The organism is Nonomuraea sp. NPDC050786 (assembly GCF_040654115.1).
GTDB lineage: Bacteria > Actinomycetota > Actinomycetes > Streptosporangiales > Streptosporangiaceae > Nonomuraea.
In genome coordinates, this window is record NZ_JBFAHJ010000004.1 from 224,437 (window position 1) to 280,225 (window position 55,789).

Annotated in this window: 55 protein-coding genes, 1 tRNA gene and 1 pseudogene (2 of these 57 running past the window's edge); 23 read left to right on the top strand and 34 right to left on the bottom strand. The window is 71.1% G+C overall.

Annotated features, from left to right (window positions below; all coding sequences use genetic code 11):
- The 3 genes from AB0H84_RS11030 to AB0H84_RS11040 all read left to right on the top strand — a co-directional run.
- Nucleotides 1–255, top strand: the 3' portion of a protein-coding gene (locus AB0H84_RS11030) for a hypothetical protein (RefSeq protein ID WP_357601549.1). The gene continues 486 nt to the left of window position 1, outside the view; 255 of the gene's 741 nt are visible here — the last part of the coding sequence; its start codon lies off the left edge, out of view; the stop codon is at nucleotides 253–255.
- Between the two features lie 65 nt (nucleotides 256–320).
- Nucleotides 321–2,285 (top strand): hypothetical protein, encoded by a 1,965-nt coding sequence (locus AB0H84_RS11035; protein WP_357601552.1) that lies wholly within the window; start codon nucleotides 321–323, stop codon nucleotides 2,283–2,285.
- A gap of 31 nt (nucleotides 2,286–2,316) precedes the next feature.
- Nucleotides 2,317–2,772 carry a GNAT family N-acetyltransferase gene (locus tag AB0H84_RS11040; RefSeq protein WP_357601555.1) on the top strand — a complete coding sequence of 152 codons (456 nt, stop codon included), beginning with the start codon at nucleotides 2,317–2,319 and terminating at the stop codon, nucleotides 2,770–2,772.
- A 25-nt stretch (nucleotides 2,773–2,797) separates the two neighbouring features.
- Here AB0H84_RS11040 and AB0H84_RS11045 read toward each other — a convergent pair whose 3' ends face one another.
- The gene (locus tag AB0H84_RS11045; RefSeq protein WP_357601558.1) at nucleotides 2,798–3,679 is read right to left on the bottom strand and encodes a sigma-70 family RNA polymerase sigma factor; all 882 of its coding nucleotides are present in this window, start codon (nucleotides 3,677–3,679) and stop codon (nucleotides 2,798–2,800) included.
- Between the two features lie 101 nt (nucleotides 3,680–3,780).
- Between AB0H84_RS11045 and AB0H84_RS11050 the strand changes: the two genes are divergently transcribed.
- From AB0H84_RS11050 to AB0H84_RS11060, 3 genes are all read left to right on the top strand, one after another.
- Nucleotides 3,781–4,539 carry an SDR family oxidoreductase gene (locus AB0H84_RS11050; RefSeq protein WP_357601561.1) on the top strand — a complete coding sequence of 253 codons (759 nt, stop codon included), beginning with the start codon at nucleotides 3,781–3,783 and terminating at the stop codon, nucleotides 4,537–4,539.
- Nucleotides 4,540–4,610: 71 nt separating this feature from the next.
- Nucleotides 4,611–5,060, top strand: a complete 450-nt coding sequence (locus AB0H84_RS11055) for a Chromate resistance protein ChrB (RefSeq protein WP_357601564.1) — start codon at nucleotides 4,611–4,613, stop codon at nucleotides 5,058–5,060.
- On the top strand, nucleotides 5,057–5,467 hold the full coding sequence (locus AB0H84_RS11060; RefSeq protein WP_357601567.1) for a YkvA family protein: 411 nt from the start codon (nucleotides 5,057–5,059) through the stop codon (nucleotides 5,465–5,467). The genes AB0H84_RS11055 and AB0H84_RS11060 overlap by 4 nt, the downstream gene beginning before the upstream one ends.
- Before the next feature lie 7 nt (nucleotides 5,468–5,474).
- Here the strand turns inward: AB0H84_RS11060 and AB0H84_RS11065 are convergent, their stop codons facing one another.
- Nucleotides 5,475–6,425 carry a hypothetical protein gene (locus AB0H84_RS11065; protein WP_357601570.1) on the bottom strand — a complete coding sequence of 317 codons (951 nt, stop codon included), beginning with the start codon at nucleotides 6,423–6,425 and terminating at the stop codon, nucleotides 5,475–5,477.
- Nucleotides 6,426–6,668: 243 nt separating this feature from the next.
- On the opposite strand from AB0H84_RS11065, the gene AB0H84_RS11070 reads away from it, so the two are divergent.
- Entirely contained in the window at nucleotides 6,669–6,983 is a 315-nt protein-coding gene (locus AB0H84_RS11070) for a hypothetical protein (RefSeq protein WP_357601573.1), read from the top strand.
- 61 nt (nucleotides 6,984–7,044) lie between these two features.
- Here AB0H84_RS11070 and AB0H84_RS11075 read toward each other — a convergent pair whose 3' ends face one another.
- Nucleotides 7,045–7,467, bottom strand: coding sequence for a DUF6292 family protein (locus tag AB0H84_RS11075; RefSeq protein ID WP_357601576.1), 423 nt, complete (start codon nucleotides 7,465–7,467; stop codon nucleotides 7,045–7,047).
- 138 nt (nucleotides 7,468–7,605) lie between these two features.
- Between AB0H84_RS11075 and AB0H84_RS11080 the strand changes: the two genes are divergently transcribed.
- Together AB0H84_RS11080 and AB0H84_RS11085 are read left to right on the top strand one after the other, a co-directional pair.
- Complete coding sequence (locus AB0H84_RS11080) at nucleotides 7,606–7,731, top strand: hypothetical protein (RefSeq protein WP_357601578.1); 126 nt, start codon at nucleotides 7,606–7,608, stop codon at nucleotides 7,729–7,731.
- Nucleotides 7,732–7,741: 10 nt separating this feature from the next.
- Nucleotides 7,742–8,176 carry a hypothetical protein gene (locus tag AB0H84_RS11085; protein ID WP_357601581.1) on the top strand — a complete coding sequence of 145 codons (435 nt, stop codon included), beginning with the start codon at nucleotides 7,742–7,744 and terminating at the stop codon, nucleotides 8,174–8,176.
- Between the two features lie 14 nt (nucleotides 8,177–8,190).
- On the opposite strand, the gene AB0H84_RS11090 is transcribed toward AB0H84_RS11085, so the two are convergent.
- Both AB0H84_RS11090 and AB0H84_RS11095 read right to left on the bottom strand, forming a co-directional pair.
- Complete coding sequence (locus tag AB0H84_RS11090) at nucleotides 8,191–9,330, bottom strand: cystathionine gamma-synthase (protein ID WP_357601584.1); 1,140 nt, start codon at nucleotides 9,328–9,330, stop codon at nucleotides 8,191–8,193.
- A 122-nt stretch (nucleotides 9,331–9,452) separates the two neighbouring features.
- Complete coding sequence (locus AB0H84_RS11095) at nucleotides 9,453–9,641, bottom strand: hypothetical protein (RefSeq protein ID WP_357601587.1); 189 nt, start codon at nucleotides 9,639–9,641, stop codon at nucleotides 9,453–9,455.
- Nucleotides 9,642–10,154: 513 nt separating this feature from the next.
- Between AB0H84_RS11095 and AB0H84_RS11100 the strand changes: the two are divergent.
- Nucleotides 10,155–10,820 (top strand): annotated as a pseudogene (locus AB0H84_RS11100) (histidine kinase); the annotation flags it as partial.
- On the opposite strand, the gene AB0H84_RS11105 reads toward AB0H84_RS11100, so the two are convergent.
- Nucleotides 10,779–13,934 (bottom strand): BTAD domain-containing putative transcriptional regulator, encoded by a 3,156-nt coding sequence (locus AB0H84_RS11105; protein WP_357601590.1) that lies wholly within the window; start codon nucleotides 13,932–13,934, stop codon nucleotides 10,779–10,781. The pseudogene AB0H84_RS11100 and the gene AB0H84_RS11105 sit on opposite strands and share 42 nt — an antisense overlap.
- Nucleotides 13,935–14,012: 78 nt before the next feature.
- On the opposite strand from AB0H84_RS11105, the gene AB0H84_RS11110 reads away from it, so the two are divergent.
- On the top strand, nucleotides 14,013–14,870 hold the full coding sequence (locus tag AB0H84_RS11110; protein ID WP_357601593.1) for an NAD(P)-binding domain-containing protein: 858 nt from the start codon (nucleotides 14,013–14,015) through the stop codon (nucleotides 14,868–14,870).
- 36 nt (nucleotides 14,871–14,906) lie between these two features.
- Here AB0H84_RS11110 and AB0H84_RS11115 read toward each other — a convergent pair whose 3' ends face one another.
- A complete protein-coding gene (locus tag AB0H84_RS11115; RefSeq protein ID WP_357601596.1) occupies nucleotides 14,907–16,277 on the bottom strand; it encodes a cystathionine beta-synthase in 1,371 nt (456 codons plus the stop codon).
- A gap of 126 nt (nucleotides 16,278–16,403) precedes the next feature.
- On the opposite strand from AB0H84_RS11115, the gene AB0H84_RS11120 reads away from it, so the two are divergent.
- The 3 genes from AB0H84_RS11120 to AB0H84_RS11130 all read left to right on the top strand — a co-directional run bounded on the left by AB0H84_RS11120 (nucleotide 16,404) and on the right by AB0H84_RS11130 (nucleotide 20,148).
- Nucleotides 16,404–17,429, top strand: a complete 1,026-nt coding sequence (locus tag AB0H84_RS11120) for an SGNH/GDSL hydrolase family protein (protein WP_357601599.1) — start codon at nucleotides 16,404–16,406, stop codon at nucleotides 17,427–17,429.
- 99 nt (nucleotides 17,430–17,528) lie between these two features.
- A complete protein-coding gene (locus tag AB0H84_RS11125) occupies nucleotides 17,529–18,887 on the top strand; it encodes a PQQ-binding-like beta-propeller repeat protein (protein WP_357601602.1) in 1,359 nt (452 codons plus the stop codon).
- A 43-nt stretch (nucleotides 18,888–18,930) separates the two neighbouring features.
- Nucleotides 18,931–20,148 (top strand): acetyl-CoA C-acetyltransferase, encoded by a 1,218-nt coding sequence (locus tag AB0H84_RS11130; protein ID WP_357601605.1) that lies wholly within the window; start codon nucleotides 18,931–18,933, stop codon nucleotides 20,146–20,148.
- 108 nt (nucleotides 20,149–20,256) lie between these two features.
- On the opposite strand, the gene AB0H84_RS11135 is transcribed toward AB0H84_RS11130, so the two are convergent.
- The 19 genes from AB0H84_RS11135 to AB0H84_RS11225 all read right to left on the bottom strand — a co-directional run bounded on the left by AB0H84_RS11135 (nucleotide 20,257) and on the right by AB0H84_RS11225 (nucleotide 37,397).
- A complete protein-coding gene (locus AB0H84_RS11135; RefSeq protein WP_357601608.1) occupies nucleotides 20,257–20,664 on the bottom strand; it encodes a PPOX class F420-dependent oxidoreductase in 408 nt (135 codons plus the stop codon).
- A 52-nt stretch (nucleotides 20,665–20,716) separates the two neighbouring features.
- Nucleotides 20,717–20,950, bottom strand: a complete 234-nt coding sequence (locus AB0H84_RS11140; RefSeq protein WP_357601611.1) for a DUF4287 domain-containing protein — start codon at nucleotides 20,948–20,950, stop codon at nucleotides 20,717–20,719.
- Nucleotides 20,951–21,120: 170 nt separating this feature from the next.
- On the bottom strand, nucleotides 21,121–21,912 hold the full coding sequence (locus AB0H84_RS11145) for a Bax inhibitor-1/YccA family protein (protein WP_357601614.1): 792 nt from the start codon (nucleotides 21,910–21,912) through the stop codon (nucleotides 21,121–21,123).
- Nucleotides 21,913–22,432: 520 nt separating this feature from the next.
- A tRNA-Leu gene (locus AB0H84_RS11150) sits at nucleotides 22,433–22,505 on the bottom strand.
- 49 nt (nucleotides 22,506–22,554) lie between these two features.
- Nucleotides 22,555–23,112: a peptide deformylase gene (locus AB0H84_RS11155; protein WP_357601616.1), complete on the bottom strand. Its 558-nt coding sequence runs from the start codon at nucleotides 23,110–23,112 to the stop codon at nucleotides 22,555–22,557.
- On the bottom strand, nucleotides 23,109–23,621 hold the full coding sequence (locus tag AB0H84_RS11160) for an ACT domain-containing protein (RefSeq protein ID WP_345002185.1): 513 nt from the start codon (nucleotides 23,619–23,621) through the stop codon (nucleotides 23,109–23,111). The genes AB0H84_RS11155 and AB0H84_RS11160 overlap by 4 nt, the downstream gene beginning before the upstream one ends.
- 79 nt (nucleotides 23,622–23,700) lie before the next feature.
- A complete protein-coding gene (locus tag AB0H84_RS11165) occupies nucleotides 23,701–25,017 on the bottom strand; it encodes an NAD(P)/FAD-dependent oxidoreductase (RefSeq protein WP_357601619.1) in 1,317 nt (438 codons plus the stop codon).
- Nucleotides 25,018–25,112: 95 nt separating this feature from the next.
- Nucleotides 25,113–25,907 carry a uracil-DNA glycosylase gene (locus tag AB0H84_RS11170; protein WP_357601622.1) on the bottom strand — a complete coding sequence of 265 codons (795 nt, stop codon included), beginning with the start codon at nucleotides 25,905–25,907 and terminating at the stop codon, nucleotides 25,113–25,115.
- 18 nt (nucleotides 25,908–25,925) lie between these two features.
- The gene (locus AB0H84_RS11175) at nucleotides 25,926–26,816 is read right to left on the bottom strand and encodes a hypothetical protein (protein ID WP_357601625.1); all 891 of its coding nucleotides are present in this window, start codon (nucleotides 26,814–26,816) and stop codon (nucleotides 25,926–25,928) included.
- Nucleotides 26,813–27,139 carry a PadR family transcriptional regulator gene (locus AB0H84_RS11180; protein ID WP_357601628.1) on the bottom strand — a complete coding sequence of 109 codons (327 nt, stop codon included), beginning with the start codon at nucleotides 27,137–27,139 and terminating at the stop codon, nucleotides 26,813–26,815. The genes AB0H84_RS11175 and AB0H84_RS11180 overlap by 4 nt, the downstream gene beginning before the upstream one ends.
- Before the next feature lie 97 nt (nucleotides 27,140–27,236).
- Nucleotides 27,237–28,355 (bottom strand): hypothetical protein, encoded by a 1,119-nt coding sequence (locus AB0H84_RS11185; RefSeq protein WP_357601630.1) that lies wholly within the window; start codon nucleotides 28,353–28,355, stop codon nucleotides 27,237–27,239.
- A 172-nt stretch (nucleotides 28,356–28,527) separates the two neighbouring features.
- Nucleotides 28,528–29,475 (bottom strand): Ppx/GppA phosphatase family protein, encoded by a 948-nt coding sequence (locus AB0H84_RS11190; protein ID WP_357601633.1) that lies wholly within the window; start codon nucleotides 29,473–29,475, stop codon nucleotides 28,528–28,530.
- Entirely contained in the window at nucleotides 29,466–29,897 is a 432-nt protein-coding gene (locus AB0H84_RS11195; RefSeq protein ID WP_357602032.1) for a DUF501 domain-containing protein, read from the bottom strand. The genes AB0H84_RS11190 and AB0H84_RS11195 overlap by 10 nt, the downstream gene beginning before the upstream one ends.
- A 115-nt stretch (nucleotides 29,898–30,012) precedes the next feature.
- Nucleotides 30,013–30,432, bottom strand: coding sequence for a septum formation initiator family protein (locus AB0H84_RS11200; protein WP_357601636.1), 420 nt, complete (start codon nucleotides 30,430–30,432; stop codon nucleotides 30,013–30,015).
- Between the two features lie 68 nt (nucleotides 30,433–30,500).
- The gene (gene eno, locus AB0H84_RS11205) at nucleotides 30,501–31,778 is read right to left on the bottom strand and encodes a phosphopyruvate hydratase (protein ID WP_357601639.1); all 1,278 of its coding nucleotides are present in this window, start codon (nucleotides 31,776–31,778) and stop codon (nucleotides 30,501–30,503) included.
- 106 nt (nucleotides 31,779–31,884) lie between these two features.
- Entirely contained in the window at nucleotides 31,885–32,823 is a 939-nt protein-coding gene (locus tag AB0H84_RS11210; protein ID WP_357601642.1) for a MazG family protein, read from the bottom strand.
- A 3-nt stretch (nucleotides 32,824–32,826) separates the two neighbouring features.
- On the bottom strand, nucleotides 32,827–33,423 hold the full coding sequence (locus AB0H84_RS11215; protein WP_357601645.1) for a hypothetical protein: 597 nt from the start codon (nucleotides 33,421–33,423) through the stop codon (nucleotides 32,827–32,829).
- Between the two features lie 29 nt (nucleotides 33,424–33,452).
- Nucleotides 33,453–36,941: a transcription-repair coupling factor gene (mfd, locus tag AB0H84_RS11220; RefSeq protein ID WP_357601648.1), complete on the bottom strand. Its 3,489-nt coding sequence runs from the start codon at nucleotides 36,939–36,941 to the stop codon at nucleotides 33,453–33,455.
- A gap of 93 nt (nucleotides 36,942–37,034) precedes the next feature.
- Complete coding sequence (locus tag AB0H84_RS11225) at nucleotides 37,035–37,397, bottom strand: signal peptidase I (protein WP_357601651.1); 363 nt, start codon at nucleotides 37,395–37,397, stop codon at nucleotides 37,035–37,037.
- A 62-nt stretch (nucleotides 37,398–37,459) separates the two neighbouring features.
- On the opposite strand from AB0H84_RS11225, the gene AB0H84_RS11230 reads away from it, so the two are divergent.
- The 3 genes from AB0H84_RS11230 to AB0H84_RS11240 all read left to right on the top strand — a co-directional run bounded on the left by AB0H84_RS11230 (nucleotide 37,460) and on the right by AB0H84_RS11240 (nucleotide 40,365).
- Nucleotides 37,460–38,179 (top strand): class I SAM-dependent methyltransferase, encoded by a 720-nt coding sequence (locus AB0H84_RS11230; RefSeq protein WP_357601654.1) that lies wholly within the window; start codon nucleotides 37,460–37,462, stop codon nucleotides 38,177–38,179.
- A gap of 93 nt (nucleotides 38,180–38,272) precedes the next feature.
- Complete coding sequence (gene cysC, locus AB0H84_RS11235) at nucleotides 38,273–39,487, top strand: adenylyl-sulfate kinase (RefSeq protein WP_357601656.1); 1,215 nt, start codon at nucleotides 38,273–38,275, stop codon at nucleotides 39,485–39,487.
- On the top strand, nucleotides 39,475–40,365 hold the full coding sequence (locus tag AB0H84_RS11240; RefSeq protein ID WP_357601659.1) for a sulfite exporter TauE/SafE family protein: 891 nt from the start codon (nucleotides 39,475–39,477) through the stop codon (nucleotides 40,363–40,365). Before cysC ends, AB0H84_RS11240 begins: the two co-directional genes overlap by 13 nt.
- Here AB0H84_RS11240 and AB0H84_RS11245 read toward each other — a convergent pair.
- The gene (locus AB0H84_RS11245) at nucleotides 40,310–41,371 is read right to left on the bottom strand and encodes a hypothetical protein (protein WP_357601662.1); all 1,062 of its coding nucleotides are present in this window, start codon (nucleotides 41,369–41,371) and stop codon (nucleotides 40,310–40,312) included. The genes AB0H84_RS11240 and AB0H84_RS11245 overlap by 56 nt on opposite strands.
- 271 nt (nucleotides 41,372–41,642) lie before the next feature.
- Between AB0H84_RS11245 and AB0H84_RS11250 the strand changes: the two genes are divergently transcribed.
- The 6 genes from AB0H84_RS11250 to AB0H84_RS11275 are packed head-to-tail and all read left to right on the top strand — an operon-like array spanning nucleotide 41,643 to nucleotide 48,075.
- Complete coding sequence (locus tag AB0H84_RS11250; protein ID WP_357601665.1) at nucleotides 41,643–42,923, top strand: Wzz/FepE/Etk N-terminal domain-containing protein; 1,281 nt, start codon at nucleotides 41,643–41,645, stop codon at nucleotides 42,921–42,923.
- On the top strand, nucleotides 42,920–44,200 hold the full coding sequence (locus AB0H84_RS11255) for an O-antigen ligase family protein (RefSeq protein ID WP_357601667.1): 1,281 nt from the start codon (nucleotides 42,920–42,922) through the stop codon (nucleotides 44,198–44,200). Before AB0H84_RS11250 ends, AB0H84_RS11255 begins: the two co-directional genes overlap by 4 nt.
- Nucleotides 44,197–45,093 (top strand): hypothetical protein, encoded by an 897-nt coding sequence (locus AB0H84_RS11260; protein WP_357601669.1) that lies wholly within the window; start codon nucleotides 44,197–44,199, stop codon nucleotides 45,091–45,093. The genes AB0H84_RS11255 and AB0H84_RS11260 overlap by 4 nt, the downstream gene beginning before the upstream one ends.
- Entirely contained in the window at nucleotides 45,090–45,944 is an 855-nt protein-coding gene (locus AB0H84_RS11265) for a sulfotransferase (RefSeq protein ID WP_357601672.1), read from the top strand. The genes AB0H84_RS11260 and AB0H84_RS11265 overlap by 4 nt, the downstream gene beginning before the upstream one ends.
- Nucleotides 45,941–47,185 (top strand): lipopolysaccharide biosynthesis protein, encoded by a 1,245-nt coding sequence (locus AB0H84_RS11270; RefSeq protein ID WP_357601675.1) that lies wholly within the window; start codon nucleotides 45,941–45,943, stop codon nucleotides 47,183–47,185. The genes AB0H84_RS11265 and AB0H84_RS11270 overlap by 4 nt, the downstream gene beginning before the upstream one ends.
- Nucleotides 47,182–48,075, top strand: coding sequence for a sulfotransferase (locus AB0H84_RS11275; protein WP_357601679.1), 894 nt, complete (start codon nucleotides 47,182–47,184; stop codon nucleotides 48,073–48,075). The genes AB0H84_RS11270 and AB0H84_RS11275 overlap by 4 nt, the downstream gene beginning before the upstream one ends.
- A gap of 64 nt (nucleotides 48,076–48,139) precedes the next feature.
- Here AB0H84_RS11275 and AB0H84_RS11280 read toward each other — a convergent pair whose 3' ends face one another.
- The 7 genes from AB0H84_RS11280 to AB0H84_RS11310 all read right to left on the bottom strand — a co-directional run.
- On the bottom strand, nucleotides 48,140–48,868 hold the full coding sequence (locus tag AB0H84_RS11280; RefSeq protein ID WP_357601681.1) for a WecB/TagA/CpsF family glycosyltransferase: 729 nt from the start codon (nucleotides 48,866–48,868) through the stop codon (nucleotides 48,140–48,142).
- A 701-nt stretch (nucleotides 48,869–49,569) separates the two neighbouring features.
- On the bottom strand, nucleotides 49,570–50,472 hold the full coding sequence (locus AB0H84_RS11285) for a glycosyltransferase (protein ID WP_357601684.1): 903 nt from the start codon (nucleotides 50,470–50,472) through the stop codon (nucleotides 49,570–49,572).
- Nucleotides 50,469–51,365, bottom strand: a complete 897-nt coding sequence (locus AB0H84_RS11290) for a sulfotransferase (RefSeq protein WP_357601687.1) — start codon at nucleotides 51,363–51,365, stop codon at nucleotides 50,469–50,471. The genes AB0H84_RS11285 and AB0H84_RS11290 overlap by 4 nt, the downstream gene beginning before the upstream one ends.
- Before the next feature lie 89 nt (nucleotides 51,366–51,454).
- Nucleotides 51,455–52,717 (bottom strand): sulfate adenylyltransferase subunit CysN, encoded by a 1,263-nt coding sequence (gene cysN / locus AB0H84_RS11295; RefSeq protein ID WP_357601690.1) that lies wholly within the window; start codon nucleotides 52,715–52,717, stop codon nucleotides 51,455–51,457.
- On the bottom strand, nucleotides 52,717–53,631 hold the full coding sequence (gene cysD / locus AB0H84_RS11300; protein ID WP_357601693.1) for a sulfate adenylyltransferase subunit CysD: 915 nt from the start codon (nucleotides 53,629–53,631) through the stop codon (nucleotides 52,717–52,719). Before cysD ends, cysN begins: the two co-directional genes overlap by 1 nt.
- Before the next feature lie 19 nt (nucleotides 53,632–53,650).
- Entirely contained in the window at nucleotides 53,651–54,415 is a 765-nt protein-coding gene (locus AB0H84_RS11305; protein ID WP_357601696.1) for a 3'(2'),5'-bisphosphate nucleotidase CysQ, read from the bottom strand.
- Nucleotides 54,415–55,789, bottom strand: the 3' portion of a protein-coding gene (locus AB0H84_RS11310; protein ID WP_357601699.1) for a sugar transferase. The gene runs 65 nt beyond the window's last position; 1,375 of the gene's 1,440 nt are visible here — the last part of the coding sequence; its start codon lies off the right edge, out of view; its stop codon occupies nucleotides 54,415–54,417. Before AB0H84_RS11310 ends, AB0H84_RS11305 begins: the two co-directional genes overlap by 1 nt.

Consider the following 55,789-nt stretch of genomic DNA (forward strand, 5'->3'; position numbering starts at 1 on the left):
ACCGGCGGAAAGCAGGTCAAGCTCGGCTACACGTACGCCACGTCCTTCCACCGGACGACGGCGCGGTGCCGGGACGGGTGGCTGGCCGGGGAGCCGGTCAACGCCGACAGGAACGGGCTCGGCAAGAAGTCCTGCACCGCGGCCGACCTGACCAGAGCGCTCAAGACGGTCAAGCACCCCGTACTCGTGAAGATCGACTACACGCCCGGCGTCGACGGCGTGAACGAGGTCTGGGAGATCTTCGGGGACGCGTAGCCGGAGCCGCGGAGAAGCCCTTCGAGGGCGCATAACCGGGCGGATCGGGTTAGCGTGGATGCGTGATGGCCTTTCGCTATGGCGAGTACCACGACGGCCCCGACCCCCTCGCCCCGCCCTACGACGTGCGGGCGGCCCTCGACGAGATGGGCGACGCGATCCTCTCCGGCTCGACGCCGGTCCACGCCCTGCGCGACCTGCTCAAGCGCGGGCTCCCCGGCTCACAGGACCGCCGGGGGCTCGACGACATGCTCAGGGAGGTACGCAGGCGCCGGCGCGACCTGCGCGAGCGCGGGCGGCTCGACGGCACCCTGGAGAAGGCGCGGGCGCTGCTCGACAAGGCCATCGGGCAGGAGCGGGCCGAGTTGTTCCCCGACCCGTCCGACGACGCGCGGCTGCTCGAGGCCGAGCTCGACGCGCTGCCCGACGACACGGCCAGCGCGATCCAGGAGCTGAGCACGTACGAATGGCGCTCGTCAGCGGCACGCCAGACGTTCGAGGAGCTGCGGGACCTGCTGCGGCGGGAGGTCCTGGACAGCCAGTTCAGGGGCCTGCGGGACGCCCTCGCCAACCCCGACCCCGAGGCGATGGAGCGCGTCCGGCAGATGATGTCGGACCTGAACGACATGCTGGACAAGGACGCCCGCGGCCAGCACACCCAGGAGGATTTTGACGCCTTCATGGGGAAATATGGTGATCTGTTCCCCGAGAAGCCGCGCAACCTCGAGGAGCTCGTCGACATCCTCGCCCGCCGCGCCGCCGCCACGCAGCGCATGCTGGCCTCGATGACCCCGCGCCAGCGCGAGGAGCTCGCCGGCCTGATCAACCAGACCCTCGACCAGGCCGGGCTCTCCGACGAGATGCGCCGGCTCGGCGAGGCCCTCTACGCCCGCCGCCCCGACCTGGCCTGGAACGCGCCTGAGCGGCTCACCGGCGATGAGCCCCTGGCCATGGGCGACGCCGTCACGGCCCTGGAGGAGCTGGCCGACCTCACCCAGCTGGAGACCGCCCTGCGCCAGGACTACCCGGGCGCGCGGCTGGACGACATCGACGAGGCCGCCGTACGCCGTGCGCTCGGCCGCTCCGCCGTGGACGACCTGGAGGCGCTCAAGCGCATCGAGCGAGAGCTGGAGGAGCAGGGCTACCTCCTGCGCCGCCGCGGCAAGCTCGAGCTCACCCCCAAGGCCGTGCGCCGCCTGGGCGAGACGGCGCTGCGCCGCGTGTTCGCCTCGCTCGACGCGGGCCGCCGCGGCGACCACGACCAGCACGACGCGGGCTCGGCCGGGGAGCTCACGGGCTCCTCCCGGCCGTGGCGCTTCGGCGACGAGCAGCCCATCGACGTGGTCCGCACGCTGGTGAACGGCGTGCGCAGCGGCGGCGTCGCCCCTCTGAGCGGCGGGGGGACGGCCCTGCGGCTGTCCGTGGACGACTTCGAGGTCGCCGAGACCGAGCGCCGCACCGCCGCGGCCGTCTGCCTCCTGGTGGACCTGTCGTACTCGATGGCCCTGCGCGGCACCTGGGCCGCCGCCAAGCAGACGGCACTGGCGCTCCAGGCCCTGGTGGCGTCGAAGTTCCCGCAGGACGCCGTCCAGATCATCGGCTTCTCCAACTACGCCAGGGTGCTGCAGCCGGACGAGCTGGCGGGCCTCGACTGGGACATGGTCCAGGGCACCAACCTGCACCACGCCCTCCTGATCGCCGGCCGCCACCTCGACCGCCACCCCGACTTCGAGCCGGTGGTGCTGGTGGTCACGGACGGCGAGCCCACGGCCCATCTCATGCGCAACGGCAGGTCGGCGTTCGAGTGGCCGCCCTCGCACGAGACCCTGGAGCTCACGCTGGCCGAGGTCGACAAGATGACCCGGCGCAGGGCCACGCTCAACATCTTCATGCTGGCGGCGGACGACCGGCTGAAGGAGTTCGTGGACGAGGTGGCCCGCAGGAACGGCGGGCGCGTCTTCTCGCCGAGCGCCGAGCGCCTGGGCGAGTACGTGGTCAGCGACTTCCTCCGCCTGCGCCGCGCCCGCTGAACTGTCGGTGGGGCCTGGCAGTCTGCTCGGCATGAGCGATGACGTGTGGCTGCGCGACGTGGTGGAGGCGGACCTGGAGGTCTTCCTGGAGCAGGAGCACGACCCGGAGGCGGTCCGGAGGTCGAAGTTCCCTCCCCGGCCCCGGGAGGCGTTCCTGCGCCACTGGACCACCCGGATCCTCGGCGACCCCACCGTGTTCGTGCAGGCGGTCATGGCGGATGGCGAGCTGGCCGGAAACCTGGTGACCTGGTGGGTGGAGGACAGACGCTTCATCGGCTACTGGTTCGGCCGCCGATTCTGGGGCCGCGGCATCGGCTCCCGCGCCATGGAGCTCTTCCTGGAGCAGGAGAAGACCCGCCCGCTCTACGCCGACCCGTTCGAGGGAAACACCGGATCCGTCCGGTTGCTGGAGAAACACGGCTTCCAGCGGTCGGGCACGGTCCGGCACGGCGAGGACGAGCACATCATGCTGGTGCTCGACCACTGAGCCCGCGACCCCGTGGCGCCGGCCCTCAGCCGAGGGCCGGCACGTCGAGCCGGTGGAGGCGTTCTGGGTCGGACAGCACGTCGATGGCGACAATCTTCCCGCCGGTGACGGTGAAGGCCATGACGGACACCAGCCGTCCGTTGTTCGCGACCACGACTCCGGCGGCCCCGTTGACCAGCACCGGGCGTGCGAACGGCGAGAGCCGGCCGAAGGTGACCGCCTGCCCGGCCACGGTCCGCGCACCGGTGAGCACGACGTTCTGGCGGGGACGGGCGAGGCCGCCGTCGGAGCGCAGCACGACCTCGGGGTCGAGCACGGCGACGAGCGCCTCGAAGTCGCCGTCGCGTGCGGCGGCGAAGAACGCGTTGACGGCGTCACGCTGACGGGCGGGATCGGAGTCGGGAGGCGGAGCCTGCCCGCGGACCCGGCGGCGTGCGCGGCTGGCCAGCTGCCTGGCCGCGGCCGGTGACCGTTCGATCATGGGGGCGATCTCCTCGAACGGCACGGCGAACATGTCGTGCAGCACGAACGCGAGCCGCTCGGCGGGCGACAGCGTATCGAGCACCACCATCAGCGCCAGCCCGACCGAGTCGGCCAGCACCGCCTCGTGCTCGGGGTGCCCCTCGTCCTCGCGGCTGATGATCGGGTCCGGCACGTGCACCTGGAGAGGCTCCTCGCCCCGCTGCCGGCGCGCGCGGAGCACGTTCAGGCAGACGCGCGCCATCACGGTGGTGAGCCAGCCGCCGAGGTTCTCCACGCGCCCGGTCTCCGCGACGCTGAAGCGCAGCCAGGTCTCCTGTACGGCGTCCTCGGCCTCGCTGACCGAGCCGAGCATCCGGTAGGCCATCGATCGCAGACGGGCGCGATGTTCGTCGAATCGCTCCACCAGCAAATCGGGCTCGTCCACCTGTCACATTCCTTCGTCGCGCGGGTTCACAACGGTAGACGCACTGAACCGAGCCGATGAAAGCGGGGCTGACCCCCGGCCCGGACGACTTTGGAGGAGCCATGACATCACCCATTCTGGTCACCGGCGGCACCGGCACCCTCGGGCGCATCGTCGTACCGCTCCTGCGCGATGCCGGCCGCGACGTGCGCGTGCTCAGCCGCCGCGCCCACGAGCCGGGCGACGGCATCGAGTACGTGGCCGGCGACCTGCTCAAGGGCGAGGGGATCGAGCTCGCGGTGTCCGGGGCCGAGACCGTCCTGCACCTGGCGGGCGGCGCCAAGGGCGACGACGTGGCCACCGGCAACCTGGTGCGGGCCGCGTCGCGAGCAGGGGTACGGCACCTGGTGTACATCTCGGTCATCGGAGCGGACCGGGTCCCCCTGGGCTACTTCCGGTCGAAGCTGGGCGCGGAGCAGGCCGTGACCGGCTCCGGCCTGCCCTGGACGACGCTGCGTGCCGCCCAGTTCCACGACCTGGTGCTCAACGTGCTGCGGACGATGGCGAAGCTGCCGGTGGTGCCGATCCCGGGCGGGCTCCGGTTCCAGCCCGTCGACGCGCGCGACGTGGCGGAGCGGCTCGTGGAGCTCACGCTCGGCCGGCCCGCCGGCCTCGTGTCCGACCTGGCGGGGCCGCAGGTGTACGGATTGGGCGACCTGGTCCGCGGATACCTGCGCGCGCAGGGCCGGCGCCGGTTGCTGCTGCCGGTCCGGATGCCGGGAAAGCCCGGCCGCGCGTACCGGAACGGCGACAACCTCTCCCTGCGGGCCGATGTGGGCAAGCGGACCTGGGAGGAGTTCCTGGCCGAAAACCTGCGCTGAGCCACAGTGCGGGGGCATCCGTCCAGTCGCCGGAGCGGCCGCCTCCGATGTTACGGGTGTAACATCGGCACGTGACGGACCTGCTGCCCGAGCGCGAGCAGACCGTACGGCAGGTGCGCCGGCTGCTTGACCGGGTGCGCCGGCAGGGCGGCACCGGCCGCCTTCTCCACCTGGCCCTCACCGAGCAGGCCGAGCGCCGGCAGATCATCGCCGAGTTCAACGCCGCCCGCGACGCCGAGTACGCCGAGGTGCTGGAGCGCCTGCCCGCCCTGCGCGAGGAGCTGGCCCGCGAACGTGAGCGCGGCCGGGCCACGTATGCCGAGGTCGAGGAGTCGGAGGCCGATCTGGAGCGCTTCCGTTCCTGGATGGCCAAGATCGCCGCCCGCGACTACTTCGCCGCCCCGGCCGGAGCGCCGGCGCGGGCCGCCGTCGAGGACGCCGCCGCGGACCTGGCCGCGTTCGAGCGGGCCGCCCTCGCCGCCGATACCGCCACCGCCCCGGCAGGGGAGGAAACAGCATGACCGGCTCGTGGGGATGGGATCTGCTGATCGGCCTGGCGGTCGCGCTGCTCGTCACTTGGGCGGCACTGATCGCCGCACTGGCGCTCGCACGACCGCGCGGCGGCCTGCTCCGCGAGGCGCTGCGGCTGCTCCCCGACGTGCTCCGGCTGGTCCGCCGCCTCGCCGCCGACCCCGGCCTGCCCCGTGGCGTGCGCGTACGCCTGATGCTGCTGCTGGCCTACCTGGCCATGCCCATCGACCTGGTGCCCGACTTCATCCCGGTCCTCGGTTACGCCGACGACGCCATCGTCGTCACCATGGTGCTGCGCTCGGTCGTACGACGTGCCGGGATCGACCCCGTACGCCGCCACTGGCCCGGCACCGACGACGGCTTCGCCGCACTGTGCCGCCTGACCGGCCTGACGTGAACGTCGATCAGCCCTTGCGAAACTCCACGATCTTGTTCCCGGCCAGACCCCACAGCCCCCTTCCGTCCGAGGCCTGAGCCAGCGCGGTCAGCGGAAGCTCCGTCTTGGCCTGGGACCACCGCCCATCCGCATACGTCAACAGGTAATGGCTGTCATCCGGAGGGTCCGGGGTCCCCGCATCGCCGGCTATCCAGAGTGTGCCGCCGCTGTCACGCGCAAGCCCGGTCAGTCGGCCCTCCTTGAGAGCGGGAGCGCGCCAGACCGTGCCGTTCCATCGGTACAGCAACGGCCCGAATCGCGAGTCCGGGGTCTGGTAGCTGCCCACGGCCCACACCTCATCGACGGCCACGGCCAGGACCGCGGTGAGTTGCGCGTCGAACGTGCCGGCAGGCGCCACAGGCGGCAGCGGCGTCCGCTGCCACGAGCGGCCGTCGAAGTGCGCGGCGGCAGGCCCGTCAGCCGTCGTCCCGACCGCCCAGATGTCCTGTGGTGACAGGGCGGAGGCCGCGTCGGTGGTGAGGGGTGTCTCGTATCTGACCCAGTTCCGGCCGTCGAAGTGCTTCGCCCACCGCTCGCCGAACGTCCATGCCTGGTCATCGCCCAACGCGATCACTTCCAGCGCCGGCTCAGGCTCGTCGTTCACATCGGTCTCAGCCGGGATGAAGGACCAGCGTCGGCCGTCGAAGCGCAGCAGCCCGGAATCACCCGCCTCGCTGTCCTCGGCGACGACCCACACGTTGCCGGGGGCCGAGGCGTCGACCTTGGAGAGGGTCCGGGAACGGCCCCTTTCCGGCAGCTCCCGCACCAGCCGGCGCCACCGCCGGCCGTCCCAGTGGACCAGCACGGAGTCGTGGTGATCCACTTCGACCCGCTCGCCGACCGCCCACGCATCGCTGCCCTCGGCCACGACGTCCAGGAACCTCGCACCGTTCGCGAGGCCTCTCTGCAGGTAGGCCATTCGCCAGTGCCCCTCGGGCACGACGTCCACAGGGTTCGCTGCGGCAGAGCCGTGACTCGGAGGAGGCTCATGCTCTGCGGGCGAGGTGGCGGAACACCCGGCGAGCGTCAGGACCAAAGCCACAACTGCCGATCGTGCGCTCACGAGGGCCCTCCACAATCCGGAGTACGCGCCAGCATAGCGATCACGCGATCCCGGAAACCACTTGTGAAGATCGGCACCGACACGCGATCATGAACGCCTGTGACGAAAAAGATCCTTTCCAGCGTTGCCGGCATCGCTCTCGGGGCCGCCGCCCTCATCGGCAGCACCGCCTCCCCCGCGGCCGCGATCAGCGGCTGCTCCAAGACCGGGAGCACCGACCACTCCGTGAGCGTCAGGTGCACCAGCGGGCTTGAGACCTACTTCCGGGTCTACGGCTACTTCTGCTCCACCTCGTCCTGTTCTTACGTGCCGGGCGGCCTGGCCGTCAAGGGTGGTACGAGCAAGGCCACGAGCGGCGCCTACTACAGCGGCAAGTGGTACGTGAAGGGCTGCTACGTGACCGACGGCTGCTGAGTCGCCCGGGCCTGGGCTCCTCCTCGAAGTCCAGGCCCCTGACCCGCCTCGCGAAGTGGTGCTAGGCGTCGATGAGGCGGGCGTAGAAGGCGAGGGCCACGTCGAAGCCGTCGCGGCAGTTACGGTGGGAGCGGTAGCAGGGGCGCCAGGCCGAGCTGGCGCCGACTCCGGCCCGCGCGTCGCTGAGGGCCGTGGGCACGCGCTCCGGCTTGGGCAGCAGGCCGTGGCCCAGGTAGCGGATGCCGTTCAGCTCGGTGTGGGCGCCGGGGCCGCCCGAGACGAACACGCCCAGGCGCCAGCCGCTCTCCTCGTCCCACACCAGCGCGGTCCCGTCGCTGAGCCGGACAGTGGCGTCGCGCGGATCGCAGGGGCCCTCCCACCAGTCCGCCACCTCAGGTCCGAGGACGTCGATGACCTGCCGGACATAACCGGCCGGCTGCTGCAGCCACTCATCGGTGTACGGCTCGACGTGACTGATGGCCACGGACGGCACCCCCTTGTGCCTTTACGGCGGGAAGAAAAGACAGTGAACAACCCTACCCGGGGCGAACTTATTCCGTTGCACGGACGTCTAGTCATTACGGACGATATTTAAGTCCGACACGGGGAAGGAGGGGTGCCCATGATAGCCACGGTTCTCCTCATCGTCCTGATGGTCATCGCCGTCGCGGCGACAGAAGTGATCATGCGCTGCTCCGCGCAGGGCAAAGAGAGTGTCGAGTCCACCACCGAGATCGTCGGCGACTAGTCTCAGCGGCATGTCGTCCCTGCTTCTCTGGCTGCACATCGGCTTCGCGATCTTCACCATCGGCCCGGTCACCGCCGCGACGATGGCCGCGCCGCGCGTCATCCGCAACAAGAACGTGCCCGCGCTGCAGTTCGTCCAGCGCCTGACGAGGATCTACAGCCTCGGCACCCTGGGCGTGTTCGTGTTCGGGCTGGCGCTCGGCGCGGTCATCGGCCAAGGGCTCCTCGGCAAGTGGTACATGACGGCCTCGATGACCCTGTTCATCGTCGCGGCTGTGCTGCTTGTCATCATCGACCGCGATCTGCGTACCGCCGTCCGGGCGCTCTCGAGCGAGAGCGCCGAGGACGACGCGAAGGTGCAGAACGGGAGGATCGCCGCGATCAGCGGGCTCCTGTCCGTGATCTGGCTGGTGATCCTGTTCCTGATGGTGGTCCCGACCGGCTGAGGGCCTCCGGACGCCTACCCGAGCGCCTGCGTGAGGTCCGCGAGCAGGTCGTCGACGGTCTCGATGCCGACCGACAGCCGCACCAGATCGCTGGGCACCTCCAGCGGCGACCCCGCCGCAGAAGCGTGCGTCATCCTCCCCGGGTGCTCGATCAGCGACTCCACCCCGCCCAGCGACTCGCCCAGCGTGAAGAGCTTGGCCCGGTTGCACACCTCCACGGCCTCCGCCTCGCCCCCGGCGACGCGGAACGACACCATGCCCCCGAACCGCTTCATCTGCTTGGCCGCCACCTCGTGCCCGGCGTGCTCGGCCAGCCCCGGGTAGAGCACCTCGGTCACCCGAGGGTGCGCCAGCAGCAGGTCGACGACGCGCTCGGCGTTGTCGCAGTGGCGGTCCATGCGTACGCCGAGCGTCTTGAGCCCGCGCAGCGTCAGCCACGCGTCGAACGGCCCCGCCACCGCCCCCATCGCGTTCTGGTGGTAGGTCAGCTCCTCCCCCAGCCCGCGGTCGGCGGTGATCAGCGCCCCGCCGACCACGTCGGAGTGCCCGCCCACGTACTTGGTGGTCGAGTGGACGACGACGTCCGCCCCCAGGGAGAGCGGCTGCTGCAGGTACGGCGACGCGAACGTGTTGTCGACCACCAGCAGCGACCCGTTGTCGTGGGCCAGCTGCGCCAGCGCGGCGATGTCGGCGATGCCGAGCAGCGGGTTGGTGGGGGTCTCGACCCAGACGACCTTCGTCTTCTGCGTCATCGCCGCCGCGACGGCGTCGAGGTCGTGCAGCGGGACCGGGTCGTAGTGCAGGTCCCAGCGCTGGTGAACCTTGGCGAACAGCCGGTACGTCCCGCCGTACGCGTCGTTCGGGATGATGACGTGGTCCTGCGGCTTGCACACCGTGCGCAGCAGGGTGTCCTCGGCGGCCAGCCCCGAGGCGAACGCCAGGCCGCGCACGCCGCCCTCCACCGCCGCCAGCGCCTCTTCCAGCGCGGTCCTCGTGGGGTTGGCCGAGCGGCTGTACTCATAGCCGGAACGCAGGCCCCCCACCCCGTCCTGCTTGTACGTGGACGTCGCGTAAATCGGCGGAACGACCGCGCCCGTCACCGGGTCGGGCTCCTGACCTGCGTGGATGGCCAGCGTCTCAAAACCGTTGCTCATAGAGCCACGGTAACGGAAGTCGGCCCGCGATCCGTCCCCTCCGGATCGCGGGCCGCCCGCGGGACACCGTCCCCCAACGGCCCCGCGATGGCTCGCGCACCATGCCCGCGCGAGCCAGGTCCTCAGGCCGCCCGCACCTCGTCGCGCTCCTGGCGGCGCCCGAGCCGTACGACATCCGCCTCGACGAACCGGCCGCTGCCGCCCTCCGCGGCCTCCCCGTTGATGCGGGAGAGCAGCACGGGGTCGGCCAGCGCGAGCAGCACTCCCACCAGCAGCCCGACACCCAGCAGCACGAACCCGATGACCATCATTTCCTCTCCCCTTCCGACATGTCCCAGCATCGGCGATGCCCCCTGGCCGCCGCCTCCGCTGAAGGACTGGTCTCAGCCGCCCCGGCTCGGCCGAACGGTCGATACGACATGTCCGACTTCCGGCCTAGGCTCGAGGCCGTGGGGGAGAACAAGCGCATCGTGTACTGGATCCGCCGGCTGAGCGAGATCGCGATGATCTGCTGGCTGGGCATGATGCTGCTGCTCGATCTCGCGCTGGCCGTGAGCATCGGAGGCTTGCAGTGGCTGGCGTCCTTCTGCGGAGTGGCCGGGATGGCCGCCGTGGTGCTGCGGCACAGGTACCGGCTCGAAGGATTCAGCGCCATGCTGGCCCTGTCTTTCGGCACGTCGATCGTGCTCGGGACCGCCGGGCTCGCGGGCGCGCCCGGTCTGACGGAGACCGGGTCGCTGCTCATCCTGATCATCGGCGTGCTGCGGCACGTGGAACCGGTCCGGCGCGCGGCGGTGCTCGCGTGCGTGGGGCTGATCGTGCTGATGGCCGAGGCCGCCGGCCGCGAGTACCACAACGCGGGGCTGGCGTTCTCGTTCCTGCTGTTCGCTGGGTGGTCGACGGCGGCGGGGATCGGCGGCTACCTCCGTTTCCAGCAGGAGCGCCGCACCGAGGCCGTCCATTCGGTACGGCGGGCGGAACGGCTCGAACTGGCCCGGGAGCTGCACGACCTGGTCGCCCACTACATCACCGGCATCGTGGTCCAGGCCCAGGCCGCCCGTACGGTCGCCGAGACCAGCCCCGAGGCGGTCGCGCCCGCGCTCGAGGCCATCGCCATGGCCGGTTCCGACGCGCTGACCTCGATGCGGCGCATGGTCACGGTGCTGCGTACCGAGGACGACCCGGCCCGCAAGCCCGGCGTCACCCTGGCCGACCTGCGGATGCTGACCGACCGCTTCTCCACCGACGGGCCGAGGGTGGCGTTCGAGATCGGGCCAGGACTGGACGATCGCACGCTGCCGCCCGAGGTCATGACCACCCTGCACCGGGTGCTCCAGGAGTCGCTGACGAACGTGCGCAAGCACGCCTCCCGCACCGCCTGGGTCGAGGCGAGCCTGCGGCGGCACGAGAAGACGGTGGTGCTCCGGGTGCGCAACTACGGGGCCGCGTCAGATCCGCGCGTCTCCCGCCTCGGCGGCGGGTTCGGGCTGGTCGGGATGGCGGAGCGGGTGGAGGCGCTGGGCGGCAGACTCTACGCGGGCCCCTCCGCCGAGGGCGCCTGGGAAGTGGTCGCCGAGTTCGCCCTCCCTTAGCGCCCGCTCGAACCTCTCGTCCCCCAGGACGGCGCGCAGCCTCAAGCTGATCCGCTCCACATCCAGCCGCTCGCCCGGCGGCAGGGGCGCTCCCACCGCGTTCCGGATGGCCGTGGCCGCCCCCATCAGCCTCGCCGCGACCACCGGCCGGACGAGGTCGGTCAGCGGGCCGGCGACCAGCGACATGGCACCGGCCAGGCCCTCGAGTGCCAGCGCGATCGCACGGGGGTCAGCGGTCGCCCGCGCGGCCTCGTACCCTTCGCGATGCCTGGCCAGCGCCGTCGCCGCGGCGCCGCGCTGCTCGGCGGCGAAGCCCAGCTCCGCCATCACGAACGCGATCCCCGGCGTCCCCCGCACCCGTCGCAGCCAGTCCAGCAGGGACAGCAGGTACGACTCCGCCTCCTCGTACCTGCCCTGCCGCCTGGCGCTCATGGCCAGGCCGAGCACGGCGTTCTCCTCGGCCGACTTGTACGACTGCTCGACCGCCACCCGCCTGGCGCGCTCGTGGTAGTCGTCGGCCCGCTCGTAGTCGCCCGACAGCATCGCGATCCTGCCCAGGGCGGCCAGCCTGAACGACACCTCGAACCCCAGCTCCTCGGCCAGCCGCAGCGCCTCCTCACGCAGCCGGGCGGCCTTCGCGTACTCCCCGCGGATCTCGGCCGCCCGGTCGAGCACGTCCATGGCCTCCATCTGGCCCCACGCGTCGCCCAGCTCCCTGAAGATCTCCAGGCCCCGCTCTCCGTCCCGCTCCATCGCCGCGATGTCGCCCCGGCCGACGGCGAGCTTGCCGCGCAGGCAGAGCGCCGCCGCCACACCCCACCGATCGCCCGACCTCCGGTACGCCGCCAGCGCCCGCTCGGCCGCCGCCTCGTGCGCCTGCCGGTCGCCGTAGGCCCACCGGACATGGCTCAGGAACCAATCGGCCAGCGCGACGCCCGCCGGATCGAGCCCGGCACGACGCACCGGCGAGGCCGGCCCTCCGGTCAGCAGCTCGATCCCGGCCAGCCACACCGAAGCCCGCGCCGCTTCCACCGCCTCAAGGCCGACATCGGCGAAGGTGGCCGCGGTCGCCGGTGAGGGGGTGAGAGTGCCCCGGGTGGCCAGGGCCGTCGTCAGGGAGCGGCGGGCCTCGTGGAGGCGGCCGCGCAGGACCCAATACCAGGCGAGCGCGTTGACCAGCCGGAGCGGTTCGGGACCCGCGAGGGCGAGCCGGAGGTTGGCGCTCTCGGCGTCGAGCCGGGCGAGCCACTCGCGCTGCCCCGGCCCCCTGAGGTCCGCCCGCTCGGCCAGGGCGGTGTAGTAGCGGGCGTGGCGCTCCCTGACGGCGTCGTGCTCCCCCGCCTCGCGCAGCCGCTCCACGCAGTACGCCGTCACCGACTCCAGCAGCCGGAAACGCGGCCCCGGCACGCGTACGACCAGTGACCGATCCACCAGCCTGGCCAGCGTGTCGAGCACGTCCACGCCGGGCTCGGCGCACACCTCCTCGGCCGCGTCCAGCGTGCACCCGTCAGCGTGTACGGCCAGCCGCCGCAGCACCACGCGCTCGGGGTCGGAGAGCAGCTCCCAGCTCCAGTCGATCATCGCCCGGAGCGTGCGCTGCCTCGCCGGGGCGTCCCGCGTGCCGGCGCTGAGCAGCCTGAACCGGTCGTCCAGGCGGTCCGCCAGCTCCTGCACGCCGAGGGCGCGTACCCGGGTGGCGGCCAGCTCCAGTGCCAGCGGGATGCCGTCGAGCCGCCTGCAGACGGTGGCCACGGTCTCGCTCGGCTCGACGTTCGCCCTGGCCGTGAAGAGCCGTACGGCCTCGGGTTCGGGCAGGGGCGGCACCACGCGTACGTGCTCGCCCGTCACGCCCAGCGGCTCCTGGCTGGTGGCGAGCACGCGGAGCCCGGGGGCCGCCCGCAGCAGGGCGGAGACCAGGTCGGCGACCTGCTGCACCAGGTGCTCGCAGTTGTCCAGGACGAGCAGCATGCGCTTGCCGGCCAGCGCGCCCGCCAGCCTGGGCGCCAGCGCGACGGCGGAGTCGTCGCGCACGCCGAGCACGGCCGCGACCGTCTCGGCCACATCGACCGCCCCCGCCAGCTCGACCAGCCACACGCCATCGGGGAAATCCGCGACGTCCGCGGCGGCGGCCAGGGCGAGCCGGGTCTTGCCGACGCCGCCCGGCCCCGTGAGCGTCACCAGGCGGGAGGCGGTCAGCAGCGCACGGACCCCGGCCAGCTCCGCCTCCCTGCCGATCAGCTCGGTGAGCGGTGCGGGCAGGTTCGTGCGGGGCGCGGGCATGCCGGTGGGTGATCCGTGCGTCTGATCCCGTGGTGCCAGGCTCGGGTCCTGGCGCAGGATGAGCTGGTGGAGCTGGGTCAGCGCGGGCGACGGGTCCAGCCCGAGCTCCTCCCCCAGCCTCTGCCGCACCTCGCCGTAGGCGTCCAGGGCCTCGCTCTGTCGCCCACCCCGGTAGAGGGCCTTCATGTGCGAGGCGACCAGCCGTTCGCGCAGCGGGTGACGAGCCACCAGATCGCCCAGGTCCACGGGCTCGCCCAGCTCCAGCCGTACCTCCGCCTGCTCCTCCAGCGCCGTCAGGCGCGCCTCCTCCAGACGCGCCGCCTCGGCGCGCGCGAAGCCGGCGTCGGCGAAGTCGGCGTACGCGGGCCCGCGCCACAGCCTCAGGGCCTGCTCCAGCTCGGCGGCACGCTGACGGAGATCCGGAGAGCGCCGCTCGACGAGGGACTGGAAGCGGAGGGCGTCGGAGTCGACGAGGGCCAGGCGGTATCCGGCGGGCTCCCGCACGACCGAGCCGGGGTCGCCGAGCGAGCGGCGGAGCTGGGAGACGCGGGCCTGGAGGGTGCCGACCGGGTTGCGGCCGGGCCGGGCGCCCCAGAGGTCGTCGATCAGCCGGTCGGCGGAGACCGGCCCGCCCCCGTGTGCCAGCAGGTCGGCCAGGAGCGCGCGCACCTTGGGCTCGGCCACCCGGACGGGCGAGCCGTCCTCCGACCAGATCTCCAGCGGGCCCAACACCCCAAAACGCAGCACACTATGACCAACCCGTAGCAGGGCCGAAGGATTTCCGTAGCGGCGTGCCCGAGGGTGTGGGGCATGAGTCACGTGACAGTCGTGGGACTGGGCCCGATGGGGTCGAAGATGGCAGAGACGCTGCTGGCCGCCGGGCACGAGGTGGCGGTGTGGAACCGTACGGCGAGCAAGACGGCCCCGCTGGTCGCCAAGGGCGCCCGGCAGGCGGCGAGCGCGGCGGACGGCGAGCTGCTGGTGGTCAGCCAGATCAGCTACCAGGCGATGTACGACAGCCTCGGCGACGCCAGGCTGGACGGGAAGGTGGTGGTCAACCTCAGCTCCGACACCCCGGAGGCACTGCGCGGGGCGGCCCGGTGGGTGGAGGAGCGCGGCGGCACGCTGATCACCGCCGGCATCATGGTCCCGCCGCCCGGGATCGGTCAGCCGGGGGCGTACACCTTCTACAGCGGCCCCAAGGAGGTCCTCGACCGGCACGCGGGAACGCTGGAGGCGCTGAGCGAGGTCACCTACGTCGGGCCGGACCAGGGCCTGGCGATGATGTACTACCAGGCCCAGCTGCTGATCTTCTGGTCGAGCCTGACCAGCTACATGCACGCCATGGCGATGCTGCGCACGGCCGGCACCTCGCCGATGGAGTTCCTGCCGTTCGCGCGGGACCTCTTCACCCAGCTGGGCAGCGAGGGCCCCATGGGGTACGCCAAGATCCTCGCCGAGGAGTTCGAGGCCGGTGTGTACCCGGGCGAGCTGAACTCCCTGCACATGCAGGCCGTCGGCCTCGGCCACGCCGTGGAGGCACTGGCCGAGGCCGGGGTGGAGACCACGGTGCCGGGCGCGCTCAAGGCGCTGTTCGAGCGCGCCGACGCCGAGGGGCGCGGCCACGAGGGCCTCGGCACCGTGATCGAGTCGATCAGAAAGCCCTGACGACGATCAGAGAGCCCTGATGTCGATCAGCAAGAACTAGTGATTCGCCAGGAAGGCGAGCAGGTCCTGCCTCGTGATCAGGCCCGATGGCTTGCCGTCCTCCAGCACGACCGCCGCGTCGGCCTTCTCCAGCGCTTCAACCGCACGAGCCACAGGTTCACCACTGCCGATCGTGGGTAGCGGCGCTGACATGTGATCGGCGATCGGGTCGTCGGAGGAGAGCCTGCCGTGATAGAGCGCTTCGAGGAGGTCGCGCTCGACGATGGAGCCGACCACCTCGGCCGCCATGACGGGCGGCTCCTCCTTCATCACCGGGAGCTGGGAGACCGAGTATTCGCGCATGATCGCGATGGCGGTGCTCACGGACTCGTGCGGATGCGCGTGCACGAACTCCGGCAGCCCCGCCCCCTTCCTGGCCAGCACGTCGCCGACCAGCCCTTCGTCGGAGGACTCGGTCAGGAAGCCGTAGTCGGCCATCCAGTCGTCGTTGAAGATCTTCGACAGGTAGCCGCGGCCGCCGTCGGGCAGCAGCACGACGATCACGTCGTCGGGTGCGGCCGTGGCCGCCACGCGCAGCGCCGCCACGACCGCCATCCCGCACGAGCCGCCGACCAGCAGCCCCTCCTCGCGGGCCAGCCGGCGGGTCATGTTGAACGACTCCTTGTCGGACACAGCGATGATCTCGTCGCAGATCTTGGTGTCGTACGTGCCGGGCCAGATGTCCTCCCCGACCCCCTCCACCAGGTACGGCCGGCCGGTGCCGCCCGAGTAGACCGAGCCCTCGGGGTCGGCCCCGATGATCTTCACCCGGCCGCCCGAGATCTCCTTGAGGTAGCGGCCGGTGCCGCTGATCGTGCCGCCGGTGCCGATGCCCGCCACGAAGTGGGTGATCCGGCCCTCGGTCTGCTCCCAGATCTCCGGCCCCGTCGAGTGGTAGTGGGAGTCGGGGTTGTTGACGTTGGAGTACTGGTCGGGCTTCCAGGCGTTCGGCACCTCGCGGGCCAGCCGGTCGGACACCGAGTAGTAGGAGTCGGGGTGGTCGGGCGAGACGGCCGTCGGGCAGACCACGACCTCGGCCCCGTACGCCCGCAGCACCGCGATCTTGTCCTGGGCCACCTTGTCCGGCACCACGAACAGGCACCGGTATCCCTTCTGCTGAGCCACGATCGCCAGCCCCACGCCGGTGTTGCCCGAGGTGGGCTCCACGATCACGCCGCCAGGACGCAGCGCGCCCGACGCCTCCGCGGCCTCGATCATGCGTACGGCGATGCGGTCCTTGACCGAGCCACCCGGATTGAGATACTCGACCTTGGCCAGCACCTGTGCGGAGAGCCCCGCATTGACTTTGTGCAGCCGGACGAGCGGAGTGTTCCCGATCAGATCGACCAGGGAATCGTAAACGCGCACCGAGGTGTTCACCTTCTTTACCGAAGCTTGGTCAGCTTGTCTGTGGCCGAGATCCAATGGGGGTGGCAGGCCCTCGACTACTTTCAAGCAAACGCTACCGCTGAGTTCGACTAGGAGGCACAAAGCGTGGTCTGGCCAGCTGGTATGGCGCGCGCGGCACGCAAGATCGCCGCGGCGGCGGCACTCGGCGGCGGCGGGCTCACGGCGCTCGGCGCCACGGCGTACGGATTGCTGATCGCCGAAGGGCTGCTCGCCCGGAAGGCCATCGGGCGCCCGCACGGGCTGGACGGGCCACCGTCCGACGGCACGTACGGCGACTTCCTCGGCGAGCCGCTCAAGCTCGCCATGCTCGGCGACTCCACCGCCATCGGGCTCGGCATGGAGGACCCCGCCGAGACCCCCGGCGTGCTGCTCGCGAACGGCCTGGCTTCCGCTGCCGAGCGCCCGGTGCGGCTGCTCGTCGTCGCCAAGTCCGGCACCCCGTCGGCGGAGCTGGGCGAGCAGGTGGACAAGGCGCTGACCATGGATCCCGACGTTGCGGTGATCTTCGTGGGGGCCAACGACATCATCACGCAGACGCCGCCCGCAACCGCCGTACGCCATCTGACCAAGGCCGTGCGGCGGTTGCGTGACGCGGGGGTCGAGGTCGTCGTGGGCACCTGTCCCGACCTCGGCACGGTGCGGCCGATCGCGCAGCCGCTGCGCTGGGTGACGCGGCGCTGGAGCCGCCAGCTGGCGGCGGCGCAGACGGTGGCGGTGGTGGACGCGGGCGGCCGTACGGTGGCGTTCGCCGACGTCCTGGGCCCGGAATTCGATACAAATCCGACAGAAATGTTCGGACCGGATCGTTTCCATCCATCTGCCCGAGGTTACGCGCAGGCCGCTAACGCAGTGCTACCGTCGGTGTGCGCTGCGTTGGGGCTGTGGCCTGAGCCGCGGCCCGCACGTGGCGAAGCACTGCAACCGATCTACCTCGCGGCGGCTACGGCCGCGGAGGAGCCCGGCACCGAGGTCACCGCGACCAGGGTCGACGGGCGGGCGACGGGCCTGCACGGAAAGTGGGCGACGTTGCTCCGCCGGCGGCTCGGCGTGACGCTCAACGACGCCCGGCGTCTGACGCCCAGGCTCGACGAGACCCTCGACGACGCCTGACGTCCCGCGCTCAGGCTCGATCGGGGCGGAACGCGCCCGGTGCCGGTCACTCTGCGCGCCGGAGTCGCCACTCCTCGTCCTCTTTGGAGTGGATTGCCCGTGCAGCGGCCCCCCAGGAAACCGTCCATCGCCCTCGCAGGAGCCCTCGTAGGAGCCCTCGCCGCGACCGCCTGCTCCGGCAGCGACGCGGCCACCACCACGGCCTTCCCGGCCTGGCAGAACACCCAGGTCAACGTCGTCAGCCGGATGGCGGTCGCGGGCGGGGTGGTCGCCGCCACCTCCATGAAGCCCGACGGCACGCTCGAGACCGTCGCCGTCGGCCTCCGCGACGGCAGGCGGCTGTGGGCATATCCGGCCACGATGGCCGGCCGCCTGCCCGGCATGGGCGTCTCGACCCCCGCGATCGTGGAGACCTCCCAGGGCCAGGGCGTGGTCGTCGCGCTCGACCCGGCCAAGAGCGGCCACTGGAACGCCACCCTCGTGGCCCGCGACGCCCGTTCCGGGGCGCAGAAGTGGACCAGGCCGATGCATTCGACGTTCGGGCCGCAGCGCTGCGGCCCGTACGTCTGCGTGTCCGAGCACACCGCCCTGGCCAAGGCCCGCACGGTGGTGCTCGACCCGCTCACGGGCAAGCTCCTGTGGAAGCTGCCGGGGATCTCCGAGGTGGAGTGGTCGGACCAGGCCCGGGTCCTGCTCCTCAGGCTGGCCGCCAACCCCATGGTGGAGTCGTACGAGCTCAAGACCGGCAAGCTCCAGTGGCAGCAGCCGATCGAGCAGGCGCTCGGCCCGGGCATCGACATGTCGGGCGGGTGGGCGTTCGGCGCGACAGGTGACGACCTGGTCGGCTACGTCGCCCCCTACACGAACCCGCAGACCAAGAAGGTCTCCGCCTTCGGCCTGTTCTCCATCAAGATCGGCGACGGCACGGTCAACTGGATGCGGCCGTCGGTCGTACGCGTCTATCCCAGCGGCAACCCCGGCTACGCGCCCGTCGTGCGCCCCGTCGACCGCCAGGGGGCCTACGGCGGCTTCGCCCGGCTGGAGTCGGAGAGCGGCCGGGTGCTCGGACAGATCACCGCGGCCGACGTCCCCGGCTCCGGCTGGTGGCTGGCCTTCCCCGACCGGATGGACAAACTGGGCTTCCTCAAGCACAACGCCAAGGGCTCGGCCTTCGACCTGGCCACCGGCAAGCCGGTGCCGGTCGAGCAGGAGCGCGGCTGGTCCTTCTGCGTCACCGACCCCAAGCCGCTGCCGCTGCGCGGGCAGGCGCCGGGGTTCTACTCGACGGCCGCCGTCTGCGAGTACGACCTCGCCACCGGCAAGCGGGTCCAGGGCGATGTCGTGCCGCCCCCCTGGTTCACCGGCAGCCAGGACGGGTGGCGGCTGTGGCACGACGAGAAGGGGGCGATCCACGCCCTCAACGACCAAACAGCCGCCGCTCCGGGTATGTACGGATAGAACCGAATATAGTTCTATCTGTAGCACCGACAAAGGAGGGGCCATGCCCGAGGCAGTCATCGTCGCTACCGCGCGTTCCCCGATCGGACGGGCCTTCAAGGGCTCGCTCAAGGAGATCCGCCCCGACGACCTGACCGTGCAGATGATCCAGGCGGCGCTGGCCAAGGTGCCCCAGCTCGATCCCTCGTCCATCGACGACATCATGCTGGGGTGCGGGCTGCCTGGGGGCGAGCAGGGGTTCAACATGGCCCGGGTGGTGTCGGTGATGCTCGGGCTCGACAATGTGCCCGGCACGACCGTGACGCGTTACTGCTCCTCGTCGCTGCAGACGACGCGGATGGCGTTCCACGCGATCAAGGCGGGCGAGGGGGACGTGTTCGTGTCGGCCGGGGTGGAGATGGTGTCCCGGTTCGTCAAGGGCAACTCCGACTCGCTGCCCGACACGCAGAACCCGGTCTTCACGGACGCCGTGGGACGCACCAAGGCGTTCAGCGAGGGCGGGAAGGTCTGGCACGACCCGCGCGAGGACGGCGAGATCCCCGACATCTACATCGCGATGGGACAGACCGCCGAGAACCTCGCCCAGCTCAAGGGGGTCACGCGGCGGGATCAGGACGAGTTCGGGGTGCGCTCGCAGAACCTGGCGGAGAAGGCGCTGGCCGACGGGTTCTGGGCGAAGGACATCACACCCGTGACGCTGCCCGACGGGACGGTGGTGGAGAAGGACGACGGGCCGCGGGCGGGGACGACGTACGAGAAGGTCGCCACCCTCCAGCCCGTCTTCCGGCCCGACGGCACGGTGACCGCCGGCAACTGCTGCCCGCTGAACGACGGGGCGGCGGCCGTGGTCGTGATGAGCGACGTCAAGGCCGCCGAGCTGGGGATCACGCCGCTGGCCCGGATCGTCTCGACCGGCGTCACGGGGCTGTCCCCGGAGATCATGGGCCTGGGGCCGGTGGAGGCCTCGAAGCAGGCGCTCGCGCGGGCGGGGATGGCGATCGAGGACGTCGACCTCGTGGAGATCAACGAGGCCTTCGCGGCCCAGGTCATCCCGTCCTATCGGGACCTCGGGATCCCGCTGGACCGGCTCAACGTGAACGGCGGGGCCATCGCGGTGGGGCACCCGTTCGGGATGACGGGGGCGCGCATCACGTCCACGCTGATCAACAGCCTCCAGCACCACGACAAGTCCATCGGCCTCGAGACGATGTGCGTCGGCGGCGGCCAGGGCATGGCGATGATCTTTGAGCGTCTGAGCTGATCTCTCACCGGCTGCGCCCGGCCGCCAAGGGACGGTCGCGGTGCGCGCGGCGCCGATCCACCGCCGTGCGCCCGCGTCCCGACTGCCCGGCACCCCGCCGGGCGGGAGTCAGCCGCGGAAGTCCGGGCCGGCGTGGGTGGGGGTGATGCGGAGGAGGAGGCGGCGGTCGCGGATCATGGCGGCGCGGTAGTCGTCCCAGTCCGGGTGCTCGCCTGAGATGTCCCGATAGTACGAGATCAGCCCGTCCATGGCCTCCGGGAGCGACAGGAGGTCGGCCGTGCCGTCCACCTGGATCCAGTCGCCGTAGAAGCCGTCCGTGAAGACGCAGAGCGAGACGTTCGGGTCGCGGCGGGCGTTACGGGCCTTCACGGCCGTTTCGCGGGTGCTGATGATGATCTGGTCACCCGCCACCCCCGCGGTCACCGGCGACATCTGCGGGCGCCCATCGCGATGCCTGGTGAGGAGGACGGCGTGGTGGTTGGTGCGGAGGAAGGCGAGTGCCTTGTCGAGATCCATCCAGCCATGATGACGCGCCCGCGCTGGGAGCACGGGCGCGGGATGGATGGGCTTAGATGAAGCCCATGCGGTTACGGCGGTGCCGCTCGTGCTCGTGCACGATCGCGGCGGCGTAGCCGTGGGACAGCCCGTGCTCGTCGGCGAGCCAGTTGGCCCGTTCGTCGCATCTCAGGAAAGACGGGCCGTTGTCGATGGCTTGGAACCACTCTGGGAGTTCGCGTCCCGTGATGGATGGGACCCTGGCGATGAGCTTTGTCTGCGTCTCCGGTGAGTGGTTCAAGGACATGGGCACCTCCGCGGATAACGGTCCTTGGTCTCGACACTGCAACAATCACGCCCGAATGGCAACCCCCCAACCAGGCATCATTTTGTGACGGCACGTAGATTTTCGGTCGCGTACGGCAAAGGGCCCCGCCGGAACGGCGAGGCCCTCGGTGGTTACGCGGAGGTGAACGATCAGTCGCTGCTCGTGAAATAGCTGACGAAGCGGAGCACCTCGAGGTAGATCCAGACCAGGCTCAGCGTCAGGCCGAACGCGCACTGCCAGGCGAACTTCTCCGGCGCGCCCTGACGGACGCCCTGCTCGATCGAGTCGAAGTCGAGCAGCAGGAAGAAGCAGCCGATCAGGATCATGACGATGCTGAACGCCCAGCCGATCGGGCTGTCGGTGCGCAGGCCGAGGCCGCCGTCGGCGAACAGGCCGACGATCATGTTGACCAGCAGCAGCCCGAGCGCCGCGATGCCCGCCGCGAGGCCGAACTTCACCAGCTTGGGCGTGACGCGGATGACGCGCAACGAGTAGACCGTCAGCACCGCGCCGAACGCGAACGCCGTGCCGAGCACGGCCTGCAGCACGATGCCGCTGATGGCGCCCTCGAAGACGGCACTGATCTTGCCGAGGAACACGCCCTCGAAGGCGGCGTACGCCAGAATGAGCGCCGGGTTGGTGCTCTGCGTGAACGAGGCGATCAGCCCCAGGATCAGTGCGACGATGGCGGCGCCGACGGCGACCATGGGCGGGACGTTGAGGATCCACGCCGCGGCCGCGGCCACGACGAGCACCCCGAGGGTGAGGAACCCGCGCACGACGACGTCGTCAAGTGTCATGGTGCGGTACGCGGGCCGGGTGGGGGTCGCGTACGACGGAGCGTCGTACATGTTCTGCAACTGGCTGGGTGACGGTGTCGGCCCGGCCCAGCCCGCGGCCTGCTGCCGCGACCTGCTGAAAACGGGGTTCTTGCTCTCCATCGCTGCCTCCTGTGACGCCGAGCCTACGGGGCGCAGCGGCACCTTGGTCACTGGCGTGTCAGATCGATGTTCATTTGGGACTTCGGCAGGGAGTCAACGAACGGCCCCACCGCCGAGTTCCCAAGGTCATCGGGGCAGTTCCAAGATCATCCAGGCCCCGCCACGGGCGATCTGACAACGAGCGCCTTTTACTGTCCGTCCGCGCGAAAAGACCGGCAGTAATGCTGTAGTCAAGCATTCACAGAAAGAAACGTCCCCGGAGAAGCCGGAAGAGGCAGAAAAACCGCGCCCTGTCAATATGGTCAGAGGCGAAAAGCAAACGACGCCCACATGAGCTTACTCACCCCGTCCGCGAGCGGTTCGACCGGCACGGCGGGGACGGCGGGAACCCCTGCCGGCAGGGGCGTTGCGGCCCTTGAGCGGCCGGCCGCATAACAACTCGATATCGGCCGCGGCGAGGCCGTCCGACGATCGCGGTAAACCTCCAGGTCAGGGACCCAAAGGCGGTGAAGACGGCAAGTGCCCCCGGCGGGATTCGAACCCGCACGTCAACCCTTTTAAGGGGTTTGCCTCTGCCATTGGGCTACGGGGGCGCCGCAATCATACGAAACAGACCATGGTTCCGAGGAGCACAACTTCGCATCAAGAGTCACAACTGTGAAGTCTGCGGTGAAGTGATAGAGCTCCAGGCACTCTGTCCAAGATGAGTAGGCCGTCCAGATGGTCCAGTTGGTGCTGAATGCAGCGGGCTTCGAGGGCATCCGCTTCGATGGTGACGGGCTCGCCCGTACCTGGCAAATGCGCATGTACGGTGATGCGGCTCGCACGGGGAACGTCTGCCGTGAGCCCCGGGATGGACGCGCACCCCTCCCGCCCGGGGTCCCAATGGGAGGCGCTGGCGAGCCGTGGATTGGCCAGGACGAGCTCCCCGGCCCACGAACGGGTTCTGGGGTGCAGCCGGGTGTCAAAGGCGATCAGGCGCCAGCTGAGGCCGATCTGAGGGGCCGCCAGGCCGGGCGTGGAGGTCTCCCGGCGCAGAGTCGCGAGGAGGTCGGCGGCGGCGGCCACGACCTCGGGGGCGGTCGGATCGACCGGCTCGGTCGTCGCGGACAGGAGAGGATGAGGGGCGTCCAGTATCTCGCGCGGGGTCCCCTTGCGGCCGCCGACCACCGCCCGGAGCGGGCCGCCCCTCGCATTCACAACAGATCCGGTTCGACGGGCCGGAAGGTTATCTCCGAGTCCAGGCAGGCGCCGACGGCCGCCAGCCTGCGCATGAGCGCCGCCACGTCCACCTCCTTCGGCAGCTCGACGTCGGCGATCAGCACGTACAGCCGGCCGGTGAGCCTGGTGCTCATCCCGGTGATGTTGCCGCCGTCCTCGGCCAGCACGGCGCTGATGGCCGAGATGATCCCCGGCCGGTCAGGTCCGTGCACGGTCAGCACATAGCCGAGACCGCCTCCCTCCTCGCAGAAGTGACGCTGGGCCTCGATGGCGGACGCGGTCACCACGAGGTCGGGCGCGCACAGACGTTTCAGGAGTTCGGCGGAGTCCAAGTCGCCCGACACCAGCAGCATCATCGCCACGTGGCCACCGAGCAACGTCATCGTCGAGTCCTGGATGTTCGCTCCGCAGTCGGCGAGCGAACCGGTGACTGCGGCGATCACGCCGGGCCGGTCGACGCCGAGCACGGTCACCGCTGAGAGCCCCACCCGTGGTACCCCTTCCGCTTGCGACCAGGGGTGCCGAAAACGCCCCGGCGAGGCTCGCCGGGGCGCTGCCTTGCGTGGGCTAGCGGCGGGTCGTGGCGACCGCGGCCCTGAAGTCCTCACGCGGGTGCTCCATCTCACCCAGCGAGATCGTCTCCCGCTTGAAGAACAGGGCCAGGGTCCAATCGACGACGACACGTACCTTGCGGTTCAGCGTCGGCACCCGCGACAGATGGTAAGTGCGGTGCATGAACCATGCAGGGAATCCGCGAAGCTTGACGCCATAGACATTGGCGACGCCTTGGTGAAGGCCCAATCCGGCCACCGATCCGACATACTTGTGGCGGTATTCGACCAGTTGCTGTCCGCGCAGGTGACGGACGATGTTGTCGGCCAGCACCTTGGCCTGCCGGACGGCGTGCTGGGCGTTCGGGGCGCAGAACTGGCCGGGGTTCGTCACGTCGGGCACACCGGCGGCGTCTCCGGCCGCGAAGGCGCCGGGGGCGCCGGCGACCGTGAGCATGGCGGTGGCCTTGACCCGGCCGCGCTCGTCGAGCGGCAGGTCGCTGTCGTTCACAACGGGGCTGGGCTTGACGCCCGCGGTCCACACGAGGGTCTCCGCGTCGAACTCCGAGCCGTCCGAGAGGATCACGCGTCCGCCGACGCAGGACTCCAGCCGGGTCTCGAGCTTGACCTCGATGCCGCGCTCGCGCAGCTGCTCCAGCGTCCACTTGCCCATCTCGGGGCCGACCTCGGGCAGCACCCGGTTGGTGGCCTCCACGAGCACCCAGCGGATGTTCGACGGCTTGATGTTGCGGTAGTAGCGCGTGGAGTGCTTGGCCATGTCCTCGAGCTCGGCGAGCGCCTCGACGCCCGCGAAGCCGGCCCCGACCACCACGAACGTGAGCGCCCTGCGCCGCACCTCCGGGTCGTCGGTCGACTCCGCCAGGTCGAGCAGGTAGAGCACGCGGTTGCGCAGCGCGATGGCCTCGCCCACGGTCTTGAAGCCGATGCCGATGTCGGTGAGGCCGGGGATGGGCAGCGTGCGCGAGATCGATCCGGCGGCCATCACGATCACGTCGTAGGAGACCTGGCGCGGCGCGCCCTCGGCCGGCTGGAACGTGACGGTGCGCTCGGAGTGGTTGATCTTGGTGACCGTGCCGTTGAGGATCTGCACCTGGGGCAGGATCCGCCGCAGCGGCGCCACCATGTGCCGGGGCGAGAGGTTACCCGCGGCCGCCTCAGGCAAGAAGGGCTGGTAGGTCATGTAGGACTGGGGGTCGATGATCGTGATGCGTGCCTCGCCGCCGCGCAGCTCCCGATGGAGTTTGCGCTGCAGCCGGAGCGCTGTGTACAGGCCGACGTATCCACCGCCGACGATCAAGATGTGCTTGTTCATCCTGAGGCCCCATCCCTCGTGGAGTGCTTGTGAAAGCATTCACAAGCTTACGTCAAGCGCGCTTGATGAATCCAACCCGGGGGTGGTGCAACGCGTCACACAGCCAGTGACCTGGCCTTGGTGAAGACGTCGTCCAGCATCTGGGCGGTGACGCGGCCGGTGAAGGTGTTCTGCTGGCTGGGGTGGTAGCAGCCCAGGAGCGTGACCGGCGCCCCCGCGTACCGGACCTCGACCTCGGCGCCGTGCCCGAACGGCGGCCTGCTGCGCGGCAGCTCGTAACCGGCGTCCTTGAGCGCGGGCCACACGGCCTGCCAGGCGTAGCCGCCGAGCGCCACCACCACCCGCACGTACGGCGCGACGAGCCGCACCTCGCGCGCCATCCACGGGAAGCACGCGGCCTTCTCCGAGGGCGTCGGCTTGTTCGCGGGCGGCGCGCAGCGCACCGACGCCAGCACCCGCGCCCCGATGAGCTCCTGCCCGTCCCCCGCGTGCGTGCTGGTCTCCCGCGCGGCCAGCCCGGTGCGGTGCAGCGAGGCGAACAGCCAGTCGCCGCTGCGGTCACCGGTGAAGATACGCCCGGTCCTGTTGCCGCCGTGCGCGGCCGGGGCCAGCCCGACGATCAGGATCCGCGGCTGCTCGTCACCCCAGCCGGGGACCGGACGGCCCCAGTACGTCTGGTCCGCGAACGCGCGCCGCTTCACCTCGGCGACCTGCTCGCGCCATTCCACCAGGCGGGGGCAGGCACGGCAGACGGACTGGCCGGCCGTGAGCTCCGCGAGGGTGCCGCTGGTGGCGGCGAGGCGGCGCACGTCCGCGGGGTCGAGCGCGACCGGGGTGTCAGCGGTCGCCGGATCCTCGGGCCAGCCGGTGCCAGGAGGTACGAAGCTCATGACACCGATGGTGCCCGATCACCTGCCCTGCTTCTGACTGGGTGCCGGGCTGGGCGTCGGGGTCGGGGTCGGGCAGGCGCTCTTCTGCGCGGCGGCACCCTGATCGACCGCCTCGTCCTGGTTGATCAGCGGCAGCGGGTAGCGGTTGAGTATGGGCTCGCCGCACGACCGGTCGACCGTGTAGCCGTAGTCCTCGGGGCTGGTGGTCAGCGGCTTGCCGTCCTGGTCGTAGAGGTAGACGTCGCTCAGCGGGATGCCGTCCTTGGCGTACGGCTTGATGTTGTAGACGCCCTCGCTCGACGACGCCGGGTCCACCCACACCGCCGGCGGTGACTCAGCCATGGCGACGGGCTGCTGTTCCGCGCCGTGGTCGGCGGCCGAGACCAGCCCGGCGAACAGCGTCAGCGCCGCCACCAGGTTGAGCGCCGCCATGAGAGCCATGCCCAGCCGTCCCCTGCGCCGCCTGCCGAGCCAGACCGAGGCCCACACGCCCGCCGCGGCCAGTGCCCAGCCGGCGAGGTTCGGCGGGACGAGCCCGCCGTCGCCGGTCGCCGCCAGCAGCAGCATGGCCAGCAGGTAGCCGCGCAGCACCCACCATCCGGGGCGCAGCTCCGGCAGGAAGCCCACAAGGCTCCGGTACGGCCCCTGGCCCATCAGCCTGGTGTGCGCGCCCAGCGCCCACGCCCGAGGGTCGGGACGGCGCCTACGGCGGCTCTGAGGCCGCTCTCCGTACGCGGCCGCCAGCTCCTCCGCGTAGACCTCCGGCCGCCCGAGCCGGTGCTCCAGCGGCAGATCCGACTCCGCCGCGATCTCGGCCAGGTGGTCGTCGAGGTCTTCGAGCAGCTCCTCCCGATCGGGATGGTCGGCGAGGGCATCCCGTACGGCCTGCGCATACTGGTCGGGGGTCATGCTTGTCCCTCCTTGAGCAGGGATGCCATGGTGGCGGAGAAAGAGGCCCAGGTCTTGGCGGACTCGGCGTACATGCCCCTGCCCACCTCGTTGAGCCCGTAGTACTTGCGGTGCGGCCCCTCGTCGGAGGCCACCACGTACGACGTCAGCGCCCCGGCCTTGAACAGGCGCCGCAACGTGCCGTAGACCGAGGCGTCGCCCACCTCTTCCAGACCGGCCTCCCTGAGGCGGCGCAGCACGTCGTATCCGTAGCCGTCGCGCTCGTTGAGCACGGCGAGCACGGCGAGGTCGAGCACACCCTTGAGAAGCTGGCTGTGATCCACGGTTGGAACACTACTGTGCAAAGCGAAGTAGTGGCAACAAGAAACCGGGCGGCGCCCGAGGGAGCCGCCCGGTTCTCAGTCAGTCATGCGACCTCGTTCACGCCGAGGTGGAGCTGGTGGGCGTGGGAGTCGGGGTCGGAGTCGGGGTCGGGGTCGGGGTCGAGCACGGCGCGTACGACTTGGTGATCGTGGCGCTGTTGTCCGGACCCGTGACCGTCAGCGTCACGGTGCCGCCCTTGGCGTCGTCGCCGCTCAGTGCCTTGGAGAACGAGTCGACGCTCTTCGTGCCGCCGTCCCAGCCGAAGTACTCGGCGCCGCTGGAGACCGTCTTGCCGTTCAGCGACCAGTTCCAGGAGACCCGGGCGCGGCCGGTGGAGGTGATGGTGCCCAGAGCGTTGAGCGTGCAGGCCGAGGTGGTCGACACCGAGGCGGAGGCGGTGACCCTGGCGTCCGGAGCCTCGTCCTTGCACCAGACCCGGTAGTAGGCCCGGTTGGAGGAGGTGGCGTCGGGGCTCAGGACCTCCAGCTGCGCCCAGCCGCGCTGGCTGTGACGCGGCGAGATGCCGAGGTAGACCTTGCGCGAGTCGTAGACCCGGACCTTGCCGTAGTCGACCACGTCACCGTTGAGGATCCAGCGGTAACGCACCCACGCCGGGGTGTCGGAGTTGATCAGACCGACGAAGTCGATCTTGTCGCCGGGGGTGCAGGGGCCGGTGTACGAGTCGGGGCTGGCCCACGCGCGCGCCGACACCTTCGGGTCGAGGTGCGAGCGCACCTCCTTCGGCTCCTGGCAGGAGACGGAGAAGTAGCCCTTGCCGGAGGTGACCTTCCGCGGACCGAGGACCTGGACGGCCTCCCAGCCCCGGACGTCCTCGCTGAAGGTGATGGACTGCCGGACCGTCACCGACTTGGTGCCCTTGCCCTTGAGCGTGATCGACTTGATCTTGCCCTTGGACCCGTCACCGTGGAGCCAGCGGTAGGCCACCTTGGTCTTGCCCTTGACCGTGACCTTGATCCTGGCCGCGAAGCTGACCGTGACCGGGCAGGATCCCTCGTAGTTCCGGTCCGACGCGTACGGCGTCGCCACCGAGACCTTGGGCTTGGCCTTCGTCGCCGCCTGGGCGGGGCCGGCGACCAGGCCCGCTGCCATGGCGGCCAGCACCGCGGCGGACGCGCCGACCGCCGCCAACCTGCGTGCTAACCCAACAGACTTCATGTGAGAGTGCTCCATTCCGTGAGGGAAGGTACGCGCTCGGGAACGGTCGCCACGCTGTCACCTTTCGTGCACAGCTATATGGCAAAGCCCCCGTAATGCCTCTTTACCTAATCACAATACTGATTGCACACTCAACTCATGACATGTACCGGAAATGTCCGGATTTCTTCAGCTATCGGGCGATTGTCCATGCAATGCCGTCGAGGATGTCGTGTTCGCTAACCACGACCTGGGAAAACGCGAAACGGCGTACGATCCGGTCAAGTATTAGCGCCCCCGCGCCAATCACATCGACTCTTCCCGGATGCATGACCGCCACCTCGGCACGCTCACCATGGGTCATCGCGAGCAGCCGCCGCGTCACCTCGTGAACCTCTTCGGCGGAAATCCGGGAGTGGTGAATCCGCTCCGAATCGTAGGCGGGCAGGCCGAGCGCCATACCCGCGACCGTCGTCACCGATCCCGCCAGGCCCACCAGCGTGCGGGCCTGATGGACGGGCACCTCCGCCTCGACCCGGTCGAGCGCCGCCTCGATGTCGGCCACCACGGCCTCCAGGGCCGGCGCGGAAGGCGGGTCTCCGGCGTCCTTGAGGTGCCGCTCGGTCAGGCGTACGCAGCCGATGTCCACCGACAGCGCCGCCTCGGCGTGCTCGGAGCCGACCACGAACTCGGTGGACCCGCCCCCGATGTCCACCACCAGGTACGGGGGCATCGGCCCCTGCGGCAGCTCGGTCTCCGGCGACAGCCGTATCAGGCCCTTGGTCGCGCCGGCGAAGGAGAGCTCGGCCTCCTCGGATCCCGACACCACCTCCGGCTCGACCCCGAAGATCTCGCGGACCCCGTCCACGAACTCCTGCCGGTTGGCCGCGTCCCTGGTCGCGCTCGTGGCGACCACGCGGGTCCGGGTGGCGCCGTGCCGGTCGATCAGCTCGCGGTAGGCGCGCATGGCCTTGAACGTGCGGTCCAGGGCGTCGGGGGCCAGCCTGCCGGTCCTGTCGACACCCTGGCCGAGGCGTACGATCTCCATGCGCCGCTCGACGTCGTCGATGAGGTCGTCGCCCACGTCGGCGACGAGCAGGCGTACGGAGTTGGTGCCGCAGTCGACGGCGGCTACACGCATGGTCCGTCACTCCACCAATCGGGAAGCGCCTCGAGCGCCTCCCTGCCGAAGGGGTTCGCGCCGGGCACCGCCAGCTCGTGCGCGACGAGCGCGTGCAGGCACTTGACCCGCAGCGGCATGCCGCCGGTGCTCTGCATGTCGCGCGGCAGCGGCTCGAGGCCCTGCTCCTGTGCGGCCTCGTCGCGCCTGGCGACGTAGTCGTCGTGCGCCGCCCGGTAGTCGGCGGCCAGCTCGGGATCGGTGGTTAGCCTGGCCTGCATCTCCCGCATCAGTCCCGAGCCTTCGAGCGTGCCGATGGCCGAGGCCGCCTTGGGACAGGTCAGGTAGTAGAGGGTCGGGAACGGCGAGCCGTCGGGCAGCCGCGGCGCGGTCTCCACCACGTCGGGGTTGCCGCACGGGCAGCGGTGCGCCACCGCGCGCAACCCCCTGGGCGGGCGCCCGAGCTGCCGTCGTACTGCCTCGACGTCGCGCTCATGGTCGCGCCCGCTTCGGCCCTCGTTGGCTCGTCCCTCGCTCTCTCGGGCCGAGCTCCTGCGCTCAAGGCTGTCCAACGCTTTCCTTCCCTGTCACGGCCCGCCGCCCCGTGCCCTGGTCGGCGGCCTCCACCGACTCCCAGAGCGTCTGGTACCACGGCGGCGCGGCCGGTTGCTGCTGCACGGCCGTCTGCTGCTTGGGCTGCTGGCGCTCCATCACCACGAAGCACTTCTCTCCGGGCCCGCAGTAGAACAGCCGTTCCTTGGCCGTCTTCTTGATCCAGTTGGGATCGTTGGTCTGCCGGTCGCGCTCCAGCAGCGCCTGCTTCTCCGCCTCGACCCTGGCCTTCTCCGCCCGGAGCTCGGCGATGCTGCGGCGCAGGCTGATGTACTCGCGCACGGGGTAGGCCAGGCTCATCGCGATCGCGCACACCACGATGGCCAGGATGGCGGCCCGCCCGGTCAGCTGCGGTCTTTTCGCCACGTGCTCTGAACCCCCTCAAGTACGAGGCTCGCGGTGAGACAGCGCCGGACCGCGAGCCGTACTCGAAACTAGCGCCGGAAACGCGGGAACGCGGCGCGACCCGCGTAACGGGCGGCGTCGTCCAGGAGCTCCTCGATGCGCAGCAGCTGGTTGTACTTCGCCACGCGGTCGGAGCGGGCCGGGGCCCCGGTCTTGATCTGGCCGCAGTTGACCGCCACCGCCAGGTCGGCGATCGTCGTGTCCTCGGTCTCGCCGGAGCGGTGGCTCATCATGCAGCGGTAGCCGCTGCGGTGGGCGAGGTCCACGGCGTCGAGCGTCTCCGACAGCGTGCCGATCTGGTTGACCTTGACCAGCAGGGCGTTGGCGGTGCCCTCCTTGATGCCGCGCTCGAGCCGCTCCGGGTTGGTGACGAACAGGTCGTCGCCGACGAGCTGCACCTTGTCGCCGAGCGCCTCGGTGATGGCCTTCCAGCCGGCCCAGTCCTCCTCGTCGAGCGGGTCCTCGATGGAGACCAGCGGGTAGTTGGCGACCAGGTCCTCGTAGAACGCGATCAGCTCCTGCGCCGACAGGCCCTTGCCGTCGATCGTGTAGACGCCGTCCTTGTGGAACTCGGAGGCGGCCACGTCGAGCGCCAGCGCGATGTCGTCGCCCGGCACGTAGCCGGCCCGCTCGATGGCGACCAGGATGAGGTCGAGCGCGTCGCGGTTGGACGGCAGGTTGGGCGCGAACCCGCCCTCGTCGCCCAGGCCCGTGGCGTAGCCCTTCTCCTTGAGCACGCTCTTGAGCGCGTGGTAGACCTCGGTGCCCATGCGCACGGCCTCGCGGAACGACTCCGCCCCGATCGGCGCGATCATGAACTCCTGGATGTCGACGTTGGTGTCGGCGTGGGCGCCGCCGTTGAGGATGTTCATCATCGGCACGGGCAGCACGTGGGCGTTGGGCCCGCCGACGTAGCGGAAGAGCGGCAGGTCGGCGCTGTCGGCGGCGGCCTTGGCGACGGCCAGCGACACGCCGAGGATGGCATTGGCGCCGAGCTTGGCCTTGTTGGGCGTGCGGTCCAGGTCGATCATGATCTGGTCGATGATCCGCTGGTCCTCGGCCTCGACGCCGTTGATCTCCTCGAAGATCTCGTCGGTCACGGCCAGGACGGCCTTCTCCACGCCCTTGCCGCCGTAGCGCTTGCCGCCGTCACGCAGCTCGACCGCCTCGAACTGGCCGGTGGACGCCCCGCTGGGCACGGCCGCGCGGCCGGTGCTGCCGTCGTCGAGCACGACCTCGACCTCGACCGTGGGGTTGCCTCGGGAGTCGAGGATCTCGCGGGCGTATACGACCTCGATGGTAGCCACGGGATGCGCTCCTAAATCGGAAAGGCAATATGCCATCAGAGCCTATCGGTACGTCCGTACGCCACACCGCACGGTCACGCCCGTGCCCCGGTGGCCCCGCGACGGGTCAGGCGGATTCCCAGGCGTGGACGCGGTCGCGGTACGCGCGGGCCGCGGCCCGGAGCTCGGCCTCGGCGTCCAGGCCGGCGTCCGCGGCCCGGCGGACCAGGTCGAAGAGCTCGCGCGCCACGCCCTGACCCACGGCGGCCGCCAGCGAGTCGGGCGCGCCGGCGCGGGAGGCGCGGCGCAGCAGCTGGGCGGCCAGTGACAGCGCGGGCTGCCCCATGGGCACGCCCTCGAGCACGGACTCGCGCCCCTTGGCCGCCCGCTCGGCCGCCTTGATCGCCTCCCAGTTGTCGTTGACCTCGTCGGCGCTCTCCGCCCGCACGGAGCCGAAGACATGGGGGTGGCGGCGTACGAGCTTCTCCACGATCCCGGCCGCCACGTCGTCCATGTCGAAACCGTCGGCCACCCGCGCGTGGAAGACCACCTGCAGCAGCAGATCCCCCAGCTCCTCGCGGAGCGCCGCATAGTCGCCCTGCTCGATGGTCTCCAGCACCTCGTAGGCCTCTTCGAGCAGGTACGGCACCAGCGACTCGTGCGTCTGCTTACGGTCCCACGGGCACTCGGTGCGCAGCCGGTCCATCACCGCCACCAGGTCGAGCACCCGCGCCCCCGGCAGGTCGTACGAGCCCGGCACGACCTCGACCAGCGGCGGCTCCTCGAGCGCGATCGCGGCGTGCCCCACCGCGCGCATGAAGTCCTCGGAGTCCTTCTCGGACGTCGACGCCAGCCACACGACGGTCTCGCCGACCGCCCGCACGGCCAGCCCCCGCGGGTCGGGCTCCACGACCTCGACCGCGACCCCCGCCTCCTCCAGGTACGGGAGCTGCGGATGCGCGGCCGAGCCGGTCAGCACCGGCCCGGAGCGCAGCGCCTGCCAGGCCTGGTGGCTCAGCAGGCCCGGCGCGACCCTGGGCGAGGTGGTGACGACGATCAGCGGCACGGCTCAGCCCCGCTGCTGCTGCGCCTGCTGGGAAGCGGCCTTGCCGAACCGGCCCGCGTCGATGAACAGCGCCGGGTTCTCCTGCGACGGCGACGTGTTGACCACGCCGAAGCGGGGGCTGAACGTCGTCTTGATCGTGGCGAACTCCTTGCGCAGCTGGTCCGTGCCGCCCTGGCCGGCCGCCTGCTGCAGCTTGGCCATGCCGACGGCCGTGCGCGCGTATTCGCGGGCGTAGGTCGGCGCGACACCCAGGGCCAGCAGGTTGATCTCGGGGCTCTGGTACTGGCCCGGGTCCTGGAGCTTGGCGTCGATCTCCTTGTCGGTCACCTGCACGTTGCGGCGGGCCATGAACTGCCTGGCCGCGCTGATGTCGGCCAGCCGCTGCAGCACGTACTGGGTGACCGGCACGCCGAGCGCCGTCTCGTCCAGGTTGTTCCTCTTCAACGAGACCTTGTACGCCTCCGCGTCCGCGGTGAGCTGGCTCGTCGAGATGCGCTCGTTCCCCACCACGGCCGCGGCCCCGGCCTGCATGGGGGAGGAGCAGGCGGTCAGGGCGATGCCCACCGCCGCGGCGGCCACAGCCACTCGTATCGACTTCACGTGCGTCCCTTTCCGACCGAAAACCGCCGCTAGCTTACCCGCGCTGGCTCGAGGAACAGTGCCTCGACCAGGTCACCGCACCATTTGAGCAGGTCGAGATCGCGTAGCGGCTGCCCCCCGAGCGGCTTGGTCTTGGGGACGGGCACCAGCAGCGTCTCGGCCGCCTGCTTGTATATCGCCTTCTTGTAGAGCCGGTCGAGCCGGACCTGCTGCGACTCCCTCAGCCTGGCGGGACCGAACTTGATGTTCTGGCCCTGCAGCGTGACGTCCGTGAGCCCGGCCTGGCGCGCCTTGATCCGGAACCTGGCCACCTCCAGGAGGTTCTCCACCTCCGCGGGCGGCTTGCCGTAGCGGTCGGTCAGCTCGTCGCGCACCTCGTCGATGTCGGCGGGGGTGGCGATGGCCGCCATCCGCTTGTACGCCTCCAGCCGCAGCCGCTCGGAGGTCACGTAGTCGTGCGGGATGTGGGCGTTGATCGGCAGCTCGACCTTGACGTCGGGCTGCTCCTCGCGCGCCTCGCCGCCGTCCAGCTTGGCCTTCTGCTCCTGCACCGCCTCGGCCATTAGCCGCACGTACAGGTCGAAACCGACGCCGGCGATGAACCCGGACTGCTCGGCGCCAAGCACGTTGCCGGCGCCGCGGATCTCCAGGTCCTTCATCGCGACGTACATGCCCGCGCCCATCTCGGTGTGCTGCGAGATCGTGGCCAGCCGCTCGTGGGCGGTCTCGGTCAGCGGCTTCTCCGGCGGGTAGAGGAAGTAGGCGTAACCGCGCTCCCTGCCCCGCCCGACGCGCCCCCGGAGCTGGTGGAGCTGCGACAGGCCGTAGTTGTCGGCCCGGTCCACGATCAGCGTGTTGGCGTTGGGCACGTCGAGCCCGGACTCGACGATCGTGGTGGAGACCAGCAGGTCGTACTCCCGCTCCCAGAAGCCCACCATGATCTTCTCGAGCTGGTGCTCGTTCATCTGCCCGTGCGCCACCGCGATGCGCGCCTCGGGCACCAGCTCGCGCAGCCGCGCGGCCACGCGGTTGATCGAGGCCACCCGGTTGTGCACGAAGAAGATCTGCCCGTCGCGCATCAGCTCGCGCCTGATCGCGGCCCCGATCTGCTTCTCCTCGTACGGCCCCACGAACGTGAGGATCGGGTGCCGCTCCTCGGGCGGCGTGAGGATCGTGGACATCTCGCGGATGCCGGTCAGGCCCATCTCCAGCGTGCGCGGGATCGGCGTGGCCGACATGGCCAGCACGTCGACCTGCGTACGCAGGTGCTTCATCGCCTCTTTGTGCTCGACGCCGAACCGCTGCTCCTCGTCGATGATGATCAGCCCGAGGTCCTTGAACCTGACCTCGGGGCTGAGCAGCCGGTGCGTGCCGATCACCACGTCGACCGCGCCCGACCTGAGCCCTTCGAGCGTGCCCTTGACCTCGCCGTCGGTCTGGAAGCGGGAGATCGGCTTGAGCGTGACAGGGAAGCTGGAGAAGCGCTCGGTGAACGTCGACATGTGCTGCTGCACCAGCAGCGTCGTCGGCACCAGCACGGCCACCTGCTTGCCGTCCTGCACCGCCTTGAACGCCGCCCGCACCGCGATCTCGGTCTTGCCGTAGCCGACGTCGCCGCAGATCAGCCGGTCCATCGGAACGCCGCGCTCCATGTCGCGCTTGACCTCGTCGATGGCCTCGAGCTGGTCGCCGGTCTCGGCGTACGGGAAGGCGTCCTCCATCTCCCGCTGCCACGGCGTGTCCGCCCCGAAGGCGTGGCCCGGCGAGGCCATGCGGGCGGAGTAGAGCCTGATCAGCTCCCCCGCGATCTCCTTGACCGCCTTCTTCGCCCTGGACTTGGCCTTGGCCCAGTCGGCGCCGCCCATGCGGTTGAGCGTGGGAGCCTCGCCGCCGACGTAGCGGGTGACCTCGTCGAGCTGGTCGGTCGGCACGTAGAGCCGGTCGCCCTTGGCGTACTCGATGACCAGGTATTCGCGGGTGGCGCCCTGGACCGTGCGCTGCACCATCTCGACGTAGCGGCCCACGCCGTGCTGCTCGTGCACCACGTGGTCGCCGACCTTGAGCTGGAGCGGGTCGACCATGTTGCGGCGGCGCGAGGGCAGGCGCCGCATGTCCTTGGTGGACGCCTTCTGCCCGACCAGGTCGAGGTGGGTGAGCACGGCCAGGCTGGGGGTGATGAAGCCGTGCTCGATGAGCCCCGTCGAGACGTGGACGACCTTGGGCTCGGGCGCCTCGTCCAGGAACTGCTGGAGCCTGGCGGGCACGTCGACGCCCTTGAGCAGCTCCACCATGCGCTCGGCGGGCCCGTGGCCCTCGCTGAGCAGCACGACGGCCTTGTCGTCGGCCAGCCAGCCCTTGATGTCGGCCAGCGCCTTGGCGGTGTCGCCGCGGTAGGCCTCGGAGTCCTGGGCGTCGAGCTCGACCCCGCCGCCGAACGGCGCCATCGTCCACCACGGCTGGCCCAGCACGTCGGCGTGGTCGCGGATCTCCTCCAGGGTGCGGAACGCCGCCGCGCCCAGGTCGATGGGCGCCTCGCCGCCGGCCGCCGCGTTGATCCAGGAGGCCTCCAGGAACTCCTGCGAGGTGCGTACGAGCTCCTCCGCTCGCCCCCTGATCCGCTCGGGGTCGCAGACGAACACCGCGGAGCGCACCGGCAGGTGGTCGAGCAGCAGGTCCATCTCCCCTGCCAGCACGGGCGCGAACGCCTCCATGCCCTCGACCGGCGTACCCTCGGCGAGCTGGTCGAGCACCTCGGCCAGCGCCGGGTACTGCTCGGCCAGCTCCCGAGCCCGGCCCCTGACCTCGTCCGTCAGCAGCAGCTCCCGGCACGGCGGCGCGAACAGCCCGCCCTCCGCCGCCTCGAGCGAGCGCTGGTCGGCCACCTTGAACCAGCGGATCTCCTCGACCGTGTCGCCCCAGAACTCCAGCCGGAGCGGGTGCTCCTCGGTCGGCGGGAACACGTCGAGCAGCCCGCCGCGCACGGCCACCTCGCCGCGCTTCTCCACCATATCGACCCGGTGGTAACCGTTGTTCACCAGGCGTTCGACCACGTCCTCGAGGTCGGCGTCGTCGCCCGCCCGCAGCCGGATCGGCTCGAGATCGCCGAGCCCCTTCACGATCGGCTGCAGCAGCGCCCTGACCGGCGCCACGATCACGCTGAGCGGCCCGGCCGCGACGTCGCCCTTGATCGGGTGCGCCAGCCGCCTCAGGACCGCCAGCCGCTGCCCCACGGTGTCGCTGCGCGGCGAGAGCCGCTCGTGCGGCAGCGTCTCCCACGCCGGGAACACCGCCACCGAGTTGGGCTCGATGAGGCTGGTCAGGGCCGCGGCGAGGTCTTCCGCCTCACGCCCCGTGGCGGTGACCGCGAGCACGGTCCGCTGGTCGTGCGTGGCCAGCGCGGCCACGCCGAACGGCCGCAGCGCGGACGGCGCGACCAGCGCGACGTCGCCGCCCTCTTCGAGAGCGGCGGTCAGCTTCGGGTCGGCGCGAACAAGGTCAAGTAGCCCGGAAAGACTCATCAGATACGCCCACAGCCCCACGACGGCAACACGACTACCCCCGGCCGAGTCAGGTCGCGGGGGTCCCCTCCCAGGGTACTCGCCGACACACCCTCAGCCGATCCGATAACCAGGCACGGAGGGCCAGCGCACGGTGAGCACGGTGGAAGCCTCCTCCGCATACCACGAATGGTCGACGCCCTTGCCCCAGACCACGTAGTCACCGGGCTCGGAGAGCAGCACACTGCGGCCCGGCAGCTCCACCCGGAACCGGCCGCTGATCAGCACCAGCAGGGCGGTGCGCTCCTCGCCCCTGACCCACTCCCCCCGCTCGTCGCCCGGCGGGTGGACGCCCCACTTGATCTCGACATCGTCGCTGTGCCTTGGGTCGCCGAGGGGTTTGAAATGACCCAGCAGCCAGCCCCGGTCCGCGGCCGCGTCGACGCCGGCGTTCCCCACATAGACCACATCGCTCACGGGCCAGGACGCTAGCAGGGAAATGCCTTACTGATTCGGATCGATTGATTACTGTAGGTGACATGTCTGAGGTGCGATCGGTCGCCCCAAGAGGCGACCTTTTCGGTCAGCGGGTCCGCGAGCAGTGGGCCGGCCTGCTCGGCAGGCGGCTCGACGTGCTCGTCGCCGGGTGCGCGCACGACGAGCCGCTCGCCCTGGAGCGGATCGAGACGAGGGCCACCGGGGTCGACGAGGACCACCCCTCGATCAGGGCCGTGCTGGGCGAGCGCGCCGACCTGGTGTCGTGGTCGCTGGGCGACCTGCGCTGCGTGCCTCTGCCGCCCAGGTCGTACGACGTGATCCAGGTGTCCTTCCTGCTCGAGCGGGTCAGGCACGCGGAGCTCGTGCTCGACCGGCTGCTGCAGGCGCTGCGCCCGGGCGGCCTGGTGCTGCTGCGCATGCGCGACCGCAGGTCCGCCTACGGCCTGCTCGACCGGATCACGCCGTCGTGGCTGCGCCGCGTGCTGTGGCGCCTGGTCGTCGCCCCCGGCACGCCGGGCCCGTTCCCCGCCGTGTACGAGCCGCTGGCCTCGAGCGACGGCATGCACGCGTTCTGCCTCAGCCGCGGGCTCATGATCACCGACGACACGCGGAACACCAGCGGCCCCGCGCGCAAGCGCGGGTTCGCCGCCGCCGCGGTCGCCGCGGTCGCCAAGCTGACCAACGGCCGCTATCCCGCCGACCATGACGAGATCACGATGGTGATCAGGAAGCCCCAGCACCACTTCGCCCGGCTGCTCTAGCTCGTCTCGGCGTCCAGGGGGACTAGCGACACACAGGTACGAATCGGTAGACTTCCCTACCAATTCAATCGGAATAGTTGGGATGTTGAAGACGTGGAGTGGACCCCCGACCCGCGCGAGCTGGCCGACCTCGAGCTGCTGCTGTCCGGCGCGTTCGAGCCGCTGACCGGGTTCCTGGGCCACGACGATCTCCACGCGGTGCACGAGCGCGGCACGCTCGCCGACGGCACCGCGTGGCCCGCGCCCGTCACGCTCCACCTGCCCGCCGACGTCTCGCCCGGCGACGAGGTCACGCTGCTCGACCCGGAGGGCCTGCCGCTGGCCACGCTCACGGTGAGCGCCCACGAGCCCGACGGGCTGACTTCAGGGCCCGTCAAGGGCCTCGGCGCCCCGGAGCACGGCCCGTTCGCGCGCCTGCGGCGCACCCCGGCGGAGGTCAGGGCCGCGCTCGGCGGCCGCCCTGCGCTCGCCGTCACCATGCGCGGCCCCCTCGACGACCTCTCCGAGATCGTCGCCACCGCGAAGGAGCTCGACGCGGTGATCGTGCTCCTCCCCCTCTCGTACGGCGAGGCGGGCCCCCCGGTCGTACGCGCCGCGCTCCGCGCCAAGGAGAAGCTGCCGGAGGAGACGATCGTCGTCTCCGTGCCCCTGGCGCCCCGCGAGGAGCCCGAGATCGACCTGGAGCTGCGCGAGCACGTCGCCACCGCCTACGGCGCCACCGAGCACCTGGCGGGCCCGGACCCCATCCGCATCCCCGGCCCGCCGCACCGCAGGGGCCTCGTGGTCTTCTTCACCGGCCTGTCCGGCTCCGGCAAGTCCACGATCGCCCGCGGCCTGCGCGACGCGCTGCTGGAGCTCGGCACCCGCACCGTGACCTACCTCGACGGCGACGTCGTACGCCATCTGCTCTCCAAGGGCCTGACGTTCTCCAAGGCCGACCGCGACCTGAACATCCGCCGCATCGGCTTCGTCGCCGCCGAGACCGCCCGCCACGGCGGCCTGGCCATCTGCGCGCCCATCGCCCCCTACGCGGCCACCCGCGAGGAGGTGCGCGAGATGGTCGAGTCCGTCGGGGCGGACTTCCTGCTCGTGCACGTCGCGACGCCGCTGGAGGAGTGCGAGCGGCGCGACCGCAAGGGCCTGTACGCCAAGGCGCGCGCCGGGCTCATTCCCGAGTTCACCGGCGTCTCCGACCCCTACGAGGAGCCGGACGACGCCGACCTGGTGATCGACACCACGCACATCTCCATCGACGCGGCCGTCTCCCAGGTGCTGGGAGCCTTGAAGTCCGGAGGATGGGTACGTTGATCGACTTCCCCCTGATCGGCGGGTCTTTTCTCGTCGCCATCGTGGTCGGGCTGACCGGGATGGGCGGCGGGGCTCTCATGACCCCGATGATGATGCTCTTCTTCAACGTCCCGCCGCTGGCCGCGGTCTCCAGCGACCTGGTCGCCTCGGCCGTGATGAAGCCGGTCGGCAGCTTCGTGCACCTGCGCCGGGGCACGGTCAACCTGCGGCTGGTCGGCTGGCTCTGCGCGGGCTCGGTGCCGGCCGCCTTCTGCGGCGTGTTCCTGGCCCGCGCGTTCGCGGTCACCGACGCGGTGAAGTACGCGCTCGGCGTGGCCCTCCTGCTGGCCGTGGCGGGCATGGCGGTCAAGACCTGGCTCGGCGCGCGGGGCGGCACGTCGAGCGCCCACGAGATCGTCGTGCGACCAATTCCGACCCTACTGGTCGGTACGGTGGGCGGATTGGTCGTCGGCGTCTCGTCCGTAGGATCCGGATCGCTGATCATCGTGGCCCTGCTCGCCCTCTATCCGGCGCTCAAGGCCAACCAACTCGTCGGCACCGACCTCGTCCAAGCCGTGCCGCTGGTCGCCTCCGCCGCCCTCGGGCACCTGCTGTTCGGCGACTTCCAGCCGGACCTCACGCTGTCACTGCTCATCGGCTCGATCCCGGGCGTCTACCTCGGCGCCAGGATCTCCTCCCGCGCCCCCGGCGGCCTGATCAGGGCGCTGCTCGCCATCGTCCTGCTGGCCTCCGCCTGCAAGCTGCTCGACGTGAGCAACACGCTCACCGTCTGCGCTCTCGTCGCGGCCACGGCTGTCACTGTCATCGGCTGGCGGGTGCGGGTCAGGGCCTCGGGACGGGCGTCGAGCGGAAGTAAGGATCTCGAGCCAGTTCGCTGAACGCCCGGCCGGCGCCCGTACCGGCGTCGAAGCTGGTGTCGCCGCGCGGCGCGCGCGGCGAGTCGAAGTACAGCAGCGCCTTGATCTGCGGATACCGCTTGATCTGCCGCCGCACCGACTCGAAGAACGCCCGCTTGTCCCCCTGCTGGAACACCCCCCATTCGGCCACCATGACCGGTTTGCCGGGGAAGCGCGCCTGCATCCACCGGTAGAAGCCCGGCCAGTCCGGATATTCCTTGCGGGTCTTGTTCACCAGGCCCTCGAAGTCGTCCACCCGGCCGTCGGCGTACGGGTCCATGGCCACCCAGTCGACCACGTCGTCACCCGGGTAGAGGTCCTCGAACCAGGGCTCGGCCGCCCAGTTGGGCGCCCCCATGTACGTCATGACCATGACCGCGTTCTTCACGCCGTCGGCCCGCAGCCTGAGCACGACGTGCCGGTACATGGCCGCGTAGTCGGTGGCCTGCATGCCCGAGCCCGACGAGGGGTCCACGTCGTTCTCCGGCTCGTGGTGGAGCGTGAGGAAGAACCGCTCGGGAAAGGTGCGCCGGAGGTAGCCGGCCAGCCGGTCGATCCTGGCGTCGAGCGCGCCGTCGGCGATCTCGGCCCAGGTGCGGTCGAGCGACGGCTTCCAGTTGATCATGAGCAGCCGGGGCCTGGCCGGGTCGCGGGCCATCCTGACCTCGGCGTCGGTGGGGAACAGCTCGCTGCCCCGGTGGTAGACGTGCACCACGTCGGCGGCGGCCCCCATGCGCGCCTCCGCGCCGTGCAGGGCGTGCTCCAGCGGGGCGCCGGTGAAGACCTCCGGCGCGACGCCCCACCAGGCGCCGCAGGACGGGATGAGCCTGGAGGTCGCCGTACAGGACGGCGAGCCCGAGGGGTCCTTGACCGCTACGGGCGCCCGCGCGTTGGAGCCCTCGGCCGTGGAGCAGGCGGCCAGCACCGCGATGACGGCCAGAATGACCGCGGCGTTCGTGGCGGTTTGAGAAATTCCCCGTAGCTGCAAAGCCTTTCAACCCCCTCGTCGAATGACCCCCGCCTATCAAACCTGAACCATGCCATGTCATTCCTGGAACTTCAGCCAGTGTGCAGAGTCTCTCCAGGTCTCTGCAGCTCACAGCGAACAAGGCCGCCCCAGATTTTCCGGACATTTCAATTTATAGGTGGCTTTACCTTGTGCCCGTACTGGAGAAAATCTTGGGTAATCGGCTTGGCTGATAATCGTCCGCCCTATAGTGGGCGCACATCTCGACGCATTTCCAGGAGACCCTTCCCCCATGAGCTCCGGTACGGACCTGGACGAGCACCTTTCGCTGCTGCGCAGGCGATGGCTGCTCCTGGTGGGCTGCGTCGTGTTCGGCGGCACGGCCGGACTCGCGCTCATGCGGCTCACGCCGCCCTCCTACACCGCCACCACGCAGGTGCTGGTCATGCCGGTCGGCTCGCAGGAGCCGGCCAACCAGGTGACCAGCCGCCAGCGCGAGCCGCTCAACCTCGACACCGAGGCCCAGGTCGCGCAGTCCGCCGTGGTCGCCACGCGGGCCGCCAGGGCGCTGGGGGTCGGGAGCACCGAGCCCGTCGAGGTCTCGGTGCCGCCCAACTCGGCGGTGCTGTGGATCTCGGTCACCGCCGCCGACGCCACGGTCGCGGCCGCCCAGTCCCGCGCGTACGCCCAGGCCTATCTCACCAACCGCCGCGAGAGCGCGATGGCCGCCCTGGCCGAGCAGCAGCGGGCCGTGCTGGCCAAGCTCAAGCAGGTCAACACCGCCATCGACACGGTGATCAAGCAGCTCGGCGGGCTGGCCAAGGGCGGTCCCGAGCACGCGATCGCGCTCCAGCGGCAGAGCGTGCTCAACCGGCAGGCCGCAGGCCTCGCCCTCAAGTACGACGCGCTCAGGACGGTCGCGGTGACGCCCGGCATGGTCATCAGCCAGGCCGCCCCGCCGTCCGCGCCCGTCTCCCCCAGCCTGCCGCTCTACCTCGGCACGGGGCTCATGGCCGGGCTGCTGGCCGGCTCGGCCGCCGCCTACGCCCGCGACCGGCTCGACCGGCGGCTGCGCACGGCGTCCGACGTCGAGCGGCTGACCGGCCTGCCCGTGCTGGGCGACCTGTCCGGCCCGCGCGAGCCCGGCGTGGCCCACGAGCTGGCCTGCGCCGTGGTCGCCACGTGCCCCGGCAAGCGGCTGCTGGTCAAGGCGCTGCCCGCGGACCTGCGCGACTCGACCCGGGCCGACCCGGTCGCCGTCAACGTGCCGCTGACGGTGCTCGACGGCTCCGACGTACGCGATCTGTCCAGGGCGGACGCGGCCCTGCTGCTGATCGGTCTGGGCCAGGTCACCTCCGACCGGGTCATGGCCGCCCTGCGGCAGCTGGACAGGCACGAGGTGCCGGTCATCGGCGCGGTGACCGCGATCGACGCGCTGCCCTCGTTCGTGCCCCTGCTCGAGCCGCGCACGCACACCCCGCTCGGCAAGCTCGTCGCGACCGGCGAGCTGGAGGTGGCCGAGACCTCGCCCATGCACGCGATGCACCCCCGGCGTCCCGGCCAGCCGACGTGAGGGGACCCGCGTGGCCGATCACCGTGTTGCTCGTCGGCTATCCGGTGTGGTGGGCGCTGGGGTTCGGCGGGCTGTCGGTGATCGTGCTGGCGGTGCCCATGGCGATGGTGCTGTGGCGGCGCCAGCCGATCAGGGTGCCGCGCGGGTTCGGGCTCTGGCTGCTGCTGATCGCCGGCTACCTGGTGAGCGGGCTGATGCTGGCGGAGATGCCGCCCGACACGTACGGGGATCTCGGTCCTGGGCGGTTGATCGGCTATCTCATGCGGCTGGCGCTCTACGTGGCCATCCTGATCATGGTCCTCTACCTCGGCAACCTGACCGAGCGCGAGCTGCCGCAGCTGCGCCTGGTGCGGCTGCTCGGCGTGCTGTTCGTCACGACGGTCGCGGGCGGGCTGCTCGGCGTGTTCTTCCCCTCGTTCGCGTTCACCTCGCCGATGGAGCTGCTGCTGCCCGACTGGGCGGCCGGCAACTCGTTCGTCCAGAACCTCATCCACCCCACCGCCGCCCAGACGCAGAAGGTGCTCGGCTTCGCCTCGCCGCGGCCGGAGGCCCCGTTCGAGTGGGCCAACGCCTGGGGCAGCAACGTGTCGGTGCTGCTGGTGTGGTTCGTGGTCGGCTGGTGGGTGCACGGCGGGCCGCGGCAGCGGGCCCTGGTGGCGGCCACGCTGGCCCTGGCCGCCATCCCCATCGTCTACTCGCTCAACCGGGGCCTCTGGATCGGCCTGGGCCTGGCCCTGGTCTACCTGATCGTCCGGCTCGGGGGTCGCACCAGGGTGGCGCTCTGCGGGGCCGCGGCGGTGGCGGCGCTGGTGTTCGCGCTGAGCCCGCTGGCGTCGCTGTTCGCGCAGCGGCTGGACAAACCGCACTCGAACGACATCAGGGCCTTCACCGTATCGGCCACCGTCGCGGCCGCCGCGCACTCGCCGATCATCGGCTACGGCAACACGCGCAACGCCATGGGCAACCATCGCACGATCACCACGGGCCGGACCCAGTGGTGCGAGGGCTGCGGCCACCCGCCGCTGGGCAGCGACGGCCAGCTCTGGCTGCTGATCATCACGCAGGGGTTCACCGGGGCGGCGCTCTACGTGGCGTTCTTCGTGGGCGCGATCCGGCGCCACTGGAGTGACCGCAGCCCCATCGGGCTGGCCGGAGTGCTGGTGATGGGGCTGGTGCTGCTCTACATGTTCGTCTACGACGGGCTGGTCACGCCGCTCAGCCTGTATCTCATCTCGTTCGCCCTGCTGTGGCGCAACCAACTGGGAGACGTCTCGTGAACGACGCCGCGATCCGGCTCGGCTACCTCGCGGAGACCGTGCGGCTGCTGTATCCGGGGCCGGGGACGCCCCGGGCGTACACTGTGCTGCCGCATGCCGCCGTGCCCCGGCGACTGGTGCCGCGCCGCTGGTGGCATCCGTGGTCCTCGGTCATGGTGCCGGGCGAGGGGTCCATCGCCGCGTACCTGAGTGAGGTCTTCGGACGGCCCGTCGAGACCGTCCTGCACGTGCGTCCGGCGCTGCGGGCCAACCGGAAGCCCGTCCTGGAGGCGCGCTCGGACGGGCGGCGGCTGGCGTTCGTGAAGATCGGCGACAGCGAGCGGGCCCGCTCGCTGGTCACCACGGAGGCGACGGCGCTGCGCCGGCTGGCCGGGCTCCCGCTGGCCACGGTCACCGTGCCGGCGGTGCTCCACCACGGCGTCTGGCGCGGCCTGGCGGTGCTGGCGCTGTCGCCGCTGCCGGTGCGGCGCGGCCGGGTGCCCCGGCCGCTGCTGGTCGAGGCGGTCAAGGAGATCGCCGGCACCGGAGGCCCGTGCGCGGCCTGGCACGGGGACCTCTCGCCCTGGAACATGTGCCCGTCCCCCGACGGGCGGCTGCTGGTGTGGGACTGGGAGCGGTACGAGGTCGGCGTCCCCTACGGCTTCGACCTCGTGCACCACTTCTTCCAGCGGGCGCTGCGCTCCATGGCCCCGCCGGTCGCGGCGCGGGCGTGCGTGGCGCGGGCCGTACGCGAGCTCGCCCCCCTCGGGCTCTCCGCGGCGGTGGCCAGGCAGACCGCCATCCGTTACCTCATCGCGCTGGCCGACAGGCACGCCGCCGACGGCCACGCGCCGCTCGGGCCGCCGGAGACCTGGCTCAACCCGGCCGTCGACCATGAGGAGCTGCTCGCATGAGGGCCATGAAGGCGTCCGTGCTGTCGCTGTCGCGCGCCACGGGACGGCTCACGTCGGGGGCACGGGTGCTGCCGTCGTTCATCATCGCGGGAGCGCAGCGGTGCGGCACCACCTCTCTCTACCGCGCGCTGGCGCAGCATCCGCTGCTGCTCAAGCCGGTGCTGCACAAGGGCGTGCACTATTTCGACGTCGGCTACTGGCGGGGACTGTCCTGGTACCAGGCGCACTTCCCGCTGCGGATGAGCGCGGGGCTGGTCGAGCACCGGTACGGCTCGCGGGCGCTGGCGTTCGAGTCGTCCCCCTACTACCTGTTCCATCCGCTGGCCGGGGAGCGGATCGCGGCCGACCTGCCCGGCGTGCGGCTGATCGTCCTGGTGCGGGATCCGGTCGAGCGGGCGTGCTCGGCCCACGCGCACGAGCTGGCCAGGGGGTTCGAGACCGAGTCGCACTTCGAGTCCGCGCTGGAGCTCGAGCCCGAGCGGCTGGCCGGGGCCGAGGAGCTGCTGCGCGGCTCCCCCTTCGCCCTGCACCACTCCCACCGGCATCACGCGTACCTGGCCCGGGGCCGCTACGCCGACCAGCTCGACCGGCTGGAGTCGCTGTTCGGGCGCGAGCGGATCCTGGCGCTCGACAGCCACCGCTTCTTCGCCGAGCCGGAGACCGTCTACGACCGGGTGCTGGAGTTCCTGGGCGTGCCGCATCTCGGATACCCGGCGTTCGAGCGGCACAACGGGCGTCCCTCGCCGCAGCCGGTGCCGCGCGAGCTCGCGCGGAAGCTGCGCGAGCAGTTCGAGCCGTACGACGCGCGGCTGGTGCGGTGGCTGGGCGGTGAGCCTTCGTGGCGGCGATGACCGGGGGCCTGCGGCGGCGCGGGATCGCGGGGATCGCGGGGGCGGTCTTCGGGGCCTCGGCGCAGTTCGTCCTTGTCATGGTCGTGACCAGGACGTTCGCTCCCGCTGACGCCGGCGCGTTCTTCGCGGCGACCGCGCTGGCGCTCATGGCGGCGGGGATCGCCAAGCTGGATGCGGGGAACGGGCTCGTGTACTTCATCGCGCGGGCGAAGACCTACGACTACCTCGGCATTTCCGGATATATCCGGGCAGCCCTCGTGCCCTGCGTGGCGGTCTCCTGCCTGGCGGCAGTGGTGCTTCACCCGCGGCTGGGCCCGGTGGCCGCGCTCGTGCCGGTCATGGTGGTGGGCGACGTGCTGCTGGCCGCCACCCGTGGATTCGGGGCCATGCGGCCCACGGTGCTCGTGGACGGGGTGCTGGTGCCCTTCGCCCAGCTCGTGCTGGTGGCCGTGGTCTGCGCGACGGGCGCGGTCTCGTGGCTGCCGGTGGCCTGGGGGGCGCCCTACGTGCCGGCCCTCGTCCTGGCCTGGGCCGGGCTGCGAGGACGGGTGCCGCGGACGCCATACCTGCCCGGCACGGGGCGCGACCTGTGGCGCTACACGGCTCCCCGCTCTGCGGCAGGGGCCATTCAGGCGGTCTTCCAGCGGCTGGACATCGTGATCGTCGCGCTGCTCGCCGGGCCGGCGCAGGCCGCCGTCTACACGGCCGCCACCCGCTTCAAGGTGGTCGGGCAGCTCGCGAACCAGGGGCTGGCGCAGGCCGTACAGGCTCGGCTGGTCACGGCGCTCGCCGACGGCGAGCGGGCACGGGCCGGAGAGCTGTACCAGACCGCCACGCTCTGGCTGGTGCTGCTGACGTGGCCGGTGTGGCTGGCGTACGCGGCGCTGGCGCCGTGGCTGCTGCGGCTCTTCGGGCCCTCGTACGGCGCCGCGGCCCCGGTGGCGCTGGTGCTGGCGGGCACGATGATGGTGGCCACGGCCTGCGGGATGGTGGACGTGGTGCTGACGGCCGCCGGACACACGGGGACGAGCCTGCTCAACCTGGTCGCGGCGATCACGTGCACGGTGGTGCTGGACGTGGCCCTGATCCCCGTCCACGGGGCGTTCGGCGCGGTGCTCGGCTGGTCGGGCGGGGTGCTGGTGAAGAACCTGCTCCCGCTCTGGCAGCTCCACCGCCGCCACGGCCTCCACCCCTTCGGCCGCCACACCCTGGCCGCTCTCCGGGGTGGTGCTGTCGTGTGACAGGGGCTCCCGTACTGGTGACGGGGCTGCCGAGGAGCGGCACGAGCTGGACCGGCAAGATGCTCGCCGCCGGAGGCGACCTGGTCTACGTCAACGAGCCGCTCAACCCGCAGCACCCGCCGGGCCGCTGCCCCGGAGTGCTCAGGGCCTCGGTGACCCACAGGTTCCAGTACATCTGCGACGACAACGCCGCCGACTGGCTGCCCGCCTTCCGCGACACCGTGGCGCTGCGCTACCGCTGGCTCTCCGAGCTGCGCGCGAACCGCTCCCCGTACGACCTGGCCAGGCTGCTCCGCTACGGCACCGCCTTCTCCTTCGGCCGCCTGACGGGCCGCCGGGCGCTGCTGGACGACCCGTTCGCGGTGCTGAGCGCCGGCTGGTTCGCCTCTGCTCTGGGGTGCCGGGTGATCGCGCTCGTGCGGGATCCGGTGTCGTTCGTGGCGAGCTGGCAGCGGCTGGGGTGGACGGTCTACTTCCACGAGCTGCTCGAACAGCCGCTGCTCGTCCGCGACCACCCTGAGCTGCTGGAGCTGCGTGCCCTCGTCGGCTCCCAGGACCGCGTCACGAAGGCGGCACTGCTCTGGCGGGCGACCCGCACGATCCTGACCCGTACTCCCGGCATCCACATCGTCTCGTACGAGTCGCTGGCCGCCGACCCGCTGACCGGGTTCCGGCGCCTGTACGACCACGCGGGCCTGGCCTGGACCCCTGCCGCGGAGCGCCGCATCACGCGGGCCTGCACGGGGCCGTCCAGGGGTGGTACGGGGTTCGCCTGGTCGGGTCTGTCACGCACGGCCTTCCGTCCCATGGACTCCCGCCGGGCCCTGGCCGCCGCGGGCCAGGGCCTCAGCTCCGAGGACGTGACCCGCGTACGCACCCTCACTGCCTGACCTCGCCTACCTGGCAGGCGTACGCACCCTCATGACCCCGCCTGTCCGGCGGGCGTACGCACCCTTACTGCCTGACCCGGCCCGCCAGGCAGGTGGCCAGCAGCCGCGCCGCGAACGGCAGGTCGTCCACCAGGTAGCGGCGCGCCAGCCGCCCCGGCTCGCAGATCAGCCGGAACGCCCACTCCAGCCCTGTCCGGCGCATCCATCCGGGCGCCCTGGACACCGTGCCGGCGGCGAACGAGATCGCCGCCCCGCACCCCACGAACCACGCCTCCGGCAGCTCCTCCCGCAGGTCGGCGATGAGCCGGTCCTGCCGGGGGAAGCCCAGCCCGACGAACACCAGCCGCGGCCGCGCGGCCACCACCTTCCTCCGGACCCGCGCGCTGCCCTCGGGGGTGGCGTCGAAGTCGTAAGGCGGGGCGTGCACCCCGCACACCTTCAGCCGGGGATGGCAGCTCGTGAGCTCGTCCGCCGCCTTCCGCGCCACGCCCGGGGGGCCGCCCAGCAGGTAGACGGGCCAGCCCCGGCGGGCGGCGAGCTTGCTGAGCGACCAGATCAGGTCCGCGCCCGTCACGCGCTCGGGCACCGGGGTGCCGAGCAGCCTGGCCGCCCACACCAGGGGCATCCCGTCGGGCACCACCAGTTCGGCGGTGCACACCAGCTCTCTGAGCGCTGGGTCCTTGGCGGCTGCCCGGCAGATGTCGATGTTCGGGGTGACGATCCGCCCGCCCCTGCCGGCCTCCAGCTCGACCTCCACCCACCGGACCACCTCGTCCTCGGTGAGCGCGTCCACCCCGATCCCACCCACCTGCACCCGCCGCGCCCCGCTGGCACCAGTGACACCGGCGGCACCAGCGGCACTGGCCGCCGGCACGTGTACTTGGCCGACGCCGTGCGCCCGCTCCAAGCCGTGCGCTTGGACGTCGGCGTGCGCCTGGACGGGGCCGTGCCCTTGGACGGGGCCGTGCGCCTGGGCAGCGGCCTGCGCTTGGACAGGGCCGTGCCCCAGGACGTCGGCGTGCGCCTGGCAACTCGGGCGCTCGTCGGCAGCTGGCGTCCGAGCGTCCGGACCGCGTCGATGACCGGCGGCAGCGCCCGTGGGCCGCGCATACGGCGAACGCCTCCCACCGCGCCCCGCAGCCGCCCCTTCGGCCGTCAGCGGCGTCGGAGGGACATCCGCCCGCCCAGCGGACGACGCCACCACAGACCCAGCCGCCTGCCCGACCGTAAGCGGGGTCGCAGGTGCGTCCGCCCGCCCGGCTGCGGGCGGCGCGGCGGAGGGTGACGCGTCCTCAGGCAGCACCTCACCACGCGACGCGTCCTCAGGCAGCGCCACACCACGCGACGCGTCCTCAGGCAGCGCCACACCACGGGACGTATCCCCCTGGGCAATCTCCCCGGACGGCGTATCCCCAAGCCTTATGGGCGGGAGCGGGACGGTGTCCTCGGGCAGGCGTTGGGACGGGACAGGTGCGCTGGTCGTTCTGGGCGGAGTCAAATGCCGTGCCCCCTACGGTGAAGGGCGGAAAGGATCGTTGGCGCGGAGACGAGGCCGGCCGCCACCGCCAGGGCGATCGGCGCGCGTGGCTCCCCCACGCGGGTCGCCAGGGTCCGGAGGGCCCAGCGGGTGGCCTCGCGGCGGTGGCCGAGCGCCGCGTGGGCGAAGGCCAGCTGGCCGTAGACCCGCGCCGCGCCGCGCGGATCCACGGCCAGTTCGGGGTGCCGGGCGAGCATCCAGTCGAGCCCGGCAATGCGGTCCGCCCAGCGGGCGACGTAGTGGGACGCGCCCCAGCGCACCCGGACGAGCGGGCGGTCCACGTAGGTGATCGGTTGCCGCTTGGCGGCGCGCAGGGCCAGATCCCAGTCCTCGTTCTGGCCATTGGGTGCGCTCTCGTCGGCCCACAGGGCGCCGCGCTCGAACAGGAACGTCGATGAGTGCACCATCACCATGCGGGAGCGGGCCAGGTCGTCCGCGGTCACCGTGTCGCGACCGGCCAGGCGGGGCACGCGGGCGGGCTCGCCCCGGCCGCCGGGACGTACGTACTCGACCTCGATGGCGCAGCTCGCGAACGCGCCGCCACGGTCGCGCAGCGCGCGCATCTGGGCGGCGAGCTTGCCGGGCAGCCACAGGTCGTCGTCGTCGCAGAAGGCGACGAGGTCGGTGTCGCAGGCCGCGATGCCGGTGTTCCGGGCGCCGGGGAGGCCGGGAGTGCGGGTGTTCGGCAGGACGCGTACGGAGGCCGGCACGTCGACGTCGGCAGGGGCGACGCCGTCGGCGACCACCACCACGCACAGGCGGCCGGGGTGCTCCTGGGCCAGCGCCGACCCCACCGCCTCGCGCAGTTGCGCAGGCCGGTCGCCTCTGGTCGGGATCACGACACCCACCGAAGGGCTCATGGCGCCTCCCGGTAGCCGTACCGGGCCCGGAGCGGCCACGTCAGCGCGTTGACCACCCGGCGGTCGCCGTCACGCATCCCCGTCATCCACGAGTCGTCCCGGCGCAGCTCGACCCGCCCCACGAGGAAGCGCATCGGGTTGCCGGAGGCGGTGTGGGAGGGGCCGAGCCAGACCGTGCGGTCGTCGAGGAAGGGCAGGTCCGGCTCCGCGAGGCCGAGAGCGAGCGCCAACGAGCCGAGCGTGGGTCCGGGGGCGGCCAGCAGGTCCTCGTAGCGGACCCTGATGACGCGGGCCCCGCGCCCCGGCAGGAGCTCGAGGGCGGCGTTCTGGGCCGTCCAGTGGACCGCCGTGCGGGCCGGCCCCCACTGCGTCATGGGCCGCCCGTCCTCAGGACGATGCACGGTCCTGGCCCACGAGTGGGCGACGGCGCGAGGGTCCCGGACCACGTGGACGATCCGTACGTCCACCCCGCCGGCGACCAGGCAGCAGGCCAGGGACGCGTGCTTGCTGGAGTCGATCACGACCGGGGCGCCGATGGCCTCGTACAGGAGCCGGTACGCCTGCACGTACTCGGCCAGGTCCGGGTGGTGGATGCGCGGGATTCTGCGGGTGCGGTCGACCCGCCGTCGCAGCGTCAGGACCCTTCCCACCAGGGTCGGCGTCCATCCGCCGAACGCGCGCTCCCCCACCTGCCGCCAGAAGGGACAGACGGGGAACGGCGCTCCGCACCCGCAGAGCTCCTCCGCGAGCACCCCCCTCTCCCACAGGTGCACTACCTCCCCAAGCGCGACCACGCCGGGCAGCTCGCCCAGGAGCCTCTCGAGCAGTGTTGTGCCACTGCGTCCGAGGCCTCCGAGATAGATGACCCGGGTGGTGGTCGCACGGTCGGTCACGGAGGAGGGCCTTCGCGTCGTGAACACGTAACGCGATGACCCTAGCGCGCAGAGTAATCAGCGGGCGGGGGAACCCCGGAAAGATCTACCTAGGCGGCGTCGATGATCATGCCGGCGCCGACGGTGCCGTTCGTGGCCTCGTCCACGAGGATGAAGCCGCCGGTGAGCCGGTTACGCCCGTAGTCGTCCACGAACAGCGGCTGCGTGACCCGCAGCGACACCCGCCCGATCTCGTTGAGACCGAGCGACGTCGCCGTCTCGTCCCTGTGCAGGGTGTTGACGTCGAGCCGGTAGTGCAGATCGCGGACGAGGGCACGCGCCGTACGGGTGGTGTGCTTGATCGTCAGCTTGGAGCGCGGCGTCAGCTTCAGCCCGTCGGCCATCCAGCAGACCATCGCCTCCAGCTCCTGCGCCACCCGCGGCTGGTTGTTCGGCCGGGCGATCATGTCGCCGCGCGAGATGTCGAGGTCGTCCTCGAAGCGCAGCGTGACCGACATGGGCGGGAACGCCTCCTCGACCGGCCCGTCGAAGGTGTCGATCGAGGCGATGCGCGTCGTGAGCCCGGACGGCAGGTGCACCACCTCGTCGCCGGGCTTCAGCACGCCGCCCGCCACCTGGCCGGCGTAGCCGCGGTAGTCGTGGAAGGCGTGCTCGGTGGCCCGCTGCGGGCGGATCACGTACTGGACGGGGAAGCGCACGTCGACCAGGTTGCGGTCGGAGGCGATGTGGACGTTCTCCAGGTGGTGCAGGAGCGACGTGCCGAGATACCAGGGCATGTTCTCCGAGCGCGAGACCACGTTGTCGCCGTTGAGCGCGGAGATCGGGATGAAGGTGAGGTCGGCGACGTTCAGCTTGGACGCGAACGCCGTGAACTCCTCCCTGATCTCCTCGAACCGCTCCTGCGAGTAGCCCACCAGGTCCATCTTGTTGACGGCCAGCACCAGGTGCGGCACCCGCAGCAGCGTGGTCAGGAACGCGTGCCGCCGCGACTGCTCCAGCACGCCCTTGCGGGCGTCGATGAGGATGATCGCCAGGTCGGCCGTGGAGGCGCCGGTGACCATGTTCCTGGTGTACTGGATGTGGCCGGGTGTGTCGGCGATGATGAACTTCCGCTTCGGCGTGGCGAAATAGCGGTACGCCACGTCGATCGTGATGCCCTGCTCCCGCTCCGCCCGCAGGCCGTCGGTGAGCAGCGACAGGTCGGTGTATTCGGTGCCACGGTCGCGCGAGGTCCGCTCGACCGCCTCCAACTGGTCCTCGAAGATCGCCTTGGAGTCGAAGAGCAACCGTCCGATGAGGGTGGACTTGCCGTCATCGACGCTTCCCGCGGTGGCAAAGCGAAGAATGTCCATTAGAAGTAGCCTTCCCTCTTGCGATCCTCCATGGCGGCCTCGGACGAGCGGTCGTCGGCCCTGGTGGCCCCGCGCTCGGTGATCCGGGTGGCCGCGATCTCCTCGATGATCTCCTCGACCGTGGCGGCCGTCGACTGCACGGCGCCCGTGCAGGTCATGTCGCCCACCGTGCGGTAGCGCACCACGGCCTCGAACAGCGGCTCGTCGTCGCCCCGCTTGACCACGTCGGAGTCGGGCAGCAGCATGCCGTCACGCTCGAACACCTTGCGGGTGTGGGCGAAGTAGATGGAGGGGATCTCGATGCCCTCGCGCCTGATGTAGTCCCAGACGTCGAGCTCGGTCCAGTTGGACAGCGGGAAGACGCGGATGTGCTCGCCCTTGCGGATGCGCGAGTTGTAGAGGTTCCACAGCTCGGGGCGCTGGTTCTTCGGGTCCCACTGGCCGAAGTCGTCACGGAAGGAGAAGACCCGCTCCTTGGCGCGGGCCTTCTCCTCGTCGCGGCGGGCGCCGCCGAACACGGCGTCGAACTCGTGCTCCTCGATCGCATCCAGCAGCGTGGTGGTCTGCAGCCGGTTACGCGACGCACGCCGCCCGGTCTCCTCGACCACGCGCCCGGCGTCGATGGACTCCTGCACGCTGGCCACGATCAGCCGCGCGCCCAGCTCGGCGGAGCGGCGGTCACGGAACTCGATCACCTCGTCGAAGTTGTGGCCCGTGTCGACGTGCATGAGTGGGAAGGGGATCGGCGCCGGCCAGAACGCCTTCTCCGCGATGCGGAGCATGACGATCGAGTCCTTGCCCCCGGAGAAGAGCAGACAGGGATGCTCGAACTCGGCGGCGACCTCGCGCATGATGTGGATGGCCTCGGCTTCGAGCACGTCGAGCTGCGACGTCGTGTAGTCGCGCTGGAGCATGGGCGCTTCCTCCGGCGGTTTAGCGGTGCAGGTCCCGAATCCCGGCGAGCAGCGATGTCGCCAGCTCAGGTAGGGAAACCAGGATATCCGGTAGTGAGGGGTCGGCTTGGTTGTAGGTCAGCTCTGAGCCGTCGATCCGGCTCGCGTGAGCCCCGGCGGCCTGGGCGACGGCGACGGGCGCGGCGGAATCCCACTCGTACTGACCCCCGGCGTGTACGTACGCCTCGACCTCGCCCGTGAGCACCGCCGAGATCTTCGCCCCGGCGGACCCGATGGGAACCAGGTCGGCCCCGGCGAGGTAGGCCAGCCGCTGCACGAACTCGGGCGGCCGCGTGCGGCTCACCGCGATGCGGAACCGCCCCCCGTCATAGGAGGGCGGTTTGGGCGGCTCGGCCGTGGTGAGCGTGCGGCCCTGCGCGGGCAGCGCCACGGCGCCCGCGGTCAGCCTGCCGCCCTCCCACAGCGCCACGTGGACGGCCCAGTCGGACCGGCCCTCCTCGGAGAACTCCCGGGTGCCGTCGAGGGGATCGACGATCCAGACCCGCGACGCGCTGAGCCTGCGCGGGTCGAGCCGCTCCTCGCGCGTGGCCTCCTCCGACAGCACGCTGTCGCTCGGCCGGAGCCGGGCCAGCGACTCCATGAGGAAGACGTGGGAGGAGCGGTCGCCCTCCGCCCGTAGCGCGGACGGGTCGGCGAAACCCGTGCGCTCGCGAACCCGCAGCAGCCGCTCACCCGCCTCGGCGGCCAGATCAGCGGCGAGTGCGTGGTCGTCGCGAATCGTCATCAATAAGCTCCTTGCCCGCGGGCGACGGCCGACCAGGTTTTCCACAGGATCTGGAGGTCGAGCGTGAGGGACCAGTTTTCAACGTAACGCAGGTCGAGACGTACGGATTCCTCCCAAGATAGGTCAGATCTACCACTCACCTGCCACAGCCCGGTCAGCCCGGGCCGCACCAGGAGGCGTCTGCGCACGTCGTCGCCGTAACGCACCACCTCGTCGGGCAGCGGAGGGCGGGGGCCGACGAGCGACATGTGACCGAGCACGACGTTGATGAGCTGAGGCAGCTCGTCGAGGGAGTGGCGGCGCATGCGCACGCCCAGCGGCGTGACCCGCGGATCGTTCCTGATCTTGAAGAGCACCCCCTCGCGGTCGCTGACCAGGGTGATCTTCTGCTTCTCCGAGCCGCGCCGCATGGTGCGGAACTTCAGGATCGTGAACAGCCGGCCGTCCCGGCCCACCCTGGTCTGCCTGAACAGCGCGGGCCCCGGGCTCGTCGTGCGTACGGCCACCGCCAGCCCCGCCAGCAGGGGCGTGAGCAGCACCAGGAGCGCGGCCGCGACCAGGCGGTCGAAGACGTTCTTGACCAGCTGCCGCGCCCCGGTCAGCTCGGGATGCTCCACATGGAGCAGCGGGAGCCCCGCGACCGGCCTGATCGTGGTGCGCGGCCCGGCCACGTCCATCAGCGCGGGCGCCACCACCAGCTCGGTGTGCGTGCGCTCCAGCCGCCAGGCCAGCCGCCGCAACGCCTGGCCGTCCATCTCGGGACAGGCCAGCACGGCCACGGTGTCGGCGGCGAGCTGCTCGACCACGATCGGCACGTCGCTGAGATCGCCCGCGACGGGCACCTCGCCCACGCGGTCGCCCGGCGTGCCGCCGGGCAGGCAGGCGGCGACGACGTCCATGCCGTGGTGGCGCTCCCTCCTGAAGAGGCGTACCAGCTCCTCGACGGAGGCGGCGTGGCCGACCGCGACGACCTTGCGCATGCACTCTCCCGCCGCCCTGCGGCGGTGCAGGGCACGGCGCAGGGCGTATCTGAGCATCAGCGTGAGCAGCGTGACCAGGGGCAGCGCGAGCACGACGTAGCCGCGGGCGACGTCGGTCTTGGTCACGTAGGAGCCGATGGCGGTGCCGGCCGTCAGCGCCACGCCCGCCTGCATGACCCTGCGGAACTCCTCGGAGCCGACGCCGAGCATGCGCGGCTCGTAGGCCCGGTTGAGCGCCACCGCGCACGCCCACACCACCGGCAGGGAGAGGCTGACCAGCAGGTACGGCAGCACGTACGGGGTGAGCCCGCCGAAGCGCCCGTAGAAGGCGATCCCGGCTCCGGCCGCCGCCCCGCAGAGGTCGGCCAGCACGGCACGCAACCGGTAGGAGCGG

Excerpts from the sequence above, each read along its gene's own strand:
- AB0H84_RS11035 (WP_357601552.1), top strand. The coding sequence starts at position 321 with ATGGCCTTTCGCTATGGCGAGTACCACGACGGCCCCGACCCCCTCGCC.
- AB0H84_RS11040 (WP_357601555.1), top strand. The coding sequence starts at position 2,317 with ATGAGCGATGACGTGTGGCTGCGCGACGTGGTGGAGGCGGACCTGGAG.
- AB0H84_RS11050 (WP_357601561.1), top strand. The coding sequence starts at position 3,781 with ATGACATCACCCATTCTGGTCACCGGCGGCACCGGCACCCTCGGGCGC.
- AB0H84_RS11060 (WP_357601567.1), top strand. The coding sequence starts at position 5,057 with ATGACCGGCTCGTGGGGATGGGATCTGCTGATCGGCCTGGCGGTCGCG.
- AB0H84_RS11065 (WP_357601570.1), bottom strand. The coding sequence starts at position 6,425 with ATGGCCTACCTGCAGAGAGGCCTCGCGAACGGTGCGAGGTTCCTGGAC.
- AB0H84_RS11080 (WP_357601578.1), top strand. The coding sequence starts at position 7,606 with ATGATAGCCACGGTTCTCCTCATCGTCCTGATGGTCATCGCCGTCGCG.
- AB0H84_RS11085 (WP_357601581.1), top strand. The coding sequence starts at position 7,742 with ATGTCGTCCCTGCTTCTCTGGCTGCACATCGGCTTCGCGATCTTCACC.
- AB0H84_RS11090 (WP_357601584.1), bottom strand. The coding sequence starts at position 9,330 with ATGAGCAACGGTTTTGAGACGCTGGCCATCCACGCAGGTCAGGAGCCC.
- AB0H84_RS11095 (WP_357601587.1), bottom strand. The coding sequence starts at position 9,641 with ATGATGGTCATCGGGTTCGTGCTGCTGGGTGTCGGGCTGCTGGTGGGA.
- AB0H84_RS11110 (WP_357601593.1), top strand. The coding sequence starts at position 14,013 with ATGAGTCACGTGACAGTCGTGGGACTGGGCCCGATGGGGTCGAAGATG.
- AB0H84_RS11130 (WP_357601605.1), top strand. The coding sequence starts at position 18,931 with ATGCCCGAGGCAGTCATCGTCGCTACCGCGCGTTCCCCGATCGGACGG.
- AB0H84_RS11135 (WP_357601608.1), bottom strand. The coding sequence starts at position 20,664 with ATGGATCTCGACAAGGCACTCGCCTTCCTCCGCACCAACCACCACGCC.
- AB0H84_RS11140 (WP_357601611.1), bottom strand. The coding sequence starts at position 20,950 with ATGTCCTTGAACCACTCACCGGAGACGCAGACAAAGCTCATCGCCAGG.
- AB0H84_RS11145 (WP_357601614.1), bottom strand. The coding sequence starts at position 21,912 with ATGGAGAGCAAGAACCCCGTTTTCAGCAGGTCGCGGCAGCAGGCCGCG.
- AB0H84_RS11165 (WP_357601619.1), bottom strand. The coding sequence starts at position 25,017 with ATGAACAAGCACATCTTGATCGTCGGCGGTGGATACGTCGGCCTGTAC.
- AB0H84_RS11170 (WP_357601622.1), bottom strand. The coding sequence starts at position 25,907 with ATGAGCTTCGTACCTCCTGGCACCGGCTGGCCCGAGGATCCGGCGACC.
- AB0H84_RS11175 (WP_357601625.1), bottom strand. The coding sequence starts at position 26,816 with ATGACCCCCGACCAGTATGCGCAGGCCGTACGGGATGCCCTCGCCGAC.
- AB0H84_RS11185 (WP_357601630.1), bottom strand. The coding sequence starts at position 28,355 with ATGAAGTCTGTTGGGTTAGCACGCAGGTTGGCGGCGGTCGGCGCGTCC.
- AB0H84_RS11190 (WP_357601633.1), bottom strand. The coding sequence starts at position 29,475 with ATGCGTGTAGCCGCCGTCGACTGCGGCACCAACTCCGTACGCCTGCTC.
- mfd (WP_357601648.1), bottom strand. The coding sequence starts at position 36,941 with ATGAGTCTTTCCGGGCTACTTGACCTTGTTCGCGCCGACCCGAAGCTG.
- AB0H84_RS11230 (WP_357601654.1), top strand. The coding sequence starts at position 37,460 with ATGTCTGAGGTGCGATCGGTCGCCCCAAGAGGCGACCTTTTCGGTCAG.
- AB0H84_RS11240 (WP_357601659.1), top strand. The coding sequence starts at position 39,475 with ATGGGTACGTTGATCGACTTCCCCCTGATCGGCGGGTCTTTTCTCGTC.
- AB0H84_RS11250 (WP_357601665.1), top strand. The coding sequence starts at position 41,643 with ATGAGCTCCGGTACGGACCTGGACGAGCACCTTTCGCTGCTGCGCAGG.
- AB0H84_RS11265 (WP_357601672.1), top strand. The coding sequence starts at position 45,090 with ATGAGGGCCATGAAGGCGTCCGTGCTGTCGCTGTCGCGCGCCACGGGA.
- AB0H84_RS11270 (WP_357601675.1), top strand. The coding sequence starts at position 45,941 with ATGACCGGGGGCCTGCGGCGGCGCGGGATCGCGGGGATCGCGGGGGCG.
- AB0H84_RS11285 (WP_357601684.1), bottom strand. The coding sequence starts at position 50,472 with ATGAGCCCTTCGGTGGGTGTCGTGATCCCGACCAGAGGCGACCGGCCT.
- cysN (WP_357601690.1), bottom strand. The coding sequence starts at position 52,717 with ATGGACATTCTTCGCTTTGCCACCGCGGGAAGCGTCGATGACGGCAAG.
- cysD (WP_357601693.1), bottom strand. The coding sequence starts at position 53,631 with ATGCTCCAGCGCGACTACACGACGTCGCAGCTCGACGTGCTCGAAGCC.
- AB0H84_RS11305 (WP_357601696.1), bottom strand. The coding sequence starts at position 54,415 with ATGACGATTCGCGACGACCACGCACTCGCCGCTGATCTGGCCGCCGAG.